The following is a 50,375-nucleotide window of genomic DNA, read 5'->3' as shown; positions in this document are numbered from 1 at the left end:
ATTCTACGCCGATGATAGTGCGGATTCCCGTGTGAAAGTAGGTAATCGTCAGGCACCAATTTAAACCCCTTGCTACTTATGTGGCGAGGGGTTTTTTGTTTTAAAGCATATCGCGTAGCTGAAACCGCCGCTTTTTCTTTTGATAAAGTGGACATGTGTTGGCCGACGCTGTTGTGTTCCGCACTTTCTATTTGTTGTGCAGAGGACTGCAGTGACTTTATTTACGCCCGATTCCGATATTCATCCGTTCTTGTATCGATTTCAATTTTATCCCCTATATTGCAGAATATAGGTACTGAGATTTCGAAACCAGTGGAGATTTTTGCAGGCTTGAGAACCTTACCTGAAGATGTATCACCGTTGATGGCGGGTTCTGTGTATATTATTTCGCGAACGATAGTGGTTGGTAGTTCGACGGAGATGGCTTGATTGTTGAATAGTACAATTTCACAAGCCATGTTGGCTTCAAGATAATTGAGCGCCTTCCCGAGGTTTTCAACATCGATTTCGTAAGAATTGAAGTCGGCGTCCATGAACACGTATGCTGGATCTGCGAAATATGAGTAATGTACGTCCTTATGTTCTAGGCGAACGTCTTCGAATTTGTCGTCAGCTTTGTAGACTGATTCGCTAGAGCCAATACCTTGTAGCTTCTTGAACTTCATCTTTACGACAGCGGAGTTGCGACCGGATTTGTTGTATTCAGCCTTGACGACGACTTGGGCAGTACCGTTAATCATTACGATGTTACCAACACGAAGTTCTTGAGCGGTTTTCATAAAAATTGTTTCCTAAGATGAAATAAGCGATGGCGTGCGCGTGGAATGTATTTTGCTGTCTTCCAGAAAAGATATACTGTCGAGATTGCGGTGTATTTATTAACTAACCCTCAATTCAATTACTGCAGCAGTACGGTTTTAGCGCCACTCTATCTAGGCATCTGCGATTTCTACATGAGGCGAAAGATTAAAGCTAAAAGCTTTGATCAGCCTCGCATTCTACGTTATTTTCAGTGAAGTTAACTAATTGTTGGGTCAGATCATCGTATATCATGAGTTGATTCGTCCAAGCTCGTGAATGACGTTGTAATGCCGGTAATTGTGCAATAAATGCTGCCCAGTCAGGTGATGTATTTGAAAAATTGTTCCAGACATACCAGAATGTGCGTGTCGTTTCTCTGCTGGTTTTATCGAGTTTCTCATGTATCAAAAGGCTGTCATCTTGATTGCTTGATGAAAGTGATAAAGATAGATAACGAGTGAGGAAAGCGTCTAGCTTGTTACGGTGAGCATTATTTACCTGTGGGTAGATATGCCAGACAAAAGGTTTTCCTGCCCATTGTGCTCGCACGAAAGAATCTTCACCGCGGACAAAATTTAGGTCACATGACCACAGTAGCTGATCGAAGCGGTCTTGAGGTAGAAATGGTAATCCGTGAACAGTTAAGGCGCCGCGTGAAGCCTGTTTTCCAGCTGGTAATGCCTCTATGCCAAAATATCCGGTGATGAGAGGCATAATGCATCCTTGTGGCACTAAGCAGATTATGGGCTGTGAACTCTTTTCCCACTGGCTTAATAGTGCTGGCAATTTGGTGTTTTCATAAGAAAATAGTGATACCGTGAGAGCTCCTTCTGGTTTGGAATGGAAACCCAGCGCACGCCAGTGGGCTGATTGAATGTTCGGTGATGCGAACCAAGCATTGCGGCGAGTAATTAGATCATTCTCGCGTGCCACGCCGCCAGTTTTTTCCGTGAATCCAGGAAAAAAGAAAGTTTTTTGTAATCCTAGCTGTGGATGTATAGATTTTTGTAGATGATAATCTTCGACCCAGTCTTCTAAACCTAAGTATTCGAGGTTTATCCAAATAGATGAAGATTTCGCTTGCTGTTTTGCATACATAGCCATGACATATGTTGCGGGTAGTTCACAAGCGAAAGCTTCGATGACTACTTTGTTGGGTATGTGCTTCTCTGCGTCGAATGTGTCAGTCCAGTGCCGGACATCGACACCATCGAAAATTTGCTTTCTGCGAGAGATATCGATTTCCGGCCGTAAAGCTGAGAACGCTTTGAGATTATCGACCCAAAGGCGCACGCGCCAGTTGTGTTCTTGGACCAGTTGACGTGCGAGGCGCCAACAGACACCGATGTCACCATAGTTATCAACAACAGCGCAGAAAAGATCACAACTGAGCGTGTGACGGATAGTCATGGGAGAATAATTAAGGAAAAAGATGAGTTTAATTTATTAATTTTGATTTAATTAAATATTTACGTTATGGCCAGCATAGCGTAAATATTACATATGTATTAATAGAACACATCCATTAATCGCTGACTGAAGATGTGCAATATGAGATCAAAGATATCCTCTTCGAGGCATTTCCAAAAACTTCTTTTTCTGATCGGATGGCATATTCCACAATGAAAAATCAATTGGAGCCAAGTATTTCTGAAGCCGATGCAAGTGATGATGCCTTGGGGGAGGCCTCCAATGTAGTATCAAAGAACACGATGCGTTTTGATGCTCGCTCTTTACTCGCCGAGCTTCCTCATTTGCCAGGTGTCTATCGTTATTATGATGCTGCCGGTCATATCCTATACGTTGGCAAGGCGCGTGATTTGAAGAGACGTGTGTCGAGTTACTTTAACAAGACGCAGCTTTCACCACGCATTGCGTTAATGGTAAATAGTATCACTAAGGTAGAGATAACCGTCACACGTTCCGAAACTGAGGCGCTACTGCTGGAGAATAATCTTATCAAGGCACTACATCCGAAGTACAACATTCTTTTTCGTGATGATAAGTCATATCCTTTTCTTAAGTTGACGGGACAGACGTACCCACGTATGGTCTATTACCGTGGTACGATTGACCGTAGAGCCGAATATTTTGGTCCTTTCCCGAGTAGGTGGGCTGTTCGGGAAAGCATCCGGATTCTGCAGAAAGTATTTCAGTTGCGCACGTGTGAGGATTCCGTCTTTACTAATCGGACACGTCCATGTCTTTTACATCAAATACATCGATGTAGCGGCCCATGCGTTGGGCTCATTAGTGAAGAGGATTATGCACGTGATGTCTCAAATGCCATCGCTTTTTTATCGGGACGGCAACAGGAAATACTGAAGAAGCTTGAGATCAATATGCTAAGTTATTCGAAGGCACTCAAGTTCGAACAGGCGATGGTGGTGCGGAATCAAATGCAGGCGCTGTCCAGTATCTTGCAACAGCAGTCGATGGAGACTGTGACAGATGTCGATGCGGACGTGCTTGCTGTGGTGTGCCAAGGTGGTCGGACTTGCGTCAATCTTGCGATGGTTCGTGGGGGCCGTCACTTGGGTGACAAGGCATATTTTCCAATAGTATTTGAATACTCATTCGATGATAAGCATGAGACGTTCATTGGTCTTTCTGAAAATATTGATTTGGCGGACGATGCTCCCTTGATGGACACTGGGATTGGTATATCCCTGGAAACCCGTTTGCTTGAAACATTTGTTGCTCAGCATTATATTGATCAACCAGTGCCACCTATATTGATAGTTAGTCATGCGTTGCCGGATAAGGAATTACTTGATGTTTTATCTCAACAGATGGGGCGACGTATCAAAATTCTTCGTCAACCAAAGGGAAAGCGGCGGGTATGGCTCGACATGGCTCGGCAAGGTGCACAGCTCGCGCTGAATCGGTTGTTGAATGAGGAAAGTAGCCAACAGGCTAGAATTCACGCGTTAGTAGATGTCTTGGGACTGAAGTTGGATAATCCTGACGAGCTTCGTATCGAATGTTTTGATGTCAGTCATACGCAAGGCGAGGCGACGCTGGCATCATGCGTTGTCTTCCATCATCACAAGATGCAAAATGGAGAGTATCGGCGATTCGATATTCATGGAATTACTCCGGGTGATGATTATGCCGCGATGCGTCAAGTGCTGACGCGTCATTATGGACGTTTTTTGGGAGTGGTGGCAGAGAAGATTTCCACTGTATCGCAGATACACAGCGACGCTGTTCTCGAGGTCAATTTGCCGCAGCTGGTGTTGATTGATGGTGGAGCTGGACAAGTGGAAGTGGCGCGTCAGGTGTTTGATATGTTAGGACTTGATACGGGTGTAATTGTTGGTGTAGCAAAAGGCGAGGGCCGCAAAGTAGGGCTAGAGACGCTTATTTTTGCGGATGGTCGTGCTTCTCTTTCATTGGGCCGAGAAAGTGCAGCGCTGATGTTGATTGCACAGATTCGAGATGAGGCGCATCGATTTGCCATCACTGGCATGCGAAACAAGCGAGCGAAGGCACGGCGAGCCTCTGGTTTGGAGGGCATTGAAGGTATTGGAGCAAAGCGCCGGCAACGTTTGTTATTGCGTTTTGGTGGGATGCAAGGGGTAATGGCTGCAAGTATGGATGAACTCGCGAGTGTCCAAGGCATTTCATCCACTTTAGCTGAAGAGATTTATCGTAAATTTCATTGAATAGTCTCGAGCTTTTAGGAACGCTAGTAAAAGCTGAGGTATGTTTTGTATCAATTATTTTTAGAGTCTTGTCGTCATTGAATAGACGGGGCACAATGCGAGTCTGGTGCGGCCGCTGAGCGGGCCGTGTGTCGACTGCAATTGCCGGACTCATGGTGCCATGCCATTCAATTTGCCTATTTTCCTAACCTGGCTTCGGATCGTTCTGATCCCCTTGATTGTTGGTGTATATTATTTTCCGCTTAGACATTTAACAGCCGAGCATATAAACTGGGTGGCGTGTTTGATTTTCATCTTAGCGTCTTTGACTGATTGGTTCGATGGTTATCTAGCTCGACGATTAGATCAAACGTCAGCTTTTGGCGCATTCCTAGATCCGGTGGCTGATAAACTTATGGTAACGGCGGCGCTGCTGCTGTTACTGGAGCTGGGGCGTATCAATGCGTTGATTGCAGTGGTAATTATTGGCCGTGAGATTGCAATTTCTGCGTTGCGTGAGTGGATGGCGCAGATGGGGGCATCGCGTAGTGTTGCTGTGCATCGGCTTGGTAAAATTAAGACTGTCGCGCAGATGGTGGCTATTCCCTTATTGCTGTACGATGGGATTATTAGTCCGATGGACCTTATTAGGTTAGATACTCGTATGTGGGGTACTTGGCTAATCTATGTTGCGTCAGTATTGACTTTGTGGTCAATGTTGTATTATTTGCGCCGTGCTTGGCCCCAAATCCGAGAGCGTGGAGGAGTAAAATTATAAGCATATTTCTATTTTTTGGTGATTAGAGCCAAAAATTTTGTATTTTACATGACTGAATACTTGACATAAGCTATGACTTTTATGATAATCCGAAATCTCATCTACTGATGATGAGGAGAAGAATTATAGATTTTGGGCGGTTATTGCAATAGAATTTTAAATTCTCCCATAAAAGAAATGCGGGAGTAGCTCAGTTGGTAGAGCGCAACCTTGCCAAGGTTGAGGTCGCGAGTTCGAGACTCGTCTCCCGCTCCAAATTTAAAGGGAAGCATCGCTTCCCTTTAAATTTGTTGAGAATCAAGATGATTTTGGCTGTGGGTGCCATCAGCAGGATAATATTAAGAGTAAAAAATTTTGGCGGAGTGGCAGAGTGGTTATGCAGCGGCCTGCAAAGCCGTGGAAGCCGGTTCGATTCCGACCTCCGCCTCCAGTTTGACAAGCCCTAATTTTCTGATAGCCATTATTGGCATGACCACCGTCTACTTGAAGATATATTGCGCCTAGGGTCGGGATGGATTTCTTGGTATCTAGTATATTCTCGAGGCATATCCAGAGTATGAATTTATATTTATAACATCTCTTCTGAAAGGGAGGCGCCGTCAATAGGTGCGGGTCATTCCTGTTTCATATTACATTTAAAAGCCTGAGGGAATTAATGAAAATGAGCAGTGCATCGAAGAAGTGAAATTTTAGATATTTTGAACCTGGAAACATAGTATTAGCTTTTGGACGAGAATTCCATAAGCGGAAATCTCCGTTAACTTGGTCCTTAACCTAGAAGATTTTCTTCACCGAGTTGGCGAATGCGTCGTATGGTATCAAAATCTGCTTCTTGGTAAGCAGATTTCACCAATTCCATATAGTATGCACTGTCTTCATCTTGAACTTGGGTCAGCGTAGTTAAGTAATTGAACCGGACGAATAAATAGTCTTCTGAGGGTTCCTCGATACTTGTCGTGAGTGAGCCACCAGGGTGTTCGTTCGTGGCCTCAATCTCGTAACGAACCGAATGCAATGTAGTAAAAATTACACGATCAAGAATTCGTGTTTGACTAAAATTTAGTTTTCGCTCGAGAGTGCCGTCTTTACCCTCCCGAATGATGCAATCATTTAGCCCAACTAAAAAATTCTCTGGCTGCGTGGCGCGCAGGACTAACCCTCGCCAAAGTTTTTTGCGGGTGAGAATGAGAGTATTAATTGGTTTATTGACCTCGATCAGATGTTCATAGTGCAAGGACTTCTCCTTAAAAGGATATAACGATCTTTCCGGGATGCGATGCATTGATCTTGAAAATATTTCAGAAATTGGTGAATTCTTATTACGATTATTTCTTGAATAATTGCATTCGATAGTCTAGTTTTCCATTGAGATTCATCTGTGGTGATGTTTTTCTTGGAGATAAACTCTGTATCGGTAAAAATGGAACTCTTTAAATAGGATTATACTTGTACTGAGACACTATATTTGCGATTCTCTGATCGAGTTTATATTTTTTGGGCTTGCTACTTGTCTGAGGAAGATGAAGTTTGATGATATCTTTAAGAGGTGGGGTATCATTGCCAAGATGATCCCATAGGTCATCGAAAGTTTTATGAGTAACAGATTTTAAGTAGTGACGTCATCGATAGTAAGCCTATGCACGACAGGGGCTTCTGTCATTAATTTATCTACCATCGCTTGCATGGATAAGGTGTTTGCAGTTGCGTAGAGACTCAATTGTCCATGTGGTGTAAATTTTTCTTGGAGAAATTTTTGGTTTTTTCTAACCTTCATGAGATCGAAGTTTTCAGGTCCGTCAATTAGACCAGAGGTCTCTAGCTCTCGCACCAATTGTTTGGCGATGGCCATCCCAGTGTCAATGATTGTTAAGCTGTCCCCTACCAAGGTGCGGATCGCGGGGATTAAAAACGGATAATGAGTGCATCCTAGGACCAGCGTATCTGCACCTTGTGTGAGCATGGGTTGGAGATAGGTTTCCAGAAGATTTATGATGGTAGGGGAGTCGATATCACCAGTTTCAATACGTTCGACGAGACCGTGTCCAGCTTGACACAAAAATCTACGTTCCTCTGCGGCATGTTTGGCTAATAGTTGTTGGAATTTTTCGCTACGCAATGTGGCTACAGTTGCTAAGACGCCGATGATGCCTGAACGACTGGCCTGCGCAGCAGGTTTGATGCCGGGTTCCACACCAATGATGGGATACTTTGTTTTAGTTCGCAACGTGTCGATCCCATGCGCGGTTGCTGTGTTGCAAGCGATGACTAAGGCTTTGATTCCTTGGCTTTGTAGCCAGTGGTCGATGGCGATGGTGCGTGCAGTGATAAAGGCATCCGTTTGTTCGCCGTACGGTGCATAGCGTGAATCAGCGCAGTAGATTAGTGAAGCATGTGGTAGTAAGCCGCGAACGGCTTTTAGGATGGACAATCCACCTAGTCCGGAGTCAAAAATCCCGATTGGCTGGGAGGTGAGCATGTTATGTGTGCAAAAAGAAAAAGCTTGATGTACCTATAATTCGGGTTGAATCCATGAAAAGAGATTGGTAAGTTTTGGGAGCTCCTATACTTTGTTGGTAAATTTTACAGCCTTACATTGGCCACGAGAGTGATGCTGGGCAGTTAGTTATTTAAATTGAATCTAACTAACCTTCTCGATTCAGTACAACCAATCAATATACTGAACAGTATATTGATTGGTTGTACTAGCTAAAAATTTTACTGTTCTTATTCTGGTGCTTAATAAGCATCGCATTTAGGCTAATGTATTAGCTTTTTGCCAAGACTGGAATCTTTGCGATCTTGGTTTTCCATGTTTTTGGCCCTGTTTGGTGGATCGATACGCCGGTAGCATCAACGGCGACTGTCACTGGCATATCTTGGACTTCGAATTCGTATATAGCCTCCATACCCAGGTCTTCGAAAGCCAAGACGCGAGCTGAGCGAATTGCTTTTGAAATTAGATAAGCTGCACCACCAACTGCCATCAGATATGCAGCTTTATACTGCTTTATTGATTCAATGGCAGCCGGCCCACGCTCAGATTTGCCGATCATGATGGCCAGACCGGTTTTGGAGAGCATAATGTTTGTAAATTTATCCATGCGTGTTGCTGTAGTTGGACCTGCAGGTCCAACTACTTCGTCAGATACAGGATCAACTGGTCCTACATAGTAGATTGCACGCCCCTTGAAGTCGACAGGTAATGGCTCTCCTTTTTCCAACATATCTGAGATGCGTTTGTGGGCTGCATCCCGTCCTGTAAGCATTTTTCCTGAGAGCAGTAAAGTTTGACCTGACCGCCAACCCATGATTTCTTCGGATGTCAGAGTGTCAAGATTCACCCGTTTGCTCGTTTGGGTATCGGGTTGCCAGTGGACATTTGGCCATGCATCTAGTGATGGAGGTGTTAGCAGCGAGGGGCCAGAGCCATCTAGCACAAAGTGTGCGTGACGCGTTGCTGCACAGTTTGGTATCATCGCGACTGGCTTGGATGCCGCGTGCGTTGGATAATCAAGGATTTTCACGTCTAGCACGGTGGTTAGTCCACCTAGTCCTTGTGCACCAATTCCGAGTGCATTGACTTTTTCGAATAGTTCTATACGTAGTTCTTCGATCCAACTCTTTGCCCCACTTTGAATTACGTCTTGAATATCGATCGGATCCATCAATGATTTTTTGGCGAGCTCCATCGCTTTCTCTGCTGTACCACCGATGCCGATGCCAAGCATGCCTGGTGGGCACCATCCAGCGCCCATGGTTGGTACTGTTTCCAAGACCCAATCGACGATCGAGTCGGATGGGTTAAGCATCACAAATTTCGATTTATTCTCTGAGCCAGCGCCTTTCGCCGCAACGGTGATTTGGACCTTATCTCCTTCGACGATTTCATAATGAATCACAGCAGGAGTATTGTCTTTCGTGTTTTTTCGTTCGGTTTCTGGTGGTGAGACGATTGAAGCGCGTAGTACATTATCAGGATACAGATACGCTTGGCGTACGCCTTCGTTAATCATATCTGTGATGCTGCAGTTAGCATCCCACTGAACGTTCATGCCAACCTTCACGAAAACTGTCACGATGCCTGTATCTTGGCAGAGCGGTCGGTGGCCTTCTGCACACATGCGGCTATTAGTGAGAATCTGTGCGATGGCATCACGCGCTGCTGGATTTTTTTCGCGTGTATGGGCACGACCTAGGGCCTGAATATAGTCGGTTGGGTGGTAGTAGCTGATATATTGCAGGGCGCCGGTGATGCTCTGAATCAAATCATCTGATTTAATAATTGTAGACATGGGTGCTTGATTTAATGGGGATTATTCTCGGGGGAAAAAGTTGAGGCATGGTCATCATTAGTCATTTTATTGACCACTGCCATGACCACGGCTGAGAGTAAGAAGGAGATATGAATGACTACCTGCCAGAGGATTGTATGGGATGTTTGTGGCGCGGCGTCGATAAATGTTTTGAGAAGGTGAATCGACGAGATGCTGATGAGGGCCATCGATAGCTTGACCTTGAGCATACCAGCATTGACGTGATCGAGCCATTCAGGCTCGTCTGGATGGCCTTCTACCCCTAGTCGAGAAACGAACGTTTCGTAGCCACCGATGATGACCATAATTAGTAGGTTAGAGATCATCACGACGTCGATTAGGCCGAGTACAACCAGCATGATTTGCGTTTCGCCCATTGTGGCAGCTTCTGTGATGAGGTGTAAGAGCTCAGCGAGAAACTTGTAGACGTATACACTTTGGGCAGCGATGAGTCCAAGATAGAGCGGCAGTTGCAGCCAACGGCTGAAGAAAATGAGGCGTGGCAATGGTCGCATAGAGCGTGTGTGGAGGCCGGACATGGACATGGGGGTATTTAATTGTATATTCGTGAAACGAAAGTAAAATATCGCCGCCATTTTACAACGTATGGGTGTACAGCGGCAGCACATGTTAGGTTCTGCTTATTTATAGATATGAAACATCAAGAAGTAAGAGATAACTCAATTGCAAGCTTGAATTTGACATCATTGTTTTACAAATTTTTAATTGATCAATCAATAGGATATTGCGGTTTTGATATCGCGAAAATGTCTGGGTATTCATTGTTCGAGATATGGGGACGTTGGCGAGGGTAAAAAACGAGAGTCAGGTGGGTGTGAACTTGTCCATTTTTCTCAGATATTTCTTTGATAGGTATCACGTGCCTTCATGGATTGACCGAATTCCATTATCAAAGAATTGAACTTTAAATGGTTGACAGTGATGAGAGATCGTGAGAGGTGCGTGCTTCACTCATTAAATCTGTCGCTATTAGAATAATAGTATGAATGGATGACCCAATGTTTGGATTTCAATACATATGCCTGTTATAATTTAATAGGTTCTTGGAGAGATGGATGAGTGGTTTAAGTCGCACGCCTGGAAAGCGTGTATAGGTTAATAACCTATCGGGGGTTCGAATCCCCCTCTCTCCGCCAATTTTTGCCTATCTCCCCTGTTTAGAGGAATTCATTCATTTGACTCTGAATAGTCCTAATCTTTGTTAAAAAAAGTTGCATTGCTGGATTTCCCCCCAGAAGTAAAAAAGTTGAAATTCTTTCAAAGATTGGCGCTTTACTACATTTTCAATGCGCAAGAACATCCATAAGATGTTGTACTGGGTTTCTTTCTGATTCATATCCATTTTTTGTAGACTTTTATTTATTGGAGCAGTATTGATCTCATAAAAATAAAATAAACGTGTGTGGCGAAATTTCTAAGCATTACAGAAAAGGTATAAAGTTGGAACACCGCTAATCAGTAGTGTTCCAGTAAGTTTAAATAATTTTCTTCACCACATAACACTGATCGTTTTTCTTTAGAAGCTTCCTTAGTTCTTGACATCCTTACTTAATCAAAAAATTTTCTTTTGTTTTTCCAACCCACTTTGGTGCACGACCACGGCCCGACCAAGTTTCTCCTGTTATTGGATTCATATATTTTGCGGCAAGTGGCTTACGTATAGGTCGGCGGCGAACGTCAGTGGTTACGAAACCTAAGTCTTTCGGACTAAGGTCATAATCCCTGATTTTCTGTTTTATATCTGCAATCACTTCTGTTACTTCCTTGGCGCGCGCGTCTTCAATCTGCTTGTCAATTTTTTTGCGCTGTGCAATGAGTTCTTTATAGCTAGACATCGAAATTTTCCTGACTGATAAAAAATCGATTTAAAATAACATGTCTTTATTAAAAATAAAAAATTAATTTTTAATAAAGAAAAAATCGATCGATTTTTTCTTGCTTGCGAGGATCACTCTGAACTTATGGATTTTTATAAAGAAAAAACACGCAATCACGTTGTATCAGATGAAAAAACCGGCCTAATCGCACTACAAGTATCAAATTATTTTTGATTAAATAAATTAAATATAAAAAATAACTTTTTTTGATTCAGTATCCATATAATATTATGGATTTTTTTTATTATTGAGATGTGCATCCATGTTACCTTCACCGATTCCCATTTTATATAGCTCCAGTAAATTTTTGATACAGCCTTTCATTCGACTTGTGTAATTTTTCTATTTAACGTGTTAAAAGATTAGAGATCTAAAAAAGAAGTGATTTTAAAAAATTGATGATCACTTTTTTTATGCTTAAAACGGGGGATTCGCGGGTGATGTTGTTACCATTTACTTATAAAATTTTTGTAAAGACAACTCTTATTTTGATGTCGTTTAGCGCTATCTCCATCTAGATCGTCCTTACATGCTTTTTGAAGGGGATGCATAATGCTATCATGTACCTTTGAAATTCTACTGACAATTCATTACATTAAGTGATCCACATTTGGATAATGTTCCATCTCAATTAAAACATTATGTCGAGGACCATGATCCATCGATGTGTCCTGTCTTCAATGCAGAAGTTTCTTCTCGCAAATCGCGCGCAACGTTTGCTTTCATGTTTTTTGTCGTCATAGTTCTTTTAGTGTTCTTTGTATTAGTGGGGTTGGGCACTTGGCAGATATATCGCCGCACATGGAAATTGGATTTGATTGAACGTGTCGAGGCACGTGTGTATGCAACGCCAGTTACATCGCCTTCATCATGGCAATGGCCGCAGATAAATCGGGCTAACGATGAATACCGCCACGTTTCCTTGCGTGGCACCTATCTTTATGACAAGGAAACTTTTGTTCAGGCAGTCACGGAGTTCGGTAGCGGTTTCTGGGTTATTACGCCTTTTTTGCAAGAAGACGATGGTAATATCGTGCTCGTTAATCGCGGTTTTGTACCTCCTAAATGGCGGAAACAACATCTCGTATATCGTGGTCAAAGCGACATCAAGAATGTCACTGGTTTACTTCGCATCAGTGAACCGGTAGGTAGTTTTTTACAAAAGAATGATGCACTGACCGATAGTTGGTATTCGCGTGATGTACCAGCTATTGCGGAAAGTCGGGGGCTCAATCGATCGCAAGTTGCTCCATTTTTTATCGATGCTGATGCAACTTCGCCTGATTCTAATGACAGACCTGTCTTTCCCATTGGGGGCCTGACAGTTATTTCATTCACCAATAATCACCTTGTCTACTCGATTACATGGTATCTCCTAGCCGGAATGGTTGTGAGTGTGTCCTATTTCGTTGGACGCATGGAAATTTGGCAACGGTGCGTTTCTATAAAGTGAGAAGAGAATAGCGAGTGCTTTGCAGTGCGCTGATACAGATTTTTTATTTATAAAACACTGCAGCAACAAAGTAAATTATTGAGTTGATGCATGCCCATGACGAATTTTATATAAACCATTTTGCTTGCAGACCTAGATCCCATCTACTTTTTTTAGACCTTATATCAAATATTTTTGAAATAAACCTTCATTACGAGAAGGTAGTTAACATCGGTATTACTTTAATCAATTTATGCCGATTAGCCTGGTAGGCGGATCGTTCGCATATGGTGCAGAATTAGCTCGCTTGAGCGCAGCATTTGTTTAAGTTGATGCGTAATCAATTTGATTGCTTGTATGTGCTCTGGATTGGCGTCTGGTTCTTGTTCTAGAGCAATGACTAGTGCGTCGAGGCGAGGAGTATAAAAACGGAGCGCGTCAGATGAGGATTGGATATTTGTCTTTATGGGAGCAGCGGGTGCATCGGCTGCTTGAGTAAGGAGATTTTTTATGACCCAGATGACATGAGCGAGCTCTCCGCTTTTGTCTGCTTGTACATGACCTGCGAGGATTCTAGAAATTCCGGTGATGTGAGAAGCGAGTGCATGATTTTGCACGAGTAACTCGTTGAGTTCTGCGACGAAGACTTGTTTTGACTTTGGTTCAAGCATCATGCGATTGAAAGCTGCGCCAAAGTTTCCAAATGCAATATGCATATCTTTTCGCACGAGTCTGTAGGCGAAATCATTACAGTCGTCTCGATTTGCGCTGGCATGGATGAAGTTGCGTGTGGATTGTATTGCATTGCGTATGAGTGGACCCATTAGCCGGTATTCCCAGTAGGGGAAAAGATAGCTACATATTAATGCCGCACCAGAACCGATGGCAGTATCCAACGCTCGTTCGCCGATAACTGATAGCGAGCCAGGCAAGAGAAAGTGGGAGAGCAATAGTACATATGATGACATGAAAATTACCGACAACCTGTAATTGAAGAGCGCGAGGCTATTACCCATTACCATGCAAAAAAACATCAATCCGATTAGTATCCATGACTGGTGTACGAATGAGAGAACGGCCAGCACGCTTATGCAACCGATGAGCGTGCCAGAAAGCCGTTGGAAATTTTTTTGCTTTGTTAGGCTGAAGCCAGGCTTTAGGATAACGATGATTGTCAACAATACCCAATAGCTGTGAGTTTGACCGACTAGCATGGGCAAATTATTGCAGATTAAAATGGCTGCGGTTATAGCGATTGTCATCCGTAATGCATGTCGGAAACTTGGTGACGAGAATGTCAGATTCTTCAAAAGCAGTTTTGGCGAAAAATTTTGATGTGAAATGAAGCGGCTGAGCGCTTGGTCGATTTTCATTTCTGTATTCTTGGTATCGGTTTCAAGTATAGTATTTTTGTGCATGCGTTCAACGATTCGTGTGACACTCCAGACGCGACGGAATGTACTTGTGAGCGCTTGATATGGTTCAGTTGAGTGTTGTTGGATATTTTGCTTACGCATCGTCTCGATTTCATACTCGATCGCACGAAGTTCTGCACGCCAACTTCGGCGTGGAATGGATGACTGATTGATAGCAATCGCATAGCCGATCGTATCCACTTCCGTGGCGACCTTTAGAATCATGTCGCGGAAAAAGACAAGAATATCGTCATTCCGAAATTCTCGGCGTAGCATCGCGTAGTCCGTGTGGACCGCTACAATAATTTCGTGTAAATCAACGATATTGATAAACAGATTGAAGAGCATTGTGTGACCCTTGTCCAGGGTTCCGCGTTGCAATCTTGGCATGTTTCGCAAGATGATTTCACGCGCAGCTTGCTGCTTTTCGACAACGGTAACCTGTGCGCTGATGAGTTGGCGATAGCTGGTATCGAGATCTACTTGTGTATCGTAGAAGATCGCTTTGGCTTCGAGATATTTTGCCGTTACGAAGAAACATTCTGCTAATGTTTGTTGTTCGACACGAAACCAACACAACCGACATATCGCGAGGCTGAAGTAGGTGTACCAAAGCCCACCGACTAAAACAGCGCCAGCGGCAAGGGCTACTTGTTCATGCGTGAGGCCGACTTCGACATTGAGGACCATCATCATTAGGCATGCAAAACTGAGGAGCGATGCCCGGTAACCGTAGACCACTAGCATTGACAGAGAAAACGTTAGAATTAACGCTATTACCCAAAGCTGCCAAGTTGCTGCAGCGGTTGCTATACTTGTAATAAATACTGTGAGTGTTCCTAAGAGTGTGCAGCTAAGTAACTCGGTGTGTTTGTGGCGTAAGGGGCCATTGATGTCGACGATGCTGGCACATAGTGCCCCGGAGGCGACCTCCAACCCAAGCATGCGCATATCGAACACGCAGAATAGGACAAGGGTTGGCAAGAGCACGCCGATGGCTTGCCGTGCGCCAGTGAAGAAGTAATGGCTGTAGAGAAACTTTTTAATATTAGTCGGATAGTCCATGCGTCGGATTGATGGCCTCTTCAGTAAGAAAGTCTAGCGCATCGTATCAGTTACGAGAATTTTTTAGACAGGGTCTGAATGCAGCTGATGGGGTATTTGTTATGCTTTATTAATCCGTTTGAGTCATATTTAGTAGTCTTTGCTCTCCGCAACTGTTGTTTGCATGCTTAAATTTTTCTTTTCTAACCGATTCGATACGCTTGAAGCAGCTTTGTTGCGTGATTTGGCTGATATACCTACCAATCCGCTAGAGGGTGAAACTATCGTTGTACCAAGTATAGCTATACGTCGGCGGCTTGAGCTCGATTATGCTTCAGTATTTGGTATATGTACCAATGTCAAATTCTTCTATCTAGCCCAATGGCTGTGGACTATGTTCGGTGAACTTCTTCGTGTTCCGGAGAGTTCTCCATTTGCACCGGACCGGCTTGTATGGCCAATTTATCAGTGTTTAACCGAGCCTTGGGTAGCGAAATCACCTCGATTGGTTGCTTATTTAAATGATGCTGATGATGTCATGCGCTTCGAATTGGCAGATCATTTGGCGCATATTTACGATCAATATTTGACATACCGTCCTGATTGGCTTGAATGTTGGTGTTCAACTGCAATGATTAAGACGGGCGGCGCTGTTAACTGGACGGATACACAAAGAGATGATGAGTGTTGGCAGGCTGAATTGTGGCGACGGGTTTTAGTTTTGCTGAACATCCAAGAGCAGAATCCTACCCTGCGGGCAATTGATGCGATTGAGCAGCTCTTACCTAATACGTTGCCGTTGGGCTGGCCATCACGAGTGTCAGTATTCGCACTGTCTTCGATACCACCTTTATCTAGGGTACTGCTTAAGGTACTTTCTCGGGTGATCGACATTAATCTTTATGTATTCAACCCTTGTGAAAGCTATTGGTTTGACATTGTTCCCCAAAAACAGCTATCGTATCTCAAGATGCGTGGTGATACCTCGTATTTGGAAGTTGGACATCCATTGCTAGCCGAGTGGGGGCAGCAGACACAAGCCCATATCGATTTGTTGTATACAGATTTAGGGGCGCATGCGTTCGAGGATCGGGCCCTATTTCACTCCAATCCTCGAAGGAGCGTACTTGCTGCGTTTCAGAACGGCATCCTGTCACTAGATGATGGCAGTCATGGGACACCATACGAGATAACGGCCGATGGCACAATCGAAGTTAACATTTGTCATAGCTTGGCTAGGCAGATTGAAGTTTTGCATGATCGTCTACTTGCCTATTTCGATTCGATGCCTGATTTGAAACCGGATGAGATACTTGTCACCGTACCTAATCTAGAGTGTGCTGCGCCGTTAATCGATTCTGTATTTGGTGCTGCAAAGGCGCGTATCCCATACTCGATTACTGGATTATCACCGACTCGTATGAATCCTGTGGCACGTGCGTTAACAGCGATTCTATCGTTGCCAAAGCGACGTGTTGCGGTATCTGATCTTATTGAGCTGGCATGCACTGATGCGTTGGCATTGCGCTATAAATTAAATAGCAATGCACTGGATTTGATACAAAATTGGCTTCATGTTGCAGGTGCGCGCCGTGGTTGGCGTGGCGATGCCTTACAACGTTTGGAAGGAAATGACCCCCATGCCTCTAACATTAGCGGAGGTATTGGTATGGTATCCCACGTTGAGTCCCATACGCTTGGTGATGCAATGATGCGGTTGTTCCTTGGCTATGCATTACCTGATGGTGCTTTGCCTGTTGACGATTGGCTTCCTATTGGTGGTATTGAAGGTAGTCGGGCAGAGCTACTGGGCAATTTAGCTCGTCTTATTGATGATCTTGATATTACAACCCGTGCATTAGAAATGGAACGCACAGCAGTGGTTTGGCGTGATTATCTAATAGGGATTCTTGAGCACTTTTTTTGTGATGAGGTTGAACACGCTAAAGATTTTTCAGAAGTTCGTTTGGCCATTGAAAAAGTGAGCTATGCGATAAACGAGAGTACTCCGAATATAACTTTGCCGGTTGCTGTGATTGTGCGCGTGCTTGAGAAAGCACTGGATTACCCTGCGTATGGTGGGGTTCCTTCTGGTCGAGTGACGTTTGCACCTATGCCGAGTCTACACCTTTTGCCTTATCGTGTTGTTTGTATGCTTGGCATGGATGAAGCTGTTTTGCCGGGGCCCATGTGGGCTGATGAATTTGATTTAATGCGGGCATTTCCGCAACGTGGTGACCGTCAACGCCGCGATGAGGAACGCAATCTCTTCCTTGATTTATTACTAGCTGCGCAAGACTGTGTGTGGATAGGTTATACGGGTCGTGGCATGCGTGATAATGTTGTATTGCCTCCTTCCACAGCAGTTGATGAGCTACTCGATTTTTTGGCTAGTCTGCTGGCACCTTCTGAGTTGGGTTTTGATGCTGAAGCACGTGGTTTGGCCCGTCGTCAATTCATCATTGAACATCCATTACAGCCATTTTCTACTGCTTACTTCGATGGTGAAAATGCCTCCGCATTGTACAGCTATGATGAAGCCAATGCCGATGTTGCACGGGCACTGCTAAAGGCTGAGGATTCTTCTATCCCACGGTTCGTGACGAAAGCATTGCCGGTAGCTGTTGAGTCAACTATCACACTTGATGACTTAATTCGTTTCTGGCGGCATCCGGGACGTGCTTGGGCACGAGCACGACTTGGTTTGATGATTTTTGAGCCAGTAGAATTTGATAACAATGAGCCGTTTCTACTCGATTGGGCTGGGCGTAATGCTCTAGCTGCAAGATTGCTGCCACGTCTATTGGCTGATAGCGGTGATGGAGACACGTCAATGCGTGTGTCTGAGTGCATTGCTCGTGTTAGTCACGAGTTTCCCGCAGGTGCAATGGGGACGGTGTGGCGTAATCGTGAACTAATTGGCTTGCATAGATTTTCTTCGAAAGTACGTGATGCCAAGACTGAGTGCACGGGTGAAGCTCTGGTGGCTTTGACGCTAAATCCGAACTTGCCACTGGAATGGACGAGCGAAGCCTATGAGGAATGGTCAAATGATGCAACATTGTTTGCACCTTGTCTATTGCAAGCACGGCTTGCTACCCTCACGCCACAAGGCTTAGTGATGTACCGTTATGGTCCCTGCCGTGCGACCGATTTATTGGGGGCATGGTTGTCACATTTGGCATTATGCGCTTACTTATCGGTTAAGGAAGATGCAATTATGAATTTTTTGCCACACACACAATGGTTCGGCTATAACGATAGTTTTTCATTCAAGCCAGTGGTGGACGCGAAAACTTTACTAGGTAATTTGATTGCTTTTTACCGCCTTGGTCAAACGCTTCCTTTACCATTTTTTCCACGTACCAGCTCGTCCTATGCAAGAAATGCTTCTGTGAAAGAGGCTGCTGCTGTTTGGGAAGGCTCAAATTTTGCTCACGGTGATTCCGATGATTCTTATACGAAACTGATTTGGCGAGGAGTTTCTAATCCGATCGGTGCAGAGTTTAGGATGTTGGCACGCGTGATTTACGGTCCGCTTATAGCACACCTTGAATCATAGGAAGGATCATGAATTCGTTCTCCGAACTCAATGTGTTCGATTGTCCACTCGAAGGTTGGAGTTTGATAGAGGCCTCTGCCGGCACAGGTAAAACCTGGAATATCTGCGTACTATATGTGCGTCTTTTGTTGGAAAAAGGATTCCCGGTCGAAAAAATTCTCGTGGTTACCTTTACTAATGCTGCGACAGCGGAGTTGCGTGACAGGATCCGGTCACGCTTGTCAAGCCTCGTAGAGGCAATGTCAACCTTCTTGGTCGATGGAAAAATTGAATCGGATGATGAGGGTATCGATAACTGTGATCTGAATGTCTCCGATGATCCGTTAATAGCTAGGCTAATTGTAGGATTGATTAAACGTGGTGAGTTGACCGTAAAACTCATTCGTCAACGACTACAAGCAGCGTTGTTTAGCTTTGATCAAGCAGCTATTTATACAATTCATGGATTTTGTCAACGAGTGCTTGCGGAGGTGCCATTTTCTGCAGGATTGCCGTTTATCTGTGAACTTACCCCTGACGATAGTGCTGTACGCCAGGATCTTGCTGTTGACTATTGGCGTACTACGATTGAGCCAGTTGCATCAGTTGATATAACTTTTGCGGCGTGGCTTGTCGACAAAAAATATTCTCCGCATACGTTGATGGAACAGTTGGAGCGTCGCCTGAAAAAGCCAATGGCAATTTTAGACTGGCCTGAAGGGATCGATGATGTGACTCAGCTTCACAGGCTGGACTCATCGAGCCATATGCTGGCGAATCACTACGAAGAGGCGCGCGTATTGTGGAAAAGTTGTGCGTTGGATGTCGAGGTTCTTATGCGGGAGGCACTTCCGTTTTTTAAGGCGAATATTTATAACGCAGTTTCTTTGGCGCAATCGATTTCCGCGTGGGATTGTTACTTCTGTGCGAACGATCCTTCCGCACTGCTGCATGATAAAGCAACATTGTTGAGTAAAGAACGGCTCATCAAAGGCTGTAAAAAAGGGCATCAGCCGCCAGAACATTTATTTTTTCGATCGGCAGAGGCCTTATTATTGTTACGATCTGCGATGGATACTGCGCATAAGCTAAGCTGGCTAAAATTGTTGCGGGGATGGATCATGCTATCGCCAGAAGCGCTGAAAGAACGTAAACGTATGCTTCGCATGGTATCGTTCGACGATTTGCTCAGTAATGTTCGTTCTGCGCTCAGACAGCATACTGCGTTAACTAAAGTGCTTCGTTCACGCTATCCAGCTGCTTTAATTGATGAATTTCAAGATACTGAACCTTTACAATTCGATATTTTTAGTTGTCTATATGGCGAACTGGAAGGGTATCCTGTGCGTGGTCCGATGTTTATGGTGGGTGATCCGAAACAGGCTATTTATAGTTTTCGGGCAGCAGATCTCCATACTTATTTTTTGGCTCGAGACGATTCGGATACTGCTTATACGCTTGCAGTTAATCAACGCTCTACGACGCCAATGGTTGCAGCCTGTAACCGCTTTTTCGAAACAAATCCAAAGGCGTTTATTCTTGACGGATTGGAATATTCACGAGTAAGTGCATGCCATCGCACCCGTCCACTTTTGCATGATATTTCACAGGTAGCGGACTTCATTGTATGGACCTTGCCGGAGATTGTGCTCGAAAATGAAGGCGCTACAGCAAATTCCCAGTCGATTTTAACGAAGGAGCAGGCAGAGGAAGCGGCATCGCGTGCTACAGCATTTGAGATTGCTCGATTATTATTCGATACTTCCAAAGGCCCTGTGACTCTAGGAGATCGTCCATTACATCCAGGAGATATTGCCGTAATTGTACAGACACACCATCAGGGCGGCCAGATCAAATCAACATTGGCGACTTATGGAATCAAGAGTGTGGAATTGGTCCAAGTCTCCGTTTTTGTTAGTGACGAGGCTGATTCAATGCTGCGTGTGCTGCAGGCGATTGAAGCGCCAGGTGATATTCGTGCTTTGTGGGTGGCGTTGTCAACAGAACTGTTAGGGCTTGATGCGAATGCTTTGTATCGACTTCAGAATACTGAAGCCTCAGATGAGGAAGTGATTACGTGGATTGAGCGGTTACAACGTTACCATCAATGCTGGATAGAGCATGGATTCGCTATCATGTGGAGGACATTCATGCGTGAGCTTGGGTTGGCTGCTCGACTTGTTGCCAGCCTTGGCGGTGAGCGTCGCTTAACGAACTACATGCATTTGGCAGAACTATTGCAAGTACGCTGGGAAGAGCGGCCAGTGATGTGTTCTTTGTCACGCTGGTTGGTGTCTCAGCGTGTAGCAGATAGTGTTGGAGAAACACAATTACGTTTGGAGTCTGATCAGAATTTGGTGCAGATCGTGACAGTACATAAGTCTAAAGGACTCGAGTACGAGATTGTCTTCTGTCCGTTCCTGTGGGACAGTGCCATATCTGATTCTTCTGGGATGTTGGGTTTTGAATACCATGATAGTTCTAATAATAATGTCATTGACTTCTGCGAAAATGGTTCCGTTGTGGGTGCATCAGCGTTGCTGCGACGAGAAAAGTCAGCAGAACAAGTGCGATTGTTCTATGTTGCATTGACACGTGCTGTACATCGTTGCTACATCGTGGCAGGTCTATATAAGTCTCGCAATACGACTAAAGAGGCTTGTAGTAGCATGCTCAACTGGCTTGTAGCTGGCGCTGGTTGTTCCTTTGAAGATTGGGCGGCAGGGAAGATGTCATCGGAAGTCATCAGTGCAGCCTGGCGTAGGTTTTCTGGTGCTCCCATTGATGTATTGCCGATACCTATAGCGGCCAATGTACAGAATCAATTGCGTATCAAAAGCTCAACAGAGGCGCCACTTATGGCTCGTGTGAACCATCGCACATTACGTGAGGTCTGGCGTATCGATAGCTTTTCCGGAATACTTGCTAGTGTCAACACTCGAATACAGTCGGGTGTTGATGACCACGTGTATACACTTGATCGTATCAGACCAGATTATGATGAGCAGGTCAATATCGAGCCATCGTCATGGTTATTTCCTCATAATGAGGTTGCTGCATTACCGGCTGAAGATATTCTTTTTTTTCCGCGAGGCCTAGTGGCGGGAACATCGTTGCATCGATTGTTTGAGTTGGCTGATTTTCAGGATCCTGCATCTTGGGCGAATACAATCAATCAGGTGATGCGTGAGACGCCTCCTGCATCAAGTTGCGATAACGTTGAAGTCTGGCATTCTATGATGATGCGTGTGTTAGAAGACACGGTATATACGGAGATACGGCCAAATCTGCGGTTGGCCGATATTGGTTTATCGGATAGGTTGACAGAAATAGAATTCATTTACCCTGCACAAAATGTGCGATTTGATGCATTGCGCACGTTGCTTAAGCAACATGGTTATCCTGATATTTCACTTGATACTCGGACCCTTCAGGGTTACATCAAAGGTTTTATTGATCTTGTATTTGTTCATGAAGGGCGCTGGTGGATCCTCGATTGGAAATCCAATTACCTTGGTATTTCGCCAGAGTGCTATGGAATGGAAAGCGTAAAAAAAGCCATGGGAGAATATGGTTATCATTTGCAATATCTTCTATATACGCTGGCGTTGCATCGTTATTTAAAACGGAGATTGCCTAATTACGATTATTGTCGTGATATCGCGGGGAGCTTATATCTATTCGTGCGTGGTGTGCGGCCCAGTTGGAGGGTGAAAAGCGATGAGAATCTCTTGCCGGCAGGGGTCTACTTTGATAAACCAACATGGCGATTTGTTGATGCTCTTGATAGATTGTTCAAGTCTGCAGATAGCGATAGCATGCTTTCCGAGAAATTGCTTGATCGCAATATGCTATGAATATCAATTTTTTAGAGCGAAAGACTGACATTACCACGAATTGGCTCGCGGATGGATTTGCACGTCGTATGATGTTATTGGCGCATGGCAATGGAGCTTCTGATCTGGTTTGTCAACGCATTTGGCATATGTCATTAGCGGTGAGCCAAGCAACCGCCGACGGACATGTTTGTGTCCCGTTGGCAAATTTTTTAGATGAACAGTTGAATGGAGAATTATTTCCTGACAAAGCTGCAGCATTGTCAGTGTGGCGTGAATCGTTAATCGTCAGTGGTTTGTGCGTCCGTGCGATACCGGCAGCTATGGATAGTAGTGAAGATGCATACCCCTTAGTACTTGACAATGATGATCGCCTTTATCTGGCACGCTATTATCGCTATGAAGCTAGATTGGCAGCTGCACTGGCCAGTCGTTTATATTCGAGACATGGCAATGATGCGAGCTTGACTTCTGAGGATAAAACGAATTTGTATCGCTACTTCGGCAATAGCGTGATTCATAATACAGAAAGCGTGTATGAGTTGAACTGGCAGATGGCAGCCGCTGTATTAGCGATGCAAAGGCGTTTTGTTGTCTTAAGTGGTGGGCCGGGTACTGGTAAAACTACTACGGTAGTTGGTATTCTGGGCTGTTTACTTGAACGTCAGCCTGATCTACGTGTTGCGATGGCAGCGCCGACAGGGAAAGCCGCGCAGCGCATGCAAGAGGCAATGACTGCGCGTGATGATCTACTCTCAAATGTGCGAGCTGCATTGCCGAAAAAAGCATTAACACTACACCGCTTGCTAGGTCTGTTGCCAGAAACTGTCAGGAATCCTGAGCGTCGATTCCGTTATGATGCACAGCATCCCTTACCTTATGACTTAATCATTATTGACGAAGCCTCCATGGTGGACTTGCCAATGGCGACACAATTGCTAGAAGCGATGTCTAATGAGACTCATCTTGTGATGTTGGGTGACAAGGATCAGCTGGCGGCAGTGGAAGCGGGGGCCGTGTTTGCTGAGTTAAGTGCTGTGTGCAGGTTTTCGTTGGATATGCAGAGAAAATTTATGCAGGTACTCGATTGGCCTGAGGTGATGAAACCGATGTTGTCTTTTGAAGAATCGAGGAATCGGCCATCCTTGGTGATGGAGGATTCTGTAGTTTGGCTCGAACGGAATTATCGTTTTGGTGCTTCGTCTGCTATTGGACGCTTAGCAACGGCGATTAAACTAGGTCGTATAGCTGATGCACGGCTTGAATTGGTTCCAGATGCTGTCGATGATGTTGATTCATCGTCGATTCCCGGGATGTTTACACCACAAAAGACATTCGAGAATCAGAATAATCTAAAAGACGATCTCGTCCGTTTGTTCGAAGATAGTGGCTTCCAATTATCTAGGCATCACTTGAATGATATCGTGTCTTGTTATGCAAACTATCTCAGTGTGTTGTCGCATTCCATCGCCTTATCCAAAAAAATTGATGTCTCAGCAGAAGGGTCTACGGAGACATCATCACGTATCGCGGAAATTGTTACACCAGTGTTTACTGCATTTGGACGCTTCCGAGTTTTGTGTGCTACCAGAGGAGGGTGGCGTGGCGTAGAAGTTCTGAATAAACAGCTCGCGGCGTTATTGGCTGCTCAGGCTGACTTCATGATGGATGGGGGAATGGGTAGTCACACATGGTTTGTTGGTAGACCAGTGTTGATCACACAGAATGAATATCGATTGATGCTTTTTAACGGAGATGTTGGCATTGCGTTGCCGTTGGGTCCAAAGGGTTTGCTGCGTGTCGCATTTGCGACGGCGGATGGAGGTGGCTATCGACTTTATTCGCCTGCAAGTTTGCCGGCGCATGAGACTGCTTTTGCAATGACTATACATAAATCACAAGGTTCAGAGTTTGAGCGTGTAGCGATTGTTCTGCCGGAGCAAGATAATCGAATTTTGACTCGAGAGCTTGTTTATACCGGGATTACTCGTGCGCGAAAACAGGTGATGATATATGCACCTTGGACAGTTTTAGCCTCGGCTTTAGGTAGGTCGGCACGGCGTGATGGTGGCTTGTCTGTGCGTCTCCGAGAGGCGTTTTTGGTCTTAGAAGGTTGTTAGTTTTGGTCTTGTGCCGAGAGAATAGTGATGTAATGTTTGAAGATTGATTATCTGTTCGATTATTTTTATAGATAGCTTGTTTATGCTGATGGCATCTTTTTGAAATCAACCTTCATATTGAAGGTTGATTTATTGCGTTCATTTTTTCCGGTAGTTATGTGCGTTGATAAATCTCAGCGCCTTGTGTGATGAATTCCACCGCTTTGGCCTCCATACCTTGCTTCAGCGCAAATTCTTCAGTGAGACCTTGTTTTTTTGCATAGTCGCGAACGTCTTGTGTGATTTTCATCGAACAAAAATGAGGACCGCACATCGAGCAGAAATGTGCTACTTTAGCCGAATCTTTTGGCAACGTTTCGTCATGGAATTCACGAGCTTTGTCTGGATCGAGTCCAAGATTGAATTGATCTGCCCAGCGGAACTCGAAGCGAGCTTTGGACAGAGCATTGTCACGAATTTGTGCGCCAGGGTGTCCCTTTGCTAGATCGGCGGCATGTGCAGCGAGCTTATATGTGATGATACCTTCCTTTACATCATCCTTGTTGGGTAACCCGAGATGCTCCTTTGGTGTTACATAGCATAGCATGGCTGTCCCATACCATCCGATGGTTGCCGCACCAATCCCTGATGTGATATGGTCATAGCCCGGTGCAATGTCCGTTGTTAATGGACCGAGTGTATAGAATGGGGCTTTATCACAATACTCAAGCTGGAGATCCATGTTTTCTTTGATCAGTTGCATCGGCACGTGGCCAGGACCTTCGATCATGACTTGTACATCATGCTTCCACGCGACTTGGGTTAGCTCACCAAGTGTTTTGAGTTCAGATAATTGAGCTTCATCGTTGGCATCATAAATTGATCCTGGGCGTAGACCATCGCCGAGTGAGAAGGCTACATCGTAAGATTTCATGATCTCACAGATGTCTTCAAAGTGTGTATACAAGAAGCTTTCCTGATGGTGCGCTAGACACCATTTTGCCATGATTGAGCCACCACGACTGACGATGCCCGTCATGCGGCTTGCAGTCATTGGCACATAGGGTAGGCGGACGCCTGCGTGGATTGTAAAGTAATCGACTCCTTGTTCGGCTTGTTCGATCAGGGTGTCCCTGAAGATATCCCAAGTGAGATTTTCAGCTTTGCCGTTTACCTTTTCCAATGCCTGATAAATGGGTACTGTGCCGATGGGCACAGGGCTATTGCGAATGATCCATTCACGTGTTTCATGGATGTGCTTACCCGTTGATAAGTCCATGACTGTGTCACCACCCCACCGGATTGCCCAGGTCATTTTGTCAACTTCTTGACTGATCGATGAAGTGATGGCCGAATTGCCGATGTTGGCGTTTATCTTTACGAGGAAGTTTCGACCGATGATCATCGGTTCCAATTCTGGATGATTGATATTATTTGGGATGATGGCGCTACCGCGAGCGATTTCTGAACGGACAAACTCTGCAGTGATTTCTGTTGTTAAGTTGGCACCGAAATTTTGTCCAGGATGCTGACGCGTCATCAGCTTAGCTAGGCGCTTACCTTGTGGGCCGGAGTTATACAGGGTTTCAAGATAAGTTTCACGGCGTAGATTTTCACGGATGGCAATATATTCCATTTCTGGCGTGATGGTTCCATGCCGTGCGTAATGCATCTGTGTCACATTTTGGCCAGGTTTTGCACGACGAGGGGTACGATGAAGTCCGGGAAATCGTAGTTCTACAGTTTTAGCATCTGAGGCACGTTCGCGACCGAATGACGAGGTGAGGGCTGGCAAAATTTCAGTGTCGTTTCGCTCCTCAATCCACTTTGTCCTCATAGCAGGCAAGCCTGAACGGATGTCAATCTTGGCATTCGGGTCAGTGTATGGACCAGAGGTATCGTAGACAAAGATAGGTGGATTTTTTTCGCCGCCGAAACTGCTTGGTGTATCAGCCTGTGAGATTTCACGCATCGGTACTTGAATGTCAGGTCGAGAGCCTTCAACATAAATCTTTCGTGAATTAGGGAATGGTGCGATCGCAGCTTCATCGACGCGTGCATTTGCTGAGAGAAACTTGGGGTTTGCATTCATGGGACGATTCCTTTACAAGCAAGGGGGCAGCCAGACAATTCGGAGGAAATGGACGCAAGCATTGTTCTGACGGCTCATAGAGCACAGGATGGCTAATCAGAGCTAGGGTTTAGGTTCTAGTAGATGTCTCATCTGGAATTTTACTTTAGTGGCGTTGGTTTTGCTCGCTGGCAAACGATATATTGATAGCTAGTAATAGCAAAAGCGTGGCTTTTACGTTGGGTTAATTAAATTATATTCACAATATAATTTTCATGGACATGGTGTTAAAACTCTTACCTCCATAGCTCGTTAGTTTGGATTTTTATACAGAGGATTTTTTGTATTCATTGTCTGCAAAATCCCAATCGTTTATTTTCCTTACTTTGTATATATACACGGTGAGAATGTAACCTAATAGGTGGTTTTTCGAGATTAAACGTACTTTAGTTGGATGAATTAATCTGATATCACTGGCAATATTGGAATATTTTTTTGTATAGATGCTAGAGCTGTATTCGCGAGGTGCTCTATTTAAAGATTGTTCTAGTGTTACAATGACGTGTGTTCCTGTTTTCTTCGCCGGGATTGATTGATAGTGACCGTTACGTCCGGCGTTTGGACGGACAGGCTTGCTGAGCTGAGCGGCACCTGCAGATTACAAATATTTTATTCACTTCTTGGCTTAATTAATATACGAGCAACTATGCTAGCGTGGTGTCCACGTGTTGTTCTCCATCTAAAAGACATTTACCATTCATAATGGCTGAAGCCAATTCTCTTTCAACTGCTGATTTTGTGAGCTTCGGGCTTCATCCAGATATTTTGCGCACCCTTTCTGAACAAGGGTACTCCAAGCCGACACCAATTCAAGCAAAGGCAATTCCTGTGGCGTTGTCTGGTCGTGATATGATCGGCGCAGCTCAAACAGGAACGGGAAAGACTGCCAGTTTTTTGTTGCCAATCATCCAGCGGCTTCTGTCTGATGCAAACAATAGCGCATCGCCCGCGCGACATCCTGTGCGCGCATTGGTTTTGACTCCAACACGAGAATTGGCTGACCAGGTTGCCATGAACGTCAGAGCGTATGCCAAACACACGTTGATTCGTAATGCCGCTGTGTTCGGTGGTGTGGGTATGAATACCCAGATTGATGTCTTACGTCGAGGTGTTGAGATTCTGATTGCCACTCCGGGCCGATTACTCGATCACGTGCAACAGAAAACGGTAAATTTAAGCCAAGTGAAGATGCTTGTGTTGGATGAAGCTGATCGCATGCTTGACATGGGTTTTTTGCCCGACCTGCATCGCATTCTGAATCTGCTGCCGAAACAACGCCAGACTTTACTATTCTCGGCTACTTTTTCAAACGAAATCAAAAAACTAGCGTCCGGTTATTTGTTGGATCCACTGACGATCGAGGTTACATGTGGAAATTCCACAGCTGACACCGTTGAACAGGTTGTGTATGAGATTGATGAAAGAGCTAAGTGTTCCGCTGTCGTGAATATTCTTAATAAATTTGATTTCAAGCAAGTCATAATATTTGTGAATAGTAAAATCGGAGCCAACCGTCTGACGCGTCAACTTGGGCGCGATGGAGTGATTGCCTCCGCTATTCACGGTGATAGGTCTCAACTCGAACGGATCCAAGTGCTTGAGGCCTTTAAAAAGGGTGAGATTCAGGTGCTTGTTGCTACAGATGTGGCAGCTAGGGGTATCGATATTTCTGATCTGCCTGGTGTAATTAACTACGATCTTCCATATAGTCCTGAGGACTATATTCACCGTATTGGTCGTACGGGACGGGCAGGTGCGGCGGGTATGGCAATTTCGCTGTGCTCATCGAATGAGCGCAAGTATTTAGCAGAGATTGAAAAGCTGATTAAACGCGCGTTAAAGCGTGCTGAACCACTGCTGGAGCCTGTTTGTTTTTTGCGCGATAAGGATGTAGACGGCATGGATGCAAGACCTATGGCGACGATCGCCAAAGTCGATATGAAAACCAGACGCTTATCACTGTCGGAAACTCGACATCTCGTGCGTCCGGAAGATGAATTCTTTTACAAACCTTATCAACCTTCCTTGATCTCAGACAAGGTGGGTAAAGCAACATCTGATCCTGTTGCTTTTGCTTGCGGTTTTGGGACATCATTGAAAAAAAAAGGTCAAAAGCGCCAAGTATCGGCATTGTTGGCTGGTTTTCCTCGCAAGGTGGATCCTTAACATATTCTTAATTTTTGTTTTTCCAATAGCAAAATTTGCTTTTAGAGCTTTTTGATCTTGAAGTTGCTTGCTTAATTTTTTTCACATTCCGATGGGCGAAAAATACTTTGTTAATGGATATTTGCTATTCAAAAAAAGCATAATTGCGTGAGATGCCTGAAGTATTAGGATTTTTCAGATGGCACAAGATTTGGTGTTAGTGCTGTTCTGTAGTCAAATACGAAACAGTCCCCGTTGTAATGAGCACCACCAATATCTTCGAAATATTTGAGGATTCCGCCATCAAGTTGGTACGTCTCTGTCAGGCCGATGTTACGCATGTGTATCCCGGCTTTTTCACAACGGATTCCACCAGTGCAGAAAGATATAATCGTTTTTCCTTCGAAATCTGCTTTGTGTTTGGCAATGGCGTCTGGAAATTCCGAGAACTTCGTGAGTTTGTAGTCGACGGCGTTTTCGAAAGTGCCGACATTGACTTCAAAGCTGTTGCGTGTGTCTAGCATTACAACTGGTCGGCCTGCATCATCAAAACCTGCGTCCAGCCACCGTTTCACTGTGGCTGGATCGATACTTTTGGCCCGGCCGTCGGCAGGCTTAATGAGAGGCATTTTCATAGTGATAATTTCTTTTTTCTGACGCACGCGCATGCGGCGGAATGGTTGATTGTCCGATAAACTTTCTTTGACCTGTATATCAGTAAATCTTTCGTCGGTACGGAGCGTGGTGAAGAATGAGTCAATCTGGCTACGTTCAGCGGCGAGGAAGAGGTTAATTCCTTCTGGGGCTAGCAAAATAGTACCCTTTAGTTCGAGGGATTCGCAACGGGCTAGCAATAATAGGCGAAGCGTTTCGATGTCGTCGAGCGTGACGAATTTGTACGCAGCGATATTAACGATGGGCATGATAGAAAATCATCAATATAATAAATTGCCATTATCGCTGATCACGACGAATGAGGTGTAGAACTTACCTGGATTTTTCGGAATTATCTAACCAATGGGTTGGATAGATTTGATTTTCAACTGTGGGGGAGACTGACAAGTTTCCGTCACGTTAAAATAGCACTATGTCAGAACCTCGCTTTGTACATCTCCGCATCCATTCAGAATACTCAATAGCTGACGGCATTGTGCGCCTTGATGATGTGATCAAGGCCGCTGCAGCGGATGGTCAAGGTGCCTTAGCCTTGACTGATTTGGCGAACTTGTTTGGTGCCATCCGCTTTTACCAGAAGGCACATGCTCGTTGCCTTAAACCGATCATTGGTTGTGATGTTTGGATAACCAATATTGCTGACCGAGGTAAGCCATCACGTTTGCTGTTGCTTGTCCGTAATCAAACGGGTTATTTGAATCTGTGTCAGTTGCTCTCTCGCGCTTGGTTGACAAATCAATACCATGGCTGTGCGGAAATTGATCCTTCATGGTTGAAAACTGATGGTCTTTCGGTAGGATTGTTGGCCTTGTCTGGAGCACAGATGGGTGATGTTGGCCAGGCCATCGCCACTGGTAATTTTGACTTAGCGGTACAGTGTGCGGAGAATTGGGCCGCAATTTTCCCTGGTGCGTTTTACATCGAACTTCAGCGTACGGGTCAGCCTGGTACGGAAGCATATGTTCAGGAGGCGGTTAAATTAGCTGCTCTTCTTAGATTGCCTGTCGTTGCTACGCATCCGATTCAGTTTATGACAGCTGATGATTTCACTGCACATGAAGTACGTGTGTGCATTTCGAAAGGGGAAATGCTTGGCAATGAACGTAGAGCGCGTCGTTTTTCTAGAGATCAGCATTTCCGTTCCCAAACGGAAATGCTTGAGGCATTTAAAGATGTACCTTCGGCGATCACAAATTCGGTTGAAATAGCGAAGCGTTGCAATCTTACAATTGAACTTGGTAAGCCAAAGTTGCCATTATTTCCCACTCCTGATGACATATCTCTTGATGAGCACCTAGTCCAGTTAGCCAAAGTAGGTTTAGACAGGCGCCTTGTGAAATTATTTCCAGATAAAACTGTACGAGAAGCGCAGTGCTTTGAATACTATGAGCGTCTTAACTTTGAGACGGGAATCATTGTTAATATGGGTTTTTCTGGCTATTTTCTGATCGTAGCGGACTTTATCAACTGGGCGAAGAACCATGGAGTCCCGGTCGGTCCAGGTCGTGGCTCTGGAGCTGGTTCTTTGGTAGCCTATGCGCTTGGCATTACTGATCTTGATCCATTGAAATATAACTTATTATTTGAGCGTTTCTTGAATCCAGAAAGGGTATCGATGCCAGACTTCGATATCGATTTTTGTCAGGATGGCCGTGATCGCGTCATCCAGTATGTCAAGGATAAGTACGGTGCCGATGCGGTTTCGCAAATCGCAACATTTGGTTCGATGGCTGCGAAAGCTGCTGTGAGGGATGTTGGACGCGTACTTGATCTTGGCTACAATTTCGTTGATGGCATCGCGAAATTAATTCCGTTTAAGGCTGGCAAACAAGTCACTATCGATGACGCTATGAAAGAAGAGCCGCAATTGATGGAGCGATTCCAAAAGGAAGACGAAGTCAAACAGTTGCTCGAACTTGCGCAGCGTGTCGAAGGCCTTACCCGTAATATTGGGATGCATGCTGGTGGGGTATTAATTGCCCCAGGTAAGCTTACCGATTTTTGTCCGTTATACGCTCAAAACTCAGGTGAAGGGGCGAGCTCTGTCGTCAGTCAATATGACAAGGACGATGTTGAAGCTGTTGGTCTGGTGAAGTTTGACTTTTTGGGACTAACTACGCTCACAATTATAAATTGGACAGAAAAATACATAAAGCGGTTACATCCTGAGATGGCCGGGTGGTCACTTGAAAATATTTCGTTGAGCGATCCTGCTGTGTTCACTTTGCTGAAGAAGGCGAATACGATCGCCGTGTTTCAACTCGAAAGTCGCGGTATGCAGGGCATGCTGAAAGATGCCAGACCTGACCGCTTCGAGGATATTATCGCGCTGGTTGCTCTGTATCGTCCTGGTCCGATGGACTTGATTCCAAGCTTTTGCGCTCGTAAGCACGGGCGTGAGAAGGTCAAATATCCTGATCCGCGCGTCGAATTAGTGCTGCAAGAGACCTACGGAATTATGGTCTATCAGGAGCAGGTGATGCAGATGGCACAAATCATTGGGGGGTACTCATTGGGGGGTGCTGACTTATTGCGACGTGCAATGGGGAAGAAAAAGCCTGACGAAATGGCTAAGCATCGCGAGTTTTTCCGTGAAGGTGCTGATAAAAATGGGTTGACAGCGGCTAAAGCAGACGAAATATTTGATTTGATGGAGAAATTCGCAGGTTATGGTTTCAATAAGTCGCATGCAGCGGCTTATGCTTTGCTTGCGTACTACACGGCTTGGCTAAAGGCACATCATCCTGCTGCATTCATGGCAGCCAATATGAGCTTGGCCATGGACGATACAGATAAAGTGAAGATTCTTTACGATGATTGTCTGAGTTATTTCAATCAACTAAAAGTACTCCCGCCAGATGTGAACCAGTCCACTTATCGTTTCGAGCCAGCAAATGCTAAAACGGTGCGTTACGGATTAGGTGCAATTAAAGGCAGTGGTCATTCAGCTATTCAAGAAATTTTGCTGGCGAGAGAAGAAAAGCCCTTTGTTGATTTATTCGATTTCTGTCGTCGAATTGATCGGCGAGTTGTGAGCCGTCGTACGATTGAAGCGATTATTCGCGCTGGGGGATTTGATACATTAAATGCTAACCGTGCGCAGTTAATAGCATCACTGCCAATGGCCATGGAAGCAGCTGAGCAAGCTAATGCATCGGCTAATCAGGCAAGCTTATTTGATCTATTAGGTGAAGATATTTTGGCGCCGCTGGAATTGGTGAATGAACCTTTCTGGACTGATAAGAAAAAATTGAAAGAGGAGAAAGGCGCCCTCGGTTTTTATTTGTCTGGGCATATGTTCGATTCATATGCGGAAGAAGTACGTCATTTCGTACATACTCAGTTACGTGATTTGACTGAAGGGCGAGATAAGCTTATCGCTGGTGTGATTGCGAACCTGCGTACAATGTTGGTCCAGAGCGGCAAGATGGTTGTTGTAACGCTTGATGATGGGACAGGGCAGGTTGATATCAACGTTTTTAATCAACATTTCGAAGTCAATCAGCACTTCTTCAAAGAAGATGAGTTGCTGATTGTAAGCGGAAATGCTCGACCGGATAGTTTCTCTGGTGGTTTACGCTTTTCGACTACAGGTGTCATGGACTTGGCGCGAGCACGTGCGAAATTTGCGAAGTCATTAAAGCTTTTTTTTAATGGCAATGCGGATTGGAAGCGTTTGCGTGCGACCTTACAGCCATATTGTTCAATATGTCGAAATGGCAATGAGAAGGCTGTTGGCTATGATAATAGTGGCGACGGCGAGATCAAAACAGGTTTACCAGTACACATAATTTATCGTCAAACGCAAGCTGAATGTGAGTCTCGTTTGGGAGAAGATTGGAATGTGCTGCCAAGTGACGAGCTGCTCACAGAGCTACGTGAATGGCTCTCGCCTAGTGCTGTACAACTCATTTATTGATAACTTGATGCCGAAATTTGGAATCTGATGTTTTGGATGGTTATTTATACTTGCGATAACGTGGTGACATTGTGATGATATATGCATGTTAACGACCGCAGTTATAAGTGATTCACATGACTTTTTGACTCTCTTCAGCATTAAGCATCAGCTGCCGTCATGACAAGTCTCTCGTTGTGTACCTCTTAATTACATAGGATTGTGAGGTGCTGAGAATATATCTTGAAGTGATCACATCGGCTTGGCTTTTGACCAGATGTGATCACTTTCGGTCCAGTGAATCGTAGAGGATGATGGATAATCATCTCCCGAAAAAATGGTGCAACGCTGACAGTATTGGTTGGTAGTTGATGCTATGGTCATTGGTTTAGAATATTATTTTCTGGGCTATTTCAGTAAAATGACATCTACTTCACATCCAACCGTTCCCGCGCTCAAGCGTTTGTTCGGTTACCTGAAATCCTATTGGGGTATGGGGTTGATGGCTATTTTGGCAATGGCTATGGTGGCTGTCTCTGAGGCAGCTATTCCTGGAGTGCTAAAACCTGTTATGGACAACGGGTTCTCTGGTCAAGATCCGTGGACGCTTTGGTATGTCCCGACAGGCGTTGTTGTTCTCGCTGTCTTTCGTGCGATGACCCAGTATGCTTCCAATTACATGCTATCTTGGGTTTCGAACCGCGTGCTTCTCGATCTGCGTGTCAAAATGTTCGAGCGTTTGCTTCATGCGCCAGCATCTTTTTATCAACGTGAAACTACTAGCACACTAATAAATCAGATTGTTTTTGAGGTTAATCAAGTTCTTGGTGTGCTAACAACTGTGTTGATCACGTTGGTGCGAGACTCACTGACCGTAATCGGTTTATTAAGTTATCTTTTTTATCTGAATTGGCGTTTAACACTGGTAATAGCAATCATTTTACCGATTATTGGATTTCTTGTTAGCAAGATTAACCGTCGCTTACGTCGTTTGAACCGTGAGCAGCAGACGCTGACTAATGCGCTCTCATACGTTGTTAAAGAAGCGGTGGCGGGTTATAAAGTTGTTAAAATTCACAATGGTGAGGCGTACGAACAAGAACGATTTGATAGCATGACTTCGCGCTTGCGAGGCTATGCCATGCGCGTATCGGTATCAGGTGGCTTGGCACAACCGATAACACAGATACTCGCCTCGCTTGCGCTGGCAGTCATCATTACTGTGGCAATGCTTCAGTCAGCCTCGGGCACTTTGACGGTGGGTGGATTTACGGCATTCGTCACAGCTATGCTGTTGGTTGTCTCTCCACTTAAGCATTTGATTGATGTGAATCAACCTCTACAACGTGGCATAACAGCCGCTGAGCTAATTTTTCAACTGATCGATACCGAAATTGAGTCCACTGGTGGGACACTTACCTTCTTACGTGCACAAGGCCGAGTGACGTTCAATCGCGTTAGTTTTTATTATGATTTTGCTGATATGCCGATTCTTGATAACATTACTTTAGATGTGAAAGTTGGTGAAATGATTGCGTTGGTGGGTCCTTCTGGCAGTGGTAAGACCACATTAGTCAATTTATTGCCGCGTTTTTTTGACCCAACTCAAGGGCAGATTTTTTTGGATGACATCCCACTCACGGAACTGCATTTGGCTAATTTGCGTCATCAGATTAGTTTTGTAAGTCAGGATGTAGTCCTATTCAATGATACAGTGGCGGCTAACGTAGCGTATGGTCAGTCTATTGATATGGCACGCGTGCAATCGGCTCTAGTCGGCGCCAATCTTGCTAATACTGTCGATGCCATGCCGGATGGCGTCCATACATTCGTGGGTGATAATGGTATGCGTTTATCTGGGGGACAACGGCAACGTTTGGCGATTGCACGGGCGATATACAAGGACGCACCGATTTTGATTCTCGATGAAGCGACGTCTGCACTTGATTCTGAGTCCGAACGTTATGTGCAGACGGCATTAGAGCGATTGATGGAAGGACGGACCACGTTAGTGATTGCTCACCGTTTGTCAACTATCGAGCGAGCTGATCGTATTATTGTGCTAGAACGAGGACGAATCGTTGAACAGGGTTCGCATCATCAATTGCTAGCAAATGATAGTTTGTACGCACATTTGCATCGAATTCAATATTCGCAAAAAGAAGCATAGCTGTATTGATATTTGATCGAATTAATGTTCTTTCACTTTATTCGAACTCTATGATATTTGTGACAGGCGGTGCTGGATTTATTGGAGCGAACTTCGTGTTGGATTGGTTAGCACAGCATGACGAATCTGTGCTAACGCTTGATAAGCTGACCTACGCAGCCAATTTAGAAAATTTGGCTAGTCTTGAAGGTGACGTACGCCATTCTTTTGTACAGGTTGATATTCGCGATTGTGCTGCGTTGGCTGCCCTATATGCTGAGTATCAGCCTCGTGCTGTTTTGCATTTTGCGGCAGAAACCCATGTTGATCGTTCAATTTCGACACCTGAGACATTTGTACAGACTAATCTTGTTGGTACTTTTACAATGCTTCAAGCCGCTAGGTTGTATTGGGAGGGACTAGAAAGTAATACTCGGAAAAAAGTATTTCGTTTCTTGCATGTATCAACAGATGAAGTTTATGGTTCTCTTGGTCCAACCGACCCTGCATTCTCCGAAACAACTCCATATGCGCCGAATAGTCCGTATTCTGCATCAAAGGCGGGTTCTGATCATTTAGTGCGTGCTTATTATCGTACTTATGGCTTGCCGGTGCTCACAATTAATTGCTCGAATAATTACGGGCCTTACCAGTTTCCAGAAAAGTTGATTCCTTTGGTGATTACCAATGCTCTTCATGGAGAACCATTGCAGATTTACGCTGATGGCCGCAACGTGCGGGACTGGCTCTATGTGAGCGATCACTGCGCAGCAATTCGTACTGTGCTGTCTAAAGGGCGGCCGGGTGAGGTTTATAACGTGGGAGGATGGAACGAGCAAACGAATCTAGACGTGGTGAGAACGTTATGCCAGCTGCTGGATGAACTTTCACCACGTCTAGATGGCCAGTCCTATACCGAGCAGATTACATTCGTGAAAGATCGTCCGGGACATGATCAGCGTTATGCTATTGATGCGCGTAAGATCCATCACGAGCTTGGGTGGCGTCCAGTCGAGACCTTTGAAACAGGTATCCGTAAGACAGTTGCGTGGTACTTGGAGAATACTGAATGGGTGAATCAAGTCCGTTCTATTAACGCTCAGGCGAATCGCATTACTTGCCAGACGTAACGCATTTCACTCGGCATGGAAGGAATTATGTTATGGGAGAGATTCTCTGGCAAACACGTTTGTATCCTCGAGGTATTTGAGATTTTCTCATTATTTTGATTCATGGAAGATGCGCTTCATTTTGTGGAGGTGTTTGATTAATTCATATGATAGAGGCCTCTTTTCATCACATATCCTGAGGAAGTTGCTTATTGTTGTGTAGTGGATTAATGATGGAAGTCATAATAGGAAGCTAGCAAGGACAGATACCGGTGATAGGTGTCTGTGATGTCGTGCGACAAGGGTTATTTATAACGTATGCTGATCATCTCATGAAACTGACCCGTACAAAAATTAGGGATGTCCAGATCATTGAGCCCAAGATGTTCATTGATGCCCGTGGATATTTTTTTGAAAGTTTTAATCATCATGTTTTTTCCAAAGCATTGGGTTATGACCTGACTTTTGTCCAAGATAATCAGTCTCGCTCTATGCGAGGGGTACTGCGTGGATTGCACTATCAGGTGGAGCATGCGGTTCAAGGCAAATTGGTGCGTGTTGTGGAGGGTGTAATTTTCGACGTTGCTGTTGATATTCGTCCGGCTTCAGCCACTTACGGTCAATGGGTATCCGAAATATTGAGTGCGGAAAACCGTAAGCAAATCTGGATTCCAGAAGGTTTTGCTCACGGTTTTTTAGTGGTTTCTGCATATGCGGAGGTATGTTATAAAACAACTGACTATTGGGTGCCACAAAACGAACGTTCTCTTCGTTGGGACGATCCGGATCTCGCTATTCATTGGCCGTTAACTGAGATTGGTGTTGCTCCACTCATTTCGGAGAGGGATCAGCAAGGACATTTTTTTCGGAGATGAAGTGAAATTTTTCCACTGTTTTAGCACCGAAAAGTTTGCAAAATGATGGAAGACGACTGAAATTCCTATGTCTAATATCATTTTTCTCCGAAACAACGTTTTACTAAGATGTTGAATTGCTTTCATCAAGGGCTAGTAATGGCCGCACACGTTGAATGTTGAATGTTGCACCTAATGCTTTTGTTACTGCTTCACGAGCTATTATCGCTTGATCGTCTGGTAACTTTGATGCTTGACCAAAAGTCAAATCGACTTCCATGGCATTGTCTAGATAGTGTGGTGTGAGTGCCAGTAGAGTGACCCCATGATTTGTACACAAAGCTTGTGTAACCTCGGTTAATCTTTCCCGGGATGGCCATGTTTTCTGGGCGGTGCCTGTTGCATCGCTTTCTGGATCGATATGTACTAGAACATCGAGCACTTGCGGATCAGTCATCGCAGCTGCGCGCGCTTTTTCGGCGATGTAGTGACCTTCGGATACTGAAATATGTGGATCGACAAGCAAATGTACATCAACGAGAGCTTGATCGCCCATCTTGCGGGTTCGTAGTTTGTCGAGGCCTTGTACGCCAGGTGTCGCGAGTAGCTCCTGTCGGATCCGAGCTGTCACGGCCTCATCAGCTCGTCGATCAATTAAATCTTGCAGAGAATTCCATCCAAATTTCCACCCCGTGTGACCGATCATTAGGCCAACGAGTGCAGCAGCAGCAGGGTCGAGAAGGTGGTAACCAGCCAGGTTTCCAAGAATCCCAATGGCAACTACAAGTGATGATGCAGCATCTGAACGTGCATGCCAAGCATTAGCCACTAGCATGGCTGAGCGTACACGTTGGGCTTCATGTAGCATATAGCGAAATAGCGCTTCTTTGGTGAGAAGTACAATGCCGGCGACGATTAATGCTGAGATATAGACAGATGTGATATCTTCGGGATGTAGTAGGCGATCGATGCCACGCCACAGCATGCCCGCTCCGACAACTAGTAGTAGTGTACCTAGAAACAGCCCTGCGGCATTCTCGTAGCGGCTGTGACCGTAGGGGTGATCTTCATCCGGTCCACGTTCGCAGCCTCGTGTTGCTGCGAGGACCACAACATCAGAGACGATATCCGATACTGAATGAATCCCGTCAGCGATTAGAGCCTGCGAGCGAGCCATTATCCCAATAGTCATCTGCGCACATGTGAGGATAATGTTAACCCAAATGCTAATCCAAGTGGTGCGTCGTGCAACACGTTGCTTTGCAGTATGAGGTAGAGAATGCCCGCTAGGCGTGAAAAGTCTTTCTTCATTGGGGATACGTGACATTGGTGAGATGCTGGAAAATAAGTAAAGCACAAGTAGTGCGCGCAGAGGGTAATCAGATCAGGATGATATCGTACTGTTCTTGATGAAATGAAGCTTCAACTTGTAATGAGATGGGTTTTCCAATGAAGTTAATGAGCATGGCTAGGTGTTGGGATTCTTCTTCGAGGAATAAATCTATGATTGCCTGTGAAGCAATTAAACGGAATTCACGAGGATTGAACTGGCGTGATTCACGTAGGATTTCACGTAGGATTTCATAGCACAGTGTGCTTGGTGTTTTTACCTGACCTTTGCCAGAACAGACAGCGCAAGGTTCGCACAGCAAATGTGCGAGGGATTCTCGTGTACGCTTTCGTGTCATTTCGACGAGTCCCAACGGTGAAAAATTACTGACTGTGACGCGGGCACGATCTCGTTCGAGTGCTTTTTTGAGTTCAGTGAATACTGAGTCCCGATGATCGGGGTTTTCCATATCGATGAAATCGATGATGATGATGCCTCCGAGATTGCGTAGTCGTAGTTGACGCGCAATCATCAATGATGCTTCGAGATTGGTCTTGAAGATGGTATCGTCGAAATTCCGTGCACCGACAAAGCAGCCGGTATTCACGTCGATCGTAGTCATCGCTTCTGTTTGATCGATGATCAAATAGCCACCAGATTTTAAATCGACGCGTCGTGATAGCACTCGTTCAATTTCTTTTTCGACCTTGTATAGATCAAATAATGGTTGTTCACCTCTGTAATGTGTGAGTTTTTCTAACACGGCTGGGGTGTACGCTGCAGCAAATGTTCTGAGTTGTCCGAAAGTTTCACGAGAATCAACAAGAATTTCCCCAGTGTCTTCGTTCACGAAATCACGTAACACACGTTGTGCTAGATTGAGGTCCTGGTACAGCAGTGTGGGTGCCGGTTTTCTGGAACCCACCTCTTCGATAGTTTGCCATGACTTTCTTAGATACTCAATGTCATTTACCAGTTCTGCATCCCCAGCATCTTCTGCCATTGTGCGGACGATAAAACCACCTTTCTCATGATTTGGCACTAATGATTGAATTTTGTCACGTAGCACTTGGCGCTCGGCTTCGCTCGGAATGCGTTGCGAAATCCCAATATGTGAGTTCTGTGGCAAATAAACGAGAGCACGCCCGGCAATACTAATTTGCGTAGATAAGCGAGTACCTTTAGTTCCAATGGGGTCTTTAATGACCTGTACCGTGATCGTTTGTCCTTCAAAAATCGTTTTTTCAATGGGTGGCTGTGGGGTGACTGTATCGATGCCATTGCGTGGATGCCAGATATCGGCGACATGTAAGAACGCAGCGCGTTCTAATCCGATGTTGACGAAAGCCGACTGCATGCCAGGCAATACTCGGATAACTTTGCCTAAATAAATGTTACCGACGAGGCCACGTGATAATGTGCGTTCGATGTGTAATTCTTGCACTGCGCCTGACCGCATCAATGCTACTCGTGTTTCTTGTGGAGTAATGTTGACCAAAATATTTTCTTCGTGCATAAGCAATGGCGAAGGTGTGATAGATGAGGCTGACGTTATTATGCCCTCAGTTTTTTGACGGAGCATGTTGCTCTTTCATCGTGAGCGGCGAGGGGTATTCCTATCCTGTAAAAATGTATGCATGTTCTAGCTAGATGGTGATGACGTGAATTGATCATTTCCAGAACTAAAAAACTGTTTGTCGGAACATTGCGACCTCTCTTCTAGAGGGGTGAGTCTGATGATGCCGGAATAGTTTTAACCAATACTCTTGATAAATTAGACTATTTTCGCTTAATGTCCTATTAACTGGATTTTCCGATAGCTTCACCGTTGGTACCTAGAGGAGTGAGATAATGTCTTCTTGGTTTGATGGATTTTTTCGTTGGTGCTCACTATTTTGGCGGGCAGAAAAGAATTACGTGTCCTGGATATAGGTTGGTATGGAGTAGTTCATAATTATGGACAGGCTTTCATTGCGAAATATGGTGTGGAGTAGATTGGTATCCCCTGTCCTTTGTAACACTGGTTCGCTCTTAGTCAGAGATTTTTGGCCATTTTTTAGCACTATGAGTTTTGACATGGGAGATAGAGATAGATAGGTTCTAGATACACGAAAGATCCTGATTATGCTCTCTATTCTCATTTTTCGTTGTTTTCTTGGTACTATGTTCCTCCAGGTTCACAGGTTTTTCACCCCAAATTTCCTCGAGATTGTAGTACTGGCGTAGTGCTGGTTGCATGATGTGAATGACCGCGTCGCCACAATCGACTATCACCCATTCTCCGGTATCTGTGCCTTCCATACCGATGATATTAGCACCAGCGGCTTTAACTTTGTCATGTACGCTGGACGCGAGTGCTTTGGTTTGGCGAGTTGAAGTTCCGCTAGCAATTACAAATCGATCGAACAGTGCTGTCAGGTGCTGTGTGTCGTAGATTTTGATGTCTTGAGCTTTAACGTCTTCCAGGGCATTGAAGATTAGGTGCTGCAGTTTACGAATATTTATCATAATATTTTTTATGGAGAAACGGAGTGGCAATTAGATACGATTAGAGTAAACATGGTTGGAAGATTTCAATAACAGTAAAGTTGGTGATCCTGAATGTACTGCCATACGGATGCTAGTAAGTTCTGTGGGGGATGGAGATTATGCCTGGCGCTAGCTAATGTTCCACGTAATTCAGTGGCGGAGATATTCAGAGATATTGAGGTGTCGATGAGGATATTGCCATTTGAATGAGATTTTATCTTGTCGGTGTTGGACTTCCGTTGGGAGATTTGGTCAAGCACTTCGGGAGGGGCATTATGGTAGTTAAAACCGGGACGGGTAGCGGCACAAATATGGCTAAGTTGAAATAATTCGCGCCATGCGTACCAAGTAGATAGCCTGATCAATTGATCCGAGCCAACTAATAGGGATAGTGAAGCCTCTGTACCGTATTTTTTGCGTAATTCTCGCAAAGTATTGACCATATAGTTTGGTCCAGTTTGATCAATTTCCAGTGTGCTGATGGTAAGCTTTGTCAATAAACCTTTGTGATGCATAGCTTTGGCTAAGTCGTTTCCAGCTAAACGCACCATCGCTAAGCGCAGAGGGGCTGGAGTGCTGTGAGTCTTTTGAGGCTGCTTTCCCACAGGCATCAAAATAAGTTCATCTAGGACAAGTTTTCTTGCGAATAGCGTGCCGAGTGCGAGATGACCCTTATGAGGTGGATCGAATGTGCCACCCAGGACAGCGATACGCAGCCTGCTGTTTGTTGCCGATGACCGCATCATTCTCAGACCCACTCTCGATGGATGAGAAAGTCTGTATATAACTTTGCTTCAGGCGAATTTTTAGCTGGATGCCAATCATAATGCCATTTCGCGATTGGAGGCATCGACATCAGAATTGATTCTGTGCGACCGCTTGACTGAATGCCGTATTGTGTGCCGCGGTCGAACATAAGGTTGAATTCCACATAGCGGCCCCGTCGATGAGCCTGAAAATCCCGTTGATGCTTGCCGTATGGTATTCCGCGCCGGCGTTCAACGATTGGAACATAAGCATCAAGAAATGCGTTGCCAACGCTTTTCATGACATCAAATGCATCGTCAAAACTTTCGCCTGTGAAGTCATCAAAGAAAATACCACCGATGCCTCTCGGTTCTTGGCGATGTTTTAAATAGAAGTATTCATCGCACCAAGCTTTGAAGTTCGGATAAAGAGCTTTCCCAAATGGATCAAGGGTGTCCTTACAGGTTTGGTGAAAATGACGACAATCTTCCTCGAACGGATAGTATGGCGTGAGGTCTATGCCACCTCCAAACCAGAAAACAAGGGCCTCACCTGGCGCGGTAGTGATAAGAAGGCGTACGTTGAAATGTACTGTTGGACAATAAGGATTACGGGGATGGAGTACGAGCGAGATGCCCAGAGCTTCGAAGGCACGGCCCGTGAGCTCTGGCCGTGTGGCGCTGGCTGAGGGTGGAAGGCAGTCGCCCATGACGTGTGAAAAATTAACGCCACCGCGTTCGAAGAAGTCACCATCCTCAAGCACGCGTGTCCTACCATCGCCACGTAGAGTGGCGTCTGACGGAAATTGCCAGTTGTCACGCAAGAAAGATTTGCCATCAAGCCGTTCTAGTTCGACGAGAATATGCTCTTGTAGCCCGAGTAGATAGGCGCGTACTGCATCTGTATCGGGGACGCGCGGATCGTCTTGCACAGTCATACTTTTGTGTCCTTTTTTAGCGTATTTAGACATATTAGGATGATGTCTCGGTGGCTTCATGCGTTTCTATTTGCCTTGCTCGCTTGATGATTTGTGAGCCATGGCACGATAACCAATATCACGGCGATATTGTATGCCGTCGAAGTTAATCTGATTTACGGTCGCATACGCAGCACTTTGTGCACCTTTTATCGTCTTCCCAAGACCAACTATGCATAGTACACGGCCACTAGCCACTGATAGTTTTCCATCTGCATATTCTGTGCCGGAGTGAAAGGTTATGCAATTGATGGTTTCTGGTGGAATTTTAGTGATAAGATCTCCCCTGCGTGGGATATCAGGGTAGCCATGAGCTGCTAGCACGACGCCGAGCGCATAGCGATCATCCCAGTCGAGTTCAACCTGGTTTAGTGTGCCGCTGATAGCATGTTCTACAACCTTTGAGAAATCGCCTTTCAGGCGAGCCATGATTACCTGTGTTTCAGGGTCACCCATACGGCAGTTGAATTCTAGTGTTTTAATATTGCCTTGCGAATTGATCATTAGTCCGGCGTACAGAAAGCCTGTATAGCGAATGCCATCGGCATGCATGCCGTGCACCGTCGGCATTATGATTTCGCGCATCACGCGAGCATGTATTTCTGGTGTAATGATAGGGGCGGGCGAGTATGCACCCATACCTCCTGTGTTTGGGCCGCGATCTTTGTCGAACAGGCGCTTGTGATCCTGCGATGAGGCAAGCGGTAGCACATGATCTCCGTCGACCATGACGATGAAGCTCGCTTCTTCGCCTTGGAGAAATTCTTCGATGACGACACGCGCACCCGCATCCCCAAACTTGTTATCAGCGAGCATCATATCAACAGCGGCATGTGCTTCTTCAAGAGACATTGCGACTACGACACCTTTGCCAGCAGCCAGGCCGTCGGCTTTAACGACGATAGGTGCACCCTTTGTGTCGATGTATTTATGGGCTTTTTTTACCTCTGAGAAGGTTTCGTAGTCAGCAGTCGGAATCTGATGGCGCTTCATGAACCTTTTTGCAAAGTCCTTCGAGGACTCGAGCTGCGCAGCTTCCTTGGAAGGACCAAAGATTTTTAGGCCATGAGCACGAAACAAATTCACGATTCCAGCTTCTAGGGGTCCTTCTGGACCAACGATGGTAAAGTCGATGTTTTCTTGCAGAGCGAACTCGGCTAGCATTTTGGGATCTGAGATAAGGACATTGCGTAGACGTTGATTGGTAGCAGTGCCTCCATTCCCCGGTGCGATGTAAACAAGTTCGATGCGTGACGATTGTAGAAGTTTCCAGGCCAATGCGTGTTCGCGTCCGCCAGAGCCGATAATAAGTATTTTCATAATTTTTCCGAAAAATAGAGCCTAGTCAAATGACTGGCGCGTATTTAATACTAGGACCGCGTATTTAATACTAGGACCGCGTTTACCAAGGTTCACACGCTGAGGATGGCATTTGTATAAACTTCCTGGACGTCATCGAGATTTTCGAGAGCGTCGATTAGCTTTTGGATTTTCAGTGCATCTTCGCCAGTGAATTCTATTTCCGTTTGAGGTTTCATGATGATCTCGGCTATTTCTGCTTTAAACCCCGCTGCTTTTAGTGCAGTCTCTAGGGCGGCAAAATCATTCGGGAGACATATTACTTCGAGACTTCGATCCTCATTCGTGAGGATATCTTCGGCGCCAGCTTCGAGTGCGGTAGCTATGAGCTTATCTTCTGGCGTGCCAGGTGCGAACAGAAATTGGCCACAATGTCTAAATAGGAAGGATACCGAACCATCCATCCCCATATTGCCTCCAAACTTCGAAAATGCGTGTCGAACTTCGGAGACTGTACGGGTGCGATTATCCGTCATCGTGTCGACGATCACTGCGACACCATTAAGACCATAGCCTTCGTAACGGATTTCTTCATAATTTTCGCCGTTGAGATTACCTACACCTCGCTGAATGGCGCGTTGGACGTTATCTTTTGGCATATTAGCATCTGTGCTTTTGTCTATGGCTAGACGCAGGCGTGGATTACTATTAGGATCACCACCGCCTAGTTTTGCAGCGACCGTGATTTCCTTGATAACACGTGTCCAGGCTTTACCACGTTTGGCATCAGTTGCGGCTTTCTTATGCTTGATATTGGCCCATTTGGAATGACCCGCCATTAATTTCTCCGTTCTGTGCCGTCAAACGGCAAATTGTCTTGATGGCCACCCGCAGGGCGCGGGTGGTTATTACTGAGAGTGAGTGTAGGAGTGCTTGTTACCTGGAAGATGTGACATAAATGTCCAATAGGCAAGGGTCACTCTGCACTCTACTTATGGGAGATGATTTTATCATGTCGATGTGTTTGAGCTAGGCGTGATTGCTGTATTGCCATCGTGCTATATTTTTCTGCCAGAATATTTCTGGAAGGGTATTGCTTCGTTATCCGATTGTTGCTTGACATGCATTTTCTGGTTCGATTCTTTTTGGTTGCTTCAGTGGAGAGAGATTTTTTTGTTGAATTATTAGCTAATCATAGATGAATTGGCTGGGGAAAGGCGTGTTTTGTTGTATGTCATATAAATTTAGGTGGATAGGTTATTTAACCAGCATGAGATTGAATATTGGTGATTGTATTTTTCCAGACAACGTTGATATATTTGACGTATCTCAGTGAATTGATAGCTATTTATTTGGACTGAGAACTAAATTATGTTTTTTCGAAGATCAAACTTTTTTGTACAAATAACCTTTGTCGGTAAGTAGGAATTTGTTATCAGCTTGCTCAATGGAAAAAATGGGGACGCAATATGACGAAGGCCATTCGCATCATGGAGAATGGGGGGTATGAGGTGATGCAGTATGTCGAAGTGGAGGTTGGTGATCCTGGTCCTGGTGAGGTCCGTGTGCGACATCATGCCGTTGGGTTGAATTATATTGACGTGTATTTTCGCATGGGGTTATACACGCAACCATTGCCAGCAGGCATAGGTATGGAGGCGTCTGGTTTTGTGGAGGCAGTTGGTACTGGTGTCACACATGTGAAGCCAGGTGACCGTGTGGCTTATGCAAGCAACACGACGGGGGCATATGCCGAAGTGCGCGTAATGTCGGCTTCAGCACTAGTTCGTTTGCCTGATGCTATTTCGTTTGAACAGGCTGCTGCGATGATGTTGAAAGGGATGACGGCTCAATACTTACTGCACAGTACTTATCATGTCAAGCTAGGTGACACAATTCTGATTCATGCAGCGGCTGGCGGTGTTGGGTTGATTCTCTGCCAATGGGCTAAGTCGCTTGGTGCGAGAGTTATTGGCACGGTGGGTTCCGAAGAGAAGGCAGCACTGGCACATTCGTATGGTTGTGATTACCCTATTGTTTATACTCGCGAGCACTTCGTAGACCGAGTTAAATATATAACAGATGGTGAAGGGGTATCAGTGGTTTATGATTCAATCGGTAAAGAAACCTTTATAGATTCCCTGGATTGCCTGCGACGTTTGGGGCTTATGGTTAGTTTTGGTAATGCATCTTGTCCGATCGATCAGGTGAAAGTTGCTGATTTAATATCGCGTGGCTCATTGTTTTTCACGCGGCCAACGTTGTTTAATTATATGGCAACTCGTTTAGATCTCGAAAATATGGCGAGAGATTTGTTCGATGTAGTAATTGCTGGAAGGGTGAAGATTCACGTGAATCAACGTTATGTGCTGTCTGACGTAGCACAGGCTCACCGTGATATTGAGGAACGAAAAACAACGGGTTCAACCATTTTGATTCCATGAGTCTGTAATTGTATCTAGCATGCTATGCCCTCGGTTGGAGCTTAACGGTATGGATATTGAAGAGTTTTGTAGAAATTTCATGGCTCTTCTTTTTTTACTATCTTTTTCTTTTAATTTTTCTTGGGGAAATTAAAAGAATTGAGATTATTTTCGTGAGCTTAGTTGACATTCGTTTTCTCTGGGCATACCTGAACCAGAATAATCCGAGGTCCTTGCATTTTTTTAACAATAATTTTGAAGTTGACGAAGTTAATATACTGACCTTCGTGGGGTAGATGTCCAAGCGTTTCCATGATGAGACCGCCAACAGATTCTGCATGTTCGCTTGGGATGCTGATACCTATTGCGCGCTCTAGAGTTAGAATCGGTAGGCTACCTCTACCGACGAGGGTGCCATCTTCCATTTTTGTCCAGTCATCTTCTGTTTGACGGAATTCGTCTCGAATTTTTCCAACTAGGGCAGAGAGTAGATTATCAAGCGTTAGGAAACCCATTGGTTTTTGGCCTGGCCAGCCGACGATAGCGAAGTGAGGTGTTCCTTGTCGGAAACGTCCGAAAAGCTCTCTGGCAGGCATATTAGGCACGATTTGTTCAACAGGCCGTGCCATTAGGACAAAATCCTCGATAGATTTCCCATGATGTGAAGTTAAAAATAAATCCTTTAGATGTACAACACCAAGAATTTTTTCGCCATCTATGTCAAAGAGTGGGTAGCGGCTATATCTGTGGTGGTAAGCGGTTTCCATATTCTCAGTGAAAGTGGCATCGACACGAAATGCGGTGACTTCACTCATGGGATGCATCAAATCAGATACTTGTAATTCACTGAAATCAATAGCGTAGGCGACTACATTCCAGTCGTCGCGTGATAGTTTTTCGCTGGCCTCTCCGTGCTGTACGATCAATTTTATTTCATCGACCGAGTAATTCGAGTCGGTTCCATGTGTATTCTCGAGACCGAGCCAGAGTAAAATGCGGTTCGCACTTTTGGTGAGAGCCCAGATAGCAGGGTACATCAGCCAGTAAAAACCATACAGTGCTGCAGAAGTCCAGAGGGAGATGGTTTCTGGCATGCGTAATGCTATGGACTTTGGCGCAAGTTCGCCGATCACGATGTGCATATATGAAATCGTGAAAAATGCAATGAAGAACGCTAACGCTTGTATTAGTTCAGGCGAAGAGATACTGAAAATACCAAAAAGCGATGTGAGTGCTCGTGCAAATGCAGGTTCACCAATCCATCCGAGGCCTAGTGACGCGAGGGTGATCCCGAGTTGACACGCGGAGAGATAGTCATCGATTTTCTCGTGAACCTGGGCGAGGATGCGGCCACGCCATCCATATTGACTTGCGATGACATGAACACGTGTTTGACGAAGTTTAACAAGGCTGAATTCCGCCGCCACGAAAAAGCCGTTGAGTACAACCAAAAATATCGCAGCGGCGATAAATAAAAGGTTTTTCAATGTAGGTGCATAAAAGACAACAGGCTGCTCAGTATAAGGGAGGTGACTATCTGATGGGGATATTGTGATTTATTCGTCCCGGTGGTTACGGTATTTCTTGTATTGATATGAAGAAAATTGACAAGCGCATGATTTTTTGCTAAAAAACAACGGAATATGAATTGATCACGATGTAGTGTGTAGTCCACATTGAGAAATACGGTAACACAATTTTCCTGCGTGTTAGGAATGGGAGTTCTTTCTTGAGAAAACGTTTTTAACAGGACGATTCGTCAGAGTTTTCCAGTGAAACGTGTCTTATATATAGTATGGGGAGGACGTTAAAGGACGATATATCTGGTGTTTGAGACTTACCAAAAAATATCTTTAGCGAGCGATTTTCGAAATTATTGGGCTATTTCTACAACTTAGATTTAGTTGGAAGAGTATTTAATCCTTTGGTACTTTCGCAGGATAGTTTGCGGGCACCAATACTCGCGAATCTCTTATAGAAATTTTTTTGGCTCCCCGACCTGGGCTCGAACCAGGGACCTGCGGATTAACAGTCCGTCGCTCTACCAACTGAGCTATCGAGGATCAAAATTCATTCGTAATTGTACTGGATCATTTTAATATTTGTCAATTCTCCCAGAAAAAACGTCGCATTATATTTAATGCGGTAGGCCCTTTAGAGGAAGCAAGAGACCTCAGCGTAAAATACTACGTTAACTCAACGTTCTAGGTGCTTCAATTTATCTGTGATGGTTTTCCATTGATCCGCATCTGGCAAGGGGGTTTTGCTTTTTGTGATGTTCGGCCAGACTAGAGCTAATTCTGCATTGAGAGCGATGAAAGCTTCCTGATCGGCTGGTACATCTTCTTCCGCATAAATTGCATTAGCTGGACATTCGGCCACACACACTGCGCAGTCGATGCACTCGTCTGGGTCGATAACCAGGAAATTCGAGCCTTCACGGAAGCAGTCAACTGGACAGACGTCGACGCAGTCGGTGTAGCGGCATTTGATACAGTTCTCGGTGACAACATGGGTCATGCCAACTCCTGGGAAGCGGGGGTCAATTGGGCTGGATAAATTTACCCTAGAGTTCTTTATTGTAGCGTAGCGATCTCATTTCGTGGATTTGAGGATAGAGATAAATGAGTGGCGCTTTTACTGTTACATGGTAGTAAGGCTTGGAATAGCCGATTTGACTTCTAGCTATAAAATCCATAGTGTGTTTTACACATTATGGATTTTCGGTATTTTCTATACTTAGAAAGTACCGCTTCTTTCAGTATTTCGGATGGCGCTATAAATGAGGGTTTTCGACACGTTTTTGGATTATATCTTTAACAGAATTCGCAAAGATGCACCTTACCCTGTTTGCTTTTACCAAGTATTTCGGATTCCAGTAATGCTGAGGCAAATGGTATAAAATCTTTTGAAATTCTACGCTTTTTCACTACCGGCACTCTTTTTGGTATAAATCATAAGAAAGATTGAATTTATTTTCTGAGTTTTGCTTTAGTGCTGATCCTTTTTCTCGCAATGCCAGTTTTTTGACAGAAATGTCAATTATATGAGCATTAACCTTTCATCTAGTGATATACAGAATCCTATATCGGCGCAGCTTTATCAGTGTTCAATTTTTACTGCGCATAGGCGATTTATCCCCCCGAATTCTTCTCTGTATGCAGATCTAGTATCGAAAAAATGTTGACATTTGGCGTTCATGTATCAGTACCATGTTCATTCTATTACCGACGATGTCGGTTCATTGATGGATCATCAAACGATGAAACGTTTATGTGATGTTAGCTCTCTATTTTGAGTCCAGTG

The 50,375-nt window shown here is 44.9% G+C and carries 30 protein-coding genes, 4 tRNA genes and 1 pseudogene; 15 read left to right on the top strand and 20 right to left on the bottom strand.

Annotation, left to right across the window (positions count from 1 at the left end):
• Positions 1-221: 221 nt before the first annotated feature.
• The gene (gene efp / locus BZL35_RS04445; protein ID WP_106183035.1) at positions 222-779 is read right to left on the bottom strand and encodes an elongation factor P; all 558 of its coding nucleotides are present in this window, start codon (positions 777-779) and stop codon (positions 222-224) included.
• A 193-nt stretch (positions 780-972) separates the two neighbouring features.
• Complete coding sequence (gene earP, locus BZL35_RS04440; protein ID WP_106183034.1) at positions 973-2,211, bottom strand: elongation factor P maturation arginine rhamnosyltransferase EarP; 1,239 nt, start codon at positions 2,209-2,211, stop codon at positions 973-975.
• A gap of 302 nt (positions 2,212-2,513) precedes the next feature.
• Between earP and uvrC the strand changes: the two genes are divergently transcribed.
• The 4 genes from uvrC (at position 2,514) to BZL35_RS04420 (ending at position 5,656) form a co-directional block, all read left to right on the top strand.
• Positions 2,514-4,469 carry an excinuclease ABC subunit UvrC gene (uvrC, locus tag BZL35_RS04435; protein ID WP_245916356.1) on the top strand — a complete coding sequence of 652 codons (1,956 nt, stop codon included), beginning with the start codon at positions 2,514-2,516 and terminating at the stop codon, positions 4,467-4,469.
• Between the two features lie 160 nt (positions 4,470-4,629).
• Positions 4,630-5,226, top strand: coding sequence for a CDP-diacylglycerol--glycerol-3-phosphate 3-phosphatidyltransferase (gene pgsA, locus BZL35_RS04430; RefSeq protein ID WP_106183033.1), 597 nt, complete (start codon positions 4,630-4,632; stop codon positions 5,224-5,226).
• Positions 5,227-5,405: 179 nt separating this feature from the next.
• Positions 5,406-5,481: transfer RNA gene (locus BZL35_RS04425), tRNA-Gly, on the top strand.
• 101 nt (positions 5,482-5,582) lie between these two features.
• Positions 5,583-5,656, top strand: a tRNA-Cys gene (locus BZL35_RS04420).
• Between the two features lie 339 nt (positions 5,657-5,995).
• On the opposite strand, the gene BZL35_RS04415 is transcribed toward BZL35_RS04420, so the two are convergent.
• From BZL35_RS04415 to BZL35_RS04400, 4 genes are all read right to left on the bottom strand, one after another.
• The gene (locus tag BZL35_RS04415) at positions 5,996-6,460 is read right to left on the bottom strand and encodes an SRPBCC family protein (RefSeq protein ID WP_106183054.1); all 465 of its coding nucleotides are present in this window, start codon (positions 6,458-6,460) and stop codon (positions 5,996-5,998) included.
• 372 nt (positions 6,461-6,832) lie between these two features.
• The gene (gene murI / locus BZL35_RS04410) at positions 6,833-7,702 is read right to left on the bottom strand and encodes a glutamate racemase (RefSeq protein ID WP_106183032.1); all 870 of its coding nucleotides are present in this window, start codon (positions 7,700-7,702) and stop codon (positions 6,833-6,835) included.
• A 289-nt stretch (positions 7,703-7,991) separates the two neighbouring features.
• Positions 7,992-9,518 (bottom strand): fumarate hydratase, encoded by a 1,527-nt coding sequence (locus tag BZL35_RS04405; RefSeq protein WP_106183031.1) that lies wholly within the window; start codon positions 9,516-9,518, stop codon positions 7,992-7,994.
• 11 nt (positions 9,519-9,529) lie between these two features.
• Positions 9,530-10,054, bottom strand: coding sequence for a TIGR00645 family protein (locus tag BZL35_RS04400; protein WP_106183053.1), 525 nt, complete (start codon positions 10,052-10,054; stop codon positions 9,530-9,532).
• Positions 10,055-10,605: 551 nt separating this feature from the next.
• Here BZL35_RS04400 and BZL35_RS04395 point away from each other — a divergent pair.
• A tRNA-Ser gene (locus tag BZL35_RS04395) sits at positions 10,606-10,696 on the top strand.
• 408 nt (positions 10,697-11,104) lie between these two features.
• On the opposite strand, the gene BZL35_RS04390 is transcribed toward BZL35_RS04395, so the two are convergent.
• Positions 11,105-11,395: an H-NS histone family protein gene (locus BZL35_RS04390; protein WP_106183030.1), complete on the bottom strand. Its 291-nt coding sequence runs from the start codon at positions 11,393-11,395 to the stop codon at positions 11,105-11,107.
• A gap of 706 nt (positions 11,396-12,101) precedes the next feature.
• On the opposite strand from BZL35_RS04390, the gene BZL35_RS04385 reads away from it, so the two are divergent.
• Positions 12,102-12,890 carry an SURF1 family protein gene (locus BZL35_RS04385; protein ID WP_245916352.1) on the top strand — a complete coding sequence of 263 codons (789 nt, stop codon included), beginning with the start codon at positions 12,102-12,104 and terminating at the stop codon, positions 12,888-12,890.
• A 239-nt stretch (positions 12,891-13,129) separates the two neighbouring features.
• Here BZL35_RS04385 and BZL35_RS04380 read toward each other — a convergent pair whose 3' ends face one another.
• Positions 13,130-15,349 carry an FUSC family protein gene (locus BZL35_RS04380; RefSeq protein ID WP_106183029.1) on the bottom strand — a complete coding sequence of 740 codons (2,220 nt, stop codon included), beginning with the start codon at positions 15,347-15,349 and terminating at the stop codon, positions 13,130-13,132.
• A gap of 163 nt (positions 15,350-15,512) precedes the next feature.
• Between BZL35_RS04380 and recC the strand changes: the two genes are divergently transcribed.
• The 3 genes from recC to recD are packed head-to-tail and all read left to right on the top strand — an operon-like array spanning position 15,513 to position 24,825.
• Positions 15,513-18,890, top strand: coding sequence for an exodeoxyribonuclease V subunit gamma (recC, locus tag BZL35_RS04375; protein WP_106183028.1), 3,378 nt, complete (start codon positions 15,513-15,515; stop codon positions 18,888-18,890).
• An 8-nt stretch (positions 18,891-18,898) separates the two neighbouring features.
• The gene (recB, locus tag BZL35_RS04370; protein WP_106183027.1) at positions 18,899-22,726 is read left to right on the top strand and encodes an exodeoxyribonuclease V subunit beta; all 3,828 of its coding nucleotides are present in this window, start codon (positions 18,899-18,901) and stop codon (positions 22,724-22,726) included.
• Positions 22,723-24,825: an exodeoxyribonuclease V subunit alpha gene (gene recD, locus BZL35_RS04365; protein ID WP_106183026.1), complete on the top strand. Its 2,103-nt coding sequence runs from the start codon at positions 22,723-22,725 to the stop codon at positions 24,823-24,825. Before recB ends, recD begins: the two co-directional genes overlap by 4 nt.
• A 154-nt stretch (positions 24,826-24,979) precedes the next feature.
• Here recD and thiC read toward each other — a convergent pair whose 3' ends face one another.
• On the bottom strand, positions 24,980-26,896 hold the full coding sequence (thiC, locus tag BZL35_RS04360; RefSeq protein WP_106183025.1) for a phosphomethylpyrimidine synthase ThiC: 1,917 nt from the start codon (positions 26,894-26,896) through the stop codon (positions 24,980-24,982).
• A 741-nt stretch (positions 26,897-27,637) separates the two neighbouring features.
• On the opposite strand from thiC, the gene BZL35_RS04355 reads away from it, so the two are divergent.
• Positions 27,638-29,101: a DEAD/DEAH box helicase gene (locus BZL35_RS04355; protein ID WP_106183024.1), complete on the top strand. Its 1,464-nt coding sequence runs from the start codon at positions 27,638-27,640 to the stop codon at positions 29,099-29,101.
• A gap of 176 nt (positions 29,102-29,277) precedes the next feature.
• Here the strand turns inward: BZL35_RS04355 and BZL35_RS04350 are convergent.
• A pseudogene (locus BZL35_RS04350) lies at positions 29,278-30,003 on the bottom strand (sulfurtransferase); the annotation flags it as partial.
• Between the two features lie 164 nt (positions 30,004-30,167).
• Here BZL35_RS04350 and dnaE point away from each other — a divergent pair.
• From dnaE to rfbC, 4 genes are all read left to right on the top strand, one after another.
• Positions 30,168-33,674 (top strand): DNA polymerase III subunit alpha, encoded by a 3,507-nt coding sequence (dnaE, locus tag BZL35_RS04345; RefSeq protein WP_106183022.1) that lies wholly within the window; start codon positions 30,168-30,170, stop codon positions 33,672-33,674.
• Between the two features lie 400 nt (positions 33,675-34,074).
• Complete coding sequence (msbA, locus tag BZL35_RS04340; RefSeq protein ID WP_106183051.1) at positions 34,075-35,823, top strand: lipid A export permease/ATP-binding protein MsbA; 1,749 nt, start codon at positions 34,075-34,077, stop codon at positions 35,821-35,823.
• A 50-nt stretch (positions 35,824-35,873) separates the two neighbouring features.
• Entirely contained in the window at positions 35,874-36,932 is a 1,059-nt protein-coding gene (rfbB, locus tag BZL35_RS04335) for a dTDP-glucose 4,6-dehydratase (protein WP_106183021.1), read from the top strand.
• Between the two features lie 311 nt (positions 36,933-37,243).
• Positions 37,244-37,786: a dTDP-4-dehydrorhamnose 3,5-epimerase gene (rfbC, locus tag BZL35_RS04330; protein WP_106183050.1), complete on the top strand. Its 543-nt coding sequence runs from the start codon at positions 37,244-37,246 to the stop codon at positions 37,784-37,786.
• A 103-nt stretch (positions 37,787-37,889) separates the two neighbouring features.
• On the opposite strand, the gene BZL35_RS04325 is transcribed toward rfbC, so the two are convergent.
• The 7 genes from BZL35_RS04325 to BZL35_RS04295 form a co-directional block, all read right to left on the bottom strand.
• Positions 37,890-39,092 carry a cation diffusion facilitator family transporter gene (locus BZL35_RS04325; RefSeq protein WP_106183020.1) on the bottom strand — a complete coding sequence of 401 codons (1,203 nt, stop codon included), beginning with the start codon at positions 39,090-39,092 and terminating at the stop codon, positions 37,890-37,892.
• 52 nt (positions 39,093-39,144) lie between these two features.
• Entirely contained in the window at positions 39,145-40,611 is a 1,467-nt protein-coding gene (gene rng / locus BZL35_RS04320) for a ribonuclease G (protein ID WP_106183049.1), read from the bottom strand.
• 584 nt (positions 40,612-41,195) lie between these two features.
• The gene (gene rsfS, locus BZL35_RS04315) at positions 41,196-41,600 is read right to left on the bottom strand and encodes a ribosome silencing factor (protein ID WP_106183048.1); all 405 of its coding nucleotides are present in this window, start codon (positions 41,598-41,600) and stop codon (positions 41,196-41,198) included.
• Between the two features lie 68 nt (positions 41,601-41,668).
• Entirely contained in the window at positions 41,669-42,370 is a 702-nt protein-coding gene (locus BZL35_RS04310; protein WP_106183019.1) for a nicotinate-nucleotide adenylyltransferase, read from the bottom strand.
• Between the two features lie 2 nt (positions 42,371-42,372).
• Positions 42,373-43,308, bottom strand: coding sequence for an oxygen-dependent coproporphyrinogen oxidase (gene hemF / locus BZL35_RS04305; protein WP_106183018.1), 936 nt, complete (start codon positions 43,306-43,308; stop codon positions 42,373-42,375).
• 66 nt (positions 43,309-43,374) lie between these two features.
• Complete coding sequence (gene purD, locus BZL35_RS04300) at positions 43,375-44,667, bottom strand: phosphoribosylamine--glycine ligase (RefSeq protein ID WP_106183017.1); 1,293 nt, start codon at positions 44,665-44,667, stop codon at positions 43,375-43,377.
• A 92-nt stretch (positions 44,668-44,759) separates the two neighbouring features.
• Positions 44,760-45,485, bottom strand: a complete 726-nt coding sequence (locus BZL35_RS04295) for a YebC/PmpR family DNA-binding transcriptional regulator (protein WP_106183016.1) — start codon at positions 45,483-45,485, stop codon at positions 44,760-44,762.
• Between the two features lie 630 nt (positions 45,486-46,115).
• On the opposite strand from BZL35_RS04295, the gene BZL35_RS04290 reads away from it, so the two are divergent.
• On the top strand, positions 46,116-47,090 hold the full coding sequence (locus BZL35_RS04290; RefSeq protein WP_106183015.1) for a quinone oxidoreductase family protein: 975 nt from the start codon (positions 46,116-46,118) through the stop codon (positions 47,088-47,090).
• Positions 47,091-47,248: 158 nt separating this feature from the next.
• Here the strand turns inward: BZL35_RS04290 and BZL35_RS04285 are convergent, their stop codons facing one another.
• From BZL35_RS04285 to fdxA, 3 genes are all read right to left on the bottom strand, one after another.
• Positions 47,249-48,556 carry a hemolysin family protein gene (locus BZL35_RS04285; protein WP_106183014.1) on the bottom strand — a complete coding sequence of 436 codons (1,308 nt, stop codon included), beginning with the start codon at positions 48,554-48,556 and terminating at the stop codon, positions 47,249-47,251.
• Between the two features lie 500 nt (positions 48,557-49,056).
• A tRNA-Asn gene (locus BZL35_RS04280) sits at positions 49,057-49,132 on the bottom strand.
• A gap of 133 nt (positions 49,133-49,265) precedes the next feature.
• The gene (gene fdxA, locus BZL35_RS04275) at positions 49,266-49,589 is read right to left on the bottom strand and encodes a ferredoxin FdxA (RefSeq protein ID WP_106183013.1); all 324 of its coding nucleotides are present in this window, start codon (positions 49,587-49,589) and stop codon (positions 49,266-49,268) included.
• Positions 49,590-50,375: the final 786 nt, after the last annotated feature.

Origin of the sequence: Candidatus Pandoraea novymonadis, from assembly GCF_003004665.1 — a bacterium.
Classification (GTDB): Bacteria; Pseudomonadota; Gammaproteobacteria; order Burkholderiales; family Burkholderiaceae; genus Pandoraea; species Pandoraea novymonadis.
This window is presented reverse-complemented; position numbering and strand designations above follow the sequence as displayed.

Coding starts and splice junctions, on each gene's coding strand:
- BZL35_RS04325 (WP_106183020.1), bottom strand. CDS start 39,092: ATGTCACGTATCCCCAATGAAGAAAGACTTTTCACGCCTAGCGGGCAT.
- rfbC (WP_106183050.1), top strand. CDS start 37,244: ATGAAACTGACCCGTACAAAAATTAGGGATGTCCAGATCATTGAGCCC.
- dnaE (WP_106183022.1), top strand. CDS start 30,168: ATGTCAGAACCTCGCTTTGTACATCTCCGCATCCATTCAGAATACTCA.
- BZL35_RS04355 (WP_106183024.1), top strand. CDS start 27,638: ATGGCTGAAGCCAATTCTCTTTCAACTGCTGATTTTGTGAGCTTCGGG.
- hemF (WP_106183018.1), bottom strand. CDS start 43,308: ATGACTGTGCAAGACGATCCGCGCGTCCCCGATACAGATGCAGTACGC.
- rfbB (WP_106183021.1), top strand. CDS start 35,874: ATGATATTTGTGACAGGCGGTGCTGGATTTATTGGAGCGAACTTCGTG.
- BZL35_RS04390 (WP_106183030.1), bottom strand. CDS start 11,395: ATGTCTAGCTATAAAGAACTCATTGCACAGCGCAAAAAAATTGACAAG.
- thiC (WP_106183025.1), bottom strand. CDS start 26,896: ATGAATGCAAACCCCAAGTTTCTCTCAGCAAATGCACGCGTCGATGAA.
- recD (WP_106183026.1), top strand. CDS start 22,723: ATGAATATCAATTTTTTAGAGCGAAAGACTGACATTACCACGAATTGG.
- BZL35_RS04400 (WP_106183053.1), bottom strand. CDS start 10,054: ATGCGACCATTGCCACGCCTCATTTTCTTCAGCCGTTGGCTGCAACTG.
- efp (WP_106183035.1), bottom strand. CDS start 779: ATGAAAACCGCTCAAGAACTTCGTGTTGGTAACATCGTAATGATTAAC.
- BZL35_RS04295 (WP_106183016.1), bottom strand. CDS start 45,485: ATGGCGGGTCATTCCAAATGGGCCAATATCAAGCATAAGAAAGCCGCA.
- BZL35_RS04405 (WP_106183031.1), bottom strand. CDS start 9,518: ATGTCTACAATTATTAAATCAGATGATTTGATTCAGAGCATCACCGGC.
- BZL35_RS04385 (WP_245916352.1), top strand. CDS start 12,102: ATGTGTCCTGTCTTCAATGCAGAAGTTTCTTCTCGCAAATCGCGCGCA.
- recB (WP_106183027.1), top strand. CDS start 18,899: ATGAATTCGTTCTCCGAACTCAATGTGTTCGATTGTCCACTCGAAGGT.
- recC (WP_106183028.1), top strand. CDS start 15,513: ATGCTTAAATTTTTCTTTTCTAACCGATTCGATACGCTTGAAGCAGCT.
- fdxA (WP_106183013.1), bottom strand. CDS start 49,589: ATGACCCATGTTGTCACCGAGAACTGTATCAAATGCCGCTACACCGAC.
- purD (WP_106183017.1), bottom strand. CDS start 44,667: ATGAAAATACTTATTATCGGCTCTGGCGGACGCGAACACGCATTGGCC.
- earP (WP_106183034.1), bottom strand. CDS start 2,211: ATGACTATCCGTCACACGCTCAGTTGTGATCTTTTCTGCGCTGTTGTT.
- pgsA (WP_106183033.1), top strand. CDS start 4,630: ATGCCATTCAATTTGCCTATTTTCCTAACCTGGCTTCGGATCGTTCTG.
- murI (WP_106183032.1), bottom strand. CDS start 7,702: ATGCTCACCTCCCAGCCAATCGGGATTTTTGACTCCGGACTAGGTGGA.
- BZL35_RS04380 (WP_106183029.1), bottom strand. CDS start 15,349: ATGGACTATCCGACTAATATTAAAAAGTTTCTCTACAGCCATTACTTC.
- msbA (WP_106183051.1), top strand. CDS start 34,075: ATGACATCTACTTCACATCCAACCGTTCCCGCGCTCAAGCGTTTGTTC.
- BZL35_RS04290 (WP_106183015.1), top strand. CDS start 46,116: ATGACGAAGGCCATTCGCATCATGGAGAATGGGGGGTATGAGGTGATG.
- BZL35_RS04310 (WP_106183019.1), bottom strand. CDS start 42,370: ATGATGCGGTCATCGGCAACAAACAGCAGGCTGCGTATCGCTGTCCTG.
- uvrC (WP_245916356.1), top strand. CDS start 2,514: ATGCGTTTTGATGCTCGCTCTTTACTCGCCGAGCTTCCTCATTTGCCA.
- rng (WP_106183049.1), bottom strand. CDS start 40,611: ATGCACGAAGAAAATATTTTGGTCAACATTACTCCACAAGAAACACGA.